Origin of the sequence: Falsiroseomonas sp., assembly GCF_051859025.1 — a bacterium.
GTDB lineage: Bacteria > Pseudomonadota > Alphaproteobacteria > Acetobacterales > Acetobacteraceae > Falsiroseomonas.
The window spans coordinates 57672-113788 of record NZ_JBHYGL010000009.1 but is presented as its reverse complement, the minus strand read 5'-3'; the positions used below and the strand labels follow the sequence as shown (position 1 = coordinate 113788).

Here is a 56117-nt window from a genome sequence, read left to right as displayed (position 1 = left end):
GCTGGAAACGGTGGCCGCCCGCGTCGGCGACGTGGATGCCGATGTCCTCCAGCACGCGATCACGCGGATCTACGAGGCGTGTTCCTTCCAGGACATCACGGGCCAGCGCATCGCCAAGGTGGTGGCGGCGCTGCAGACGCTGGAACGGCGGATCGCACGGGCGCGGCAGGGGATTCCCGACCGCACCCCCGCGGTTGCCGCGGCGGCAACGCTGCTGAACGGCCCGCAACTGCCGGGCAACGGCATCAGCCAATCCGCCATCGACGCGTTGTTCGACTGAGGGCACGGGCGCAGCGCCGCCCGCGGCCCTGTGCCCCTTCCTGCCCCGTCACCGGGGCTCGCCCAAGCCGAGGTTTCGCCCGATGTCCCGCACCCGTGTCGCCGCCTGGCTCTGCGCCGGCCTTCTCGCCCTGGGTGGACCCGTGGCCGGGCAGGACGTGCGGAGCGGATCCGCCCCTTCGGTCCGCGTCCGTACCGGCATCCACCCGACCTTCACGCGCATCGTCTTCGACTGGCCCGAGAACGTTCCCTACAGCGTCGTGCAGAACGGGGAGACGGCGGAGCTGCATTTCGGCCGCGCCGCGCGGCTGGACACGACCGCGCTCGGCCGCCCGTTGCGCAACCTGGCGGGGGCGGAGGCATCGGCGGAGGGCATGGTCTTCGCGCTGCGCCCCGGCGTGCGGGTGCGCCACCTCACGGTCGGGACATCCGTGGTGGTGGACCTGATGGATCCGGTCGCGCCCGTCGCGGCGGGGCCGCGGGGTCACCAGGGCCCCGCGCCGCAGGCACCAGTTCACTCGCCGCAGGCGCGCGCGCCGGATCGGACGCAGCCTTCGGCCAGCCAGGCCCCTGCGCCGCCCCCTGCGCCGGCCCCTGCGCCGGCCCCTGCGCCGCCCACAGGCAAGGCCATGCCGCCTGCCGCCGCGGCGCCCGTCCCGCCACCCGCACCCAGCGCGCCGGCGGCGGCCCCCATCGCCGCACCGCCGGCGCCCATCGCCGCGCCGCCGGCGCCCGCCGCCACGCCGGCCGCCAGCGCCCCCGTGTCGCCGCCGCCCATCGTCGCCGCATCGCCCGGGACAGAAGCCGGCCCCGCGCCCATCCGCCTGCCCTTCACCGGCGCCACCGCCGCCGTCATGCGCGGTGACAGCGTGCTGCTGGTGTTCGAGGACGCGACCGCCCCCGACATCGCCATGCTGCGCCGCATCAGCCCATTGCTGGCGGGGGCGGAGATCGTGGAGATGCCCGGCGGCACCGCGCTGCGCCTGCCCGCGGCATCCGGCATCAGCCGCGATGCGCAGGGCTGGCTGATCACGCCCGCCACCGGCCCGGCCCTGCGCGGCACGCCGATCGACCCCACGCGGCTTGGCAATGCGCTGTCGCTGCTGCCGGATGCGCGGCACCCGATGGCGGCGCATGCCAACATCCCCCGCCTGCTGCACCTGCGCGACGAATCCGATTCGACGCTGCTCGCACGGCGGCAGGAGCTGATGGCGCGCATCGCCGCCGCGCCCGCCGCCACAAGGGACTCGCTGCGGGGCGAATTGGCGGAGACGCTGCTCGCCCTCGGCCTGGCACCGGAAGCGCAGGCCGCGCTCAAGCTCGCCACCGGGGATGATCCGCGCCGGGTCCAGCAACCCCAGGCGCTGCTGCTCTCCGCCGCGGCCTCGCTGATCGCGGGCCGGCTGGAGGAAGCGCGGGAGGCCCTGGCCCATCCCGGCCTGCCTGCGGATGGGGAGGTTGCGCTGTGGCGCGGCATCGCCGGGATCCAGGAGGATGGGCGCGTCGCCGACCCCGCCTTCCGCGCGGCGCTGCCGCTGCTGACCGCCTATCCCGGCGCGCTGCGCAACCGGCTGCTGCCGCCCATCGCCGCCGCACTGGCCGAAGGCGGCGCCATGCGCGACGCGGCGGCGCTGGTGGAAGCGGGGGGGGAGGCATCGAACCATCCCCTCGCCCGCTTCGCCTGGGCCCGCGTGCTGGAGGCACGGAACGAGGTGGAGCCCGCGCTGCTCGGCTACTCCGTGCTGGCGGACAGCCGGGACCGCGATGCGCGCGCGCGCGCCATCGGGCGGCTGGCGGAGCTGCGCCTGGCGACCGGGCGGATCGATGCCGGCGCGGCGGCGGAAGCGCTGGAAGCCTCCATCCCCGCCTGGCGCGGCGACCGGCGCGAATTGCAGCGGCGGGAACGGGCGGCCGAACTCCGCAGCCGCGCCGGCCAGCACGCGCAGGCGCTGGCACTGATGCAGGATACCGCCGGGGCCTTCCCGGAAGCGGCGGAGAGCCTTCGCGTGGCCATGCGCGGCGCCACCGTCGCCGCGCTGGCGGATGCGAACATCCCGCCGATGGATGCGACGCGGCTGCTGGCGCAACAGCGCGCCAACCTGGTGCCCGACCCCGCGCTGGACGCCGCCGTGGCGCGCATCGCCGAACGGCTGATGGCCATGGAACTGCCCGCCCAGGCCGCGACGCTGCTGCGGGAAGCGGTGCCGGCCAGCACCGATCCCGGCGGCCTTTCCGTGCGGCTCGCGGAGGCACGGCTGGCGGAAGGCGATGCGACGGCGGCGCTGGAGGCGCTGCGCAACAGCGGCGGCGCCGCGCTGCCCGGGGAGATCGGCCTGCGCCGCGCGCTGGCGGAGGCCAAGGCCCGCCGCCAGACCGGCGACCGCGCGGGCGCGATCGGCGTGCTGCGCGCCCTCGGCCCCGATGGCGCCGCGCCCCTGTCGGAGCTGCTGGCGGAGACGCAGGACTGGACCGGCGCCGCCAGCGCCCTGGCCAGCCACATGGAGCGCTCCATGCCGGTGGACGGCCCGCTGGACGATGCCGCGCGCCGCGACCTGCTGCGCATGGCCGCCTTCCTGGCGCTGGCGGGGGACCAGACGGGCCTCGATGCGCTGCGCGACCGCTACGCGCCACGCCTGCCCGCCGGCGCCTTCACGGAAGCCTTCGCCGCGCTGGCAACACGCAGCACCGGCGCGCTGAACCTGCCGCGGCTGCGTGATGAGATTGCCGGCGCGCGCGCGCTGCAGAACCAGGCCCGCGCCCTGCGCTGACGGGCATGCGGCGCCTGACGGCGCTGACGCGCCGCCTGGTTAACAACGCTGAATCACCCCCGCGCGAAGGTCACGGCATGGACAGCAACCGCACATCGCCCATGGCGCTGGCAGAACGGCGCCTGCACTGGCTGGAACAGCGCCAGCGCGTGCTGGCGCAGAACATCGCCAATGCCGATACGCCGGGCTTCCGCCCGCGGGACCTGACGCCCTTCGCCCAGGCCATGAACACGGCGCAGCAGGCGATGGCGCAGACATCGCCGCGCCATCTGTCCGGGCCGAATGGCGATGGCCGCGCGCGCCCGGACCGGCACGCGGTGGAAACCAGCCCCGATGGCAACGGCGTCTCCCTCGACCGAGAGGCGCTGAAAGTCGCCGAGACCGACCAGGCCCATGCGATGGCCCTGGCGCTCCATCGCCGCTGGGCCGGCATGTACCGCACCGCGCTCGGCCGCGGCAGCTGAAGGAACAGGACCGCATGGATCTCGACCGCGCGCTTTCGATCTCCGCCGCCGGCATGGCCGCGCAATCGACGCGGCTGCGGGTGGTGGCGGAGAATCTGGCGAACCGGGACAGCACGGGGCAGACGCCCGGGGCCGATCCCTATCGCCGCCGCACCGTCACCTTCACCAACAACATGGACCGCGCACTCGGCGCGCCGACGCTGCGCGCGTCGCGCATCGGCACGGAGCCCGGGGCCTTCCCCGAACGCTACGAACCGCAGCACCCCGCGGCGGATGAGCGTGGCTATGTGAAGACGCCGAACGTCAACAGCCTCATGGAAGTGATGGACATGCGCGAAGCCCAGCGCAGCTACGGCGCCAATCTTTCTGTCATCGAAACTACGCGCGGCATGCTGATGCGCACGATCGAGGCCCTCCGCGGATGATGATCTCCCCGAACAACACCCCGGCGGTTGCCGCCTATCGCGCCACGGCCGGGCTTGGCGGCCCGGAGGCGCCCGGTGGCGCCGGCATCGGCGAAGGCTTCGAAGCGGTGCTCGGCCAGGTGATGCAGCAGGCCGTGGGGAAGGCCCGCGCGGCGGACCACGCCACGCAGGCGGGGCTGACCGGGCAGATGGGCACCACGGAAGTCGTGATGGCCGTCGGCCGCGCCGAACTCGCGCTGCAGACCGCGGTGGCCGTGCGCGATCGCATGGTCACGGCCTACCAGGATGTGATGCGCATGGCGGTCTGACGCCGCCCCGCGATCCGAACTGAACCGCAGGAGGCGGTTGCACCATGGGTGATGGCGATACCATCGCGCTCGCTGGCCAGCAGGCGCTGTGGACGGCGCTGCTGCTGGGCGGGCCGCTGCTGGTCCTGCTGCTGGTCATCGGCATGGCCATCGCGGTGGTGCAGGCGCTGACGCAGATCCAGGAAGCGGCGCTGGCCTTCGTGCCGAAGATGCTCGCACTGGGCATCGCGCTGCTGCTCGGCGGTTCCGCCGCCGCCGGCATCATGCGCGGCTTCACCACCACGCTGTTCGACCGCATCGTCGCGGTGGGTGGCGCGGGGTGACCATCCATTTCGTCCGCGCGGCATGACCGGTACGCCCGAACTGGCGGAGATCGCCTTCGCCGCCATGCTGCTCGTTGCACGCCTGGGCGCCTGCGGCCTGCTGCTGCCGGGGCTGGGGGAGATGGACATCCCCGCCCCCTTCCGCCTGGCGCTGGTGCTGGCCCTGGTGCCGCTGCTGCTGCCGGGCCTGATGCCAAACCTGCCGCGCGCGCCCGACGATATCGGCGCCTATGCGCTGCTGATGGGGGGCGAGGTCGCGATCGGCCTCTGGATCGGCATGCTGGCGCGGCTTGTGGCGCTCGCGCTGGTGATGGCGGGGCAGCTCGCCGGCAGCTTCATCGGCCTGTCCAGCATCTTCGCGCCCGACCCCACCATGGGCGCGGGCAGCACCGCGCTGTCCCGCTTCATGGGCCTGGCCGCGGCGGCGCTCGTGCTGTCCACCGGCCTCTATGCGCTGCCGCTGCGGGCGCTGGCGGAAAGCTATGCCGTGCTGCCGGCCGGCGCGGTGCTGGATGGCGGCTTCGCGGCCCATGCGATGGTCGAGACCAGCGCCGCCTGCCTGGTCCTCGCCATGCGGCTGGCGGCGCCGCTGCTGCTGCTGGCCGTCGTCGCGCAGGCCGCGACCGGCCTGCTGGCCCGCGTCGCGCCACAGGCGCAGGTCTTCGTCCTGGCCGCCCCCGCCCAGGTGCTGGCGGGCCTTGCCCTGTTCGCGCTGCTGCTGCCGGCGATCTTCGCGCAGTGGACGGATAGCGCCCGCGCCGCCTGGTCGCTCCTGCCGGGCCTCGGCTGAGCCATGTCCGGGGACGACAAGGACGCCGACGACAAGACCGAGGAAGCCACACCGCAGAAGCTGGAAAAGGCGCGGCGCGAAGGCGATGTCCCCCTATCGCGGGAGATGGTGCACGCCGCCTCCCTCGGCGGTGCGGCCCTCGGCCTCGCGATGCTGGGGCCGGAATCCGGGCGCGCGATGATGGAATCCGCCAGCGCCCTTTTCGCCAATGCGCACCAGTTGCAGGCGAGGGAGGCGGCGATCGAGCTGCTGGTCGCGGCGGCGCCCGCCATGCTGGGCGTTGGCGGCCTGGCCGCGATCGGCGCCGTCGCGGCGACGCTGCTGCAGACGCAGTTCCTCGTCTCCGGCAAGAGCATGATGCCCCAGTTCTCCCGCATCAACCCGATCGCCGGGGCGAAGCGCATGTTCGGGACGCATGCGCTGGAGGAATTCGCCCGCACGCTGGTCAAGCTCGGCGCCGTCGGCGTCGCGCTCTACTGGCAGGTCGAGGACATCGGATCGCTCGTCGCCGCGCTGGCGGAGGGGCCGGGCGCGCTGACGGGTGTCATCTCCACGCGCCTCGGCAGCCTGTTGTCCGCCACCCTCGTCTCCCTCTGCGGCATCGCCGCGGTGGATCTCCTCTGGGTCCGCATCCAGCACGGCCGCAAGAATCGCATGACGCGGGAGGAGATGAAGGACGAGTTCAAGGAAAGCGAGGGCGACCCGCATTTCCGCGCCCACCGCATGGCCAAGATGCGCAGCCGCGGCCGCCGGCGCCAGGTGGCGGAGGTGGCGAACGCGACGGTGCTGGTCACGAACCCCACGCACTACGCCGTCGCGCTGGCCTATGAGCGCGGCAAGGACGCCGCGCCGCGCATCATCGCCCGTGGCGTCGACGAACTCGCGGCCAAGATGCGCGCGGCGGCGGACAAGCACGGCGTGCCGATCATCCCGAACCCGCCACTGGCGCGCGCGCTCTACAAGCTGCCGGAGGATGCGCAGATCCCGGAGGAGCATTTCCGCGCGGTGGCGGAGATCATCGCCCTGGTGTGGCGCCTGAAGCAGCCGCGCCAATAGGCGGCTACAGCGCCCGCAGGCCGCGGCGCTGCGCCGCCTCGTCCAGCGCGTTCTGCTCCGCGCGCATCGCCTTGTCCCGCGCATCCTGGGCGCGGCGGTCCAGCAGCCATTCCACCGCGCGTTCGCGTGCGCGCTGCTGGGCCAGGGCGGAACGGGCAGCCTCCACGGCCTGGGTTGCCAGCGCGGCCTCGCCCACCGCCCGTTCGCGCGCGGCGCGGGCCATGGGCAGCCAGGCGGCCAGGCTGTCGGCGAATTCCCCGCCGCCGGCAGCCAGTTCCAGGTCCAGCGCGCTTCGTGCCACGGCCTCACGCTCCGCCGCCGCGGCGGCGCCGGCCTGGCGTGCCACAAGGTCACGTCGCGCCGTGGCCACTTCCAGCCCGCGCAGCTTCAGCAGCGCGGAAAGCGGATCGCGCTTCGCCATCAGCGCATCGTCTCCGCCAGGCGGATGAAGGCGTCATCGACGCCGGCACGTGCCTCATCCTTCCGCTGCGCCAGGAAACCCTCGATGCGCGGCGCGAGGCGCAGAGCCTCATCCACCGCGGGGTCGGTGCCGGCGCGATAGGCACCGAGCCGCACGAGGTCCGCCATCTCCGCCGCGATGGACAGGATGGCGCGCGCGCGCAGCACCACGGGGCGCTCCGCTTCCGTCAGGCAGCCCGGCACGGTACGGGACAGGCTGCGCAGCACATCGATCGCGGGCCAGCGGCCGCGTTCGCCGATCTTGCGGTCCAGCACCACATGGCCGTCCAGGATGCCGCGGACGGCATCGGCCACCGGCTCGTCATGGTCATCGCCCTCCACCAGCACGGTGAAGAGGCCGGTGATGTGCCCGCCCTGGTGTTCCAGGCAGGGGCCCGCGCGTTCCAGCAGCCGGGGCAGTTCCGCGAAGACACCGGGCGTATAGCCGCGCGTCGCGGGGACCTCCCCGGCCGCCAGCCCGATTTCACGGCAGGCGAGGGCGAAGCGCGTCACGCTGTCCATCATCAGCAGCACATGCTTGCCTTCGCGGGCCAGCGATTCCGCGATGGTCATCGCCGCGAAGGCGGCTTCCCGCCGCATCGGCGCGGGCGCGTCGGAGGTCGCGCAGACCACGACGCTGCGCGCCAGGCCTTCCGGGCCCAGGTCATCCTCGATGAATTCGCGCAGCTCGCGCCCGCGTTCGCCGACCAGGCAGATCACCGCCGCATCGCAATCCGCGCCGCGCGCCAGCATCGACATCAGCGTGGACTTGCCGACGCCCGATGCCGCGAACAGGCCAAGCCGCTGTCCGCGCCGCATGGTGCAAAAGCCGTCCAGCGCCCGTACGCCGAGGTCCAGCCGCGGGCCGAGCCGCGCGCGCAGCGCGGCCTCCGGCGCCTTCACCCGCACCGGCAGCGCGACGGGCCCCATCGGCAGCGGTCCCTTGCCATCCACCGGGCGCCCCAGAGGATCCACCACACGGCCGAGCCAGCCCGGCCCCGGCGACAGCGTCGCCGTGCCCGCCAGCGCGACCGGCGCGCCGAGCCTGATGCCATCCAGCGGCGCGAAGGCCACGGCGCGCGCGCCGCGCGCGGAAATGGCCACGACCTCCGCCGGCACCTCCCCTTCCGGGGAGGCGAGGGAGAGGCGCGATCCGACCGCGACGAAGCCGCTCAGCCCCGTCACCTCCACCGACAGCGCATCGATGGAAGCGACCGCGCCCGCGATCCGCTCCCCCGATCCCACGACGCGGAGCGCATCCGCGGCGCGGCGCGCGGAGAGCACGATGTTCATACGCGTAGCCACGCGATGCTCATGCGCGCTTCCACACCCCGCGCAGCCCGGGCACCGCCGCCAGCGGTGCCTGCAGGCCGAGCAGCGTTTCCGTGGCACCGAGGCAGATGACGCCATCCGGCGCCAGATGCGCGGCGCAGGCCGCGACCACGCGTTCCTTCGTCGGCGGATCGAAGTAGATGAGGACGTTGCGCAGCAGGATCACGTCGAAGGTGCCCAGCGTGCGCAGATCACCGAGCAGGTTCAGCGCCTCGAACCGGCAGCAGCGGCGCAGCTGTTCCGCCACGCGCCAGCCATCGGCCTCATGCCGGAACCAGCGCGTGCGCTGCGCGGCGGACAGGCCGCGCTCCATCTCGAAGGAGGTGTAGAGCCCGGCCCGCGCCCGTTCGACCATCGCGGCCGAGAGATCCGTGCCGAAGATGTCGAGGCGCCGGCGGAAGCCCGCTTCCTCCGCCGCGATGGCGACGGAATAGGCTTCCTGGCCGGAGGAACAGGCGGCGGACCAGATGCGGATCGGCACGCCGGCCGGCCGCGCCGCATCCAGTTCGGGCAGGACCGAATCCGCGATCTGGCGGATCGGCAGCACGTCGCGGAAGAAGCTCGTCTCGTTCGTCGTGGTCGCTTCCGCCATCTCCCGCAGCAGCGCGGGCCCGTCCGCCGTCGGCAGGCGGTTCGCGAGATCGGTCAGGGAGGACAGGCCACGCTGCTTCATCATCGGCGCGAGGCGCGCCTGCAGCAGGTAGCCCTTGTCGGCGGAGAGGGCGAGGCCGGAGACGGCGCGGATGGCCCGCGCGATCTCCGTGAATCCGGCATCAGTCATGCGGCACCTGCGATTTCGGCAACGCGCCGGGCGAGTTCCTGGATGGGCAATACTTCACGCGCGGCACCGCGTTCGACCACCGCGCCGGGCATGCCCCAGACCACGCTGCTCGCCTGGTCCTGCGCCAGTACGAGTCCGCCTGCGGCATTCACGGCGACGGCGCCGGCCCCGCCATCGCAGCCCATGCCCGTCAGCACCACGGCCGCGGCGCGGACGCCGAAGATGGCGGCAACGCTGCGCAGCATCGGGTCCACCGCCGGCCGGCAGAAATGCTCCGGCGGCGTCGTGGCCAGCGTCACTTCCGGCCCCGCCGCGACGACCAGGTGGGAACCACCCGGCGCCAGCACCGCCGTGCCGGGCACGAGGCCCGCATGGTCCTTCGCCACCGTCACCGGCACGGGGCCGAGGCGCGAAAGGTGTTCGGCCAGCATCGGGATGAAGGCATCGGGCATGTGCTGGGTCAGCAGGATCGGGATCCGTGGACGCACGCGGAAGGCGCGGAAGATCGTGGCCAGCGCTTCCGGCCCGCCGGTGGAGGCGCCGATGGCCAGCACCGCCGGCCCGCAGCCCGGCGCGATGGGCGCGCGCCGCACCGGCGCGGCCGGGGCGGGCGCGGGTTGCGGCGGCACGCCGCGGCGGCGCAGCGCGCCATTGCCCTTGATGCGGGCGATCAGTTCTTCCGCGAAGATGGCGTCCTGGCCCGGCGTCGGCTTGCCAAGGCAATCGACCGCGCCCAGCCGCATCGCCTTCATCGCGACGCCCGCGCCCTGCGCGCTGAGCGAGGAGACGACCAGCACGCGCAGCCCGGGATCGGCCTGCAGCAACAGCGGCAGGGCCGTCAGCCCGTCCATCACCGGCATCTCGAGGTCGAGGAGCGCGACATCGATGCCGCCGGCGCGTACCGCCTCCACCGCCTCCCGCCCGTTGCGGGCGCGGGAGACGACGCGGATGCCGGCCTCCCCGTCCAGGATGCGCACCACGGCGGCGCGCGCCACGGCGCTGTCGTCGCAGACCAGGACGCGCAGCGGCTCGATCGTCATCGACGCATGTCGCCGCCGCCGCGCGCCCCGAAGGCAAGGATGCGGTCGGCATCCAGTTCGATCAGCAACCCGTCATCCAGGCGATGGACGGCCACCGCATGTTCCCGCCAGGGACCACGCAGCGTATGCGGCACGTCGTCGCGCGATTCGGGGTTCACCGACAGCACTTCCCCGACGCCATCGGCCAGCAGGCTGTAGAGTTCGCCGCGCTCCTCCACCACCACATTCATGCGGGCGGCGTCGGGCGCGGCGGGCGGCAGGCCGAGGCGGTCGCGCAGATCCACCGCCGTGACGATGCGGCCGCGCAGATTCAGCAGCCCCGCCACGCCGGGCGGCGCCAGCGGCACGCGCGCGATCCTTTCGCAACGGATCACGTCGCGAATGCGGGAGACGGGGAGGCCGCAGAGCCTGCCGCCGACCTGCAGGGTCAGCAGCAATTCGGTCCCATGCGAAGCGGTGGCGGTCATGCCCGGTTCTCCTGGCCGATGGCCGCGGACAACGCGCTGAGCACGCGGTCCCGGTCGAATTTCGCGACGAAGTCATGGAAGCCGGCAGCACGGCCGCGGGCCACTTCGGTGGGACCGGCGCGACCGGTCAGCGCCACCATCGGCGTGCGCTTCCACGGGCCGTCGCGACGCACTTCCGCGAGTAGCTCGAACCCGTCCATGCCCGGCATCTCGATGTCGGTCAGCACGGCATCGAACATCGCGCCTTCCGCCCGCAGCTGCAGCGCCTGCACGGCATCCGCCTTGGCAGTCACGTCGTAGCCGGCGGAGGTCAGCGCGGGCACGACGATCTGCCGGAAGAAGCCGCTGTCTTCCACCAGCAGCAGGCGCGGCACCGTCGCATCCGGCTTGCCGAACCAGCTGGGGTCGCCCTGGCGCAGCCAATAGGCGCAGTCCAGCACATCGGTCACACGGCCGGAGACGATGGCGGAGCCGAGGAAGCCCGCCTGTTCGGCGGAGGGCCGCAGCGCCAGCGATTCCTCCACCACGTCCACGATCTCATCCACCACCAGGCCGAGCTGGCGCGAGCCGTCCTGGAAGACCAGCACGGGCTGCATCGCATCCGGTGCCGGCGGCATCCAGTGGCCGATCGGCACCAGCGGCATCAGCTGGCCGCGATACTGCGCGGCATGCTTGCCGCCCGCGACCTCGATGCTCTTGCCCGGCAGGGATTCAAGCCGCGCGATGACGCCGAGCGGCACGGCGATGGGCGTCGGCGATCCGCCGGCGCGGAACACCAGCACCTGCGTCAGATCCTCCGTCTCCACCAGGCTGTCATCCACCACGGCGCTGCCGGCGCCGACCCCGGCCATGCGGGCGATGCCGGCGGGATCGAGGATCATGATGACGCTGCCATCGCCCAGAATCGTGTTGCCGGAGAAGCCGGCCAGGTCGCGCAGGATCGGCGCGACGGGCTTCACCACGATCTCCTCCGTATCGAAGACGGTATCGACCAGCAGGCCGTAGCGGCCGGCATCGCCCTGCAGCACGGCCACGAAGCCGCCGACCGGCGCGCCGCCATCCCGCGCCGCCTCCAGCCCCAGCAGCGCGCCCAGCGCCACCAGCGGCAGCAACTGGCCGCGGAGGCGCAGCACCGGCGCGGCGTCCAGCCATTCCACCGATGCACCGCCGCCACCAAGGCCCACCAGTTCCACCACCGTGGCCTGCGGCACCGCGAAGCGTTCGCCCGCGGACTGCACCACAAGGGCGGAAACGATCGCCAGCGTCAGCGGGATGCGGATCGTCAGCGTCGTGCCGCGGCCCGAGAAGGTCTGCAGATCGACCGTGCCGCCGATGCGTTCGATGTTGCTGCGCACGACATCCATGCCGACGCCACGGCCGGACACGGCGGTGATCGCCTCCGCGGTCGAGAAGCCGGCATGGAAGACGAAGCGGGCGACATCCTCGTCCCGCATCGCCGCCAGCTCGGCCTCCGTCGCCAGGCCGCGCTGGAGCGCGCGGGCGCGGACGCGGACGAGGTCGAGGCCCCGGCCATCATCGGCGATCTCGATCACGATGCGGCCACCTTCCTGCCGCGCGGTCAGCGCGATGCGCCCCGTCTCCGGCTTGCCGGCGGCGCGGCGCAGTTCCGGCCCTTCCAGCCCGTGGTCGCAGCTGTTGCGCACGATATGGGTCAGCGGGTCGCGGATCAGTTCCAGGACCTGTCGATCCAGCTCCGTATCGCCGCCGGACATTACCAGGTCGATCCGCTTGCCGAGTTCGGTGCCGAGGTCGCGGACGATGCGCGGCAACGGGCCCCAGGCGGCGGAAACGGGCTGCATCCGCGTCTTCATCACCCCCTCCTGCATGTCGGAGGTGATGCGCGACAGGCGGGACAGCGGCGCGGCGAAGGGGGAGGCTTCCTCCCCGCGCGCGATCTGCAGCAGCTGGTTGCGGACCAGCACGAGTTCCGAGGCCAGCGTCATCAATTCGTCGAGCACGCCGAGGGAGACGCGGATGCTCTGATTCGGCAGGGCGGCGGCGGGCGCGGCCGCGGCTTCGGCCGGCGCGGCGGCCGGCGCTTCGGCCACCACGGGGGGCGGTGCGGGCAAAGCCGGCGCCTCCGTAACCACCGCGGCCTTCTCGCCTTCAGGCGTGACCCGCGCGGACGCGGCGGCGGACGGAATGGCGACAGGGGCAGGATCGCCGTTCGCCGCCGCATCCAGTGCCGCCACCAGCGCGGCATCGTCGCCCGCAGGCTCGGTGCCCGTCTCGGCCAGGCCGGAGAGGATGGTGCGGATGGCATCCACCGCGCCCAGCACGGCGGTGACGCCGGCGGGGCTGACGGAGGCCGCGCCATCGCGGTAGAGGCCCAGCAGGTTTTCCGCGGCATGGGCGACGGCGCCCAGGCGGTGCAGGCCGAGGAAGCCGGCGGCGCCCTTCACGCTATGGACGGTGCGGAAGATCTGGGCAAGCGTCTCCTTGTCCCCGCCCTGGCGTTCCAGCGCGACGAGGGCGGTATCGAGATCCGCGAGAGCTTCGCTTGTCTCTGCGAGAAACTCGGCGAGCAGGTCTTCCATCGCACATCCAGACATTTATGGCAGCGCATGGATCGCAGGCATTTGGTGCCGCGGTGTTAATCGGCCCCGGTTCCGACGGGATGCGGACCGACGTCAGGAACGGCGTGTTCCGTCAACACCTGGGCAATAGGTGTGCATCAGCTTCCCCTCACCGCCGCTCCATGAACGAGCGGACCGGATGGTGCCGGGGATGATCCCGAAGGCGACCGTCTTTCCCTTGGTGCCATGCCCCAGAGTGGGCCGCTGGCACCACGCCCCCGGAAGATCCCGGGGCGATGTCGCAAGAGGATGACAACCATGGCTGCCAACTCCGTCATGACGAACTACGGCGCGATGGTCGCGCTGCAGTCCCTCAACCGGACAGCCGACGAAATGTCCACGACGCAGAAGCGCGTCTCCACCGGCCTGCGCGTCGCCGACGCGAAGGACGATGGTGCCGCTTTCGCCGTGGCGCAGAAGGTGCGTGGCGACGTGGCGGGTGTGACCAGCGCGAACGAGCAGCTCGGCAATGCCAAGGGCCTGCTCGACACGACGCTGGCGGGCCTGACGCAGATCGGCTCCGCGCTGAAGGACGTGAAGAGCGTCATGATCAAGCTGGCTGACGACAACGTCACCGGCGACGATCGCCTGAACTACATGAAGCAGTACGACCAGCTCGCCAAGCAGATCGGCCAGTATGTCAACGACGCGACGTACAACGGCAAGACCCTGCTGGGCACCTCGGCGAATGCGGACGGCGCCACCGTCGGTGCCGGCACCGACTTCAACGTCGTGCGCAACGAGAAGGGCGACACCTACAGCTTCAGCGGGCAGGCTTCGGGCGCGTTCGACCTGACGCTGGCTGACGACGTGGATGCGGACCCGACGGATGCCGCGGCGGCTGCCGCGCTCTGGAAGACCGCGCTCGCCGGCAACGCCGCCGGTGACTTCGGTGGCATCGAGGCGCAGACGAACCTGGCGATGGCGACGTACGGCAACGACAGCCGCGCGATCGACAGCCAGATCGCCTACAACAAGGACAAGCTCGACGCGCTCAGCGGTGGCCTCGGCGCCCTGATCGATGCGGACCTGGCCAAGGAAAGCGCCCGCATGCAGTCCCTGCAGATCCGTCAGCAGCTGGGCACCCAGTCGCTCAGCACGGCGAACCAGGCTCCGCAGGCCCTGATGAAGCTCTTCCAGTAAGCCTCGACGGATATGGGCCGGGGAAAACCCCGGCCCATGACCACCTTTCCACCCCTCTCCCTTCCAGGCGCCCTGCGCGCCCTCGCCGAGGAAGACACCGGCCATGCTGTCCGAGGCCCAAGATGTGCCGCGTACCCACGCCGCCCTGGCCTTCCGTGCCTATGGAGTCGCCAAATCCGGCCGCTCCCAGCGTGAGCAGGAGGCGGAGGTCTTCGCGATCCTCGCCGCGCGCCTGCGCGCCGCGATCCGCGACGCGGCCCCCATGGCGGCGATCCGCGCCGCTGCCGATGCACACCGCGTCTTCGTCACGGTCGAATCCATCGTGCTCGACCCGGTTTCCACCCTGCCGCGCGATCTGCGCCTGAACATCGCCAGCGTTGCCCGCCGCGCCGTGAAGGAAGCGAATTCGGACAAGCCCGATCTCGATTTCCTGGCCGCGATTGCCGAGGATTTTGCCGCGGGCCTCGGTGCCCGCCAGAGGACCGATCGATGAGCGCCGCCATGAACACCCCGGGCCGAAACAGCCGCCTGGTGCTGGAATTCCGCGCCGGCGACAAGATGCTCGTCAACGGTGCCGCCCTGCAGTTCCAGACGCGCGCTTCCGTCGTGCTCTCGAATCGCGTCCGCTTCCTGTTCGGCAAGCAGATCCTGGCGCCGAATGATGCGAACACGCCGGCGCGCCGGCTCTACTTCGCCATCCAGGCCGCCTATATCTGCGACGATGCGGAACGTCCGCAGTTCCTGGACCTGGCCCGTGGCCTGGCGGCGGACTACGCCGAGGCCAGCACCTCCCCCACCGTCAAGCGCCTGATCGATCGGGCGACGGAGGAGCTGGAGGAAGGCAAGTGCTGGGAGGCCATGCGCCGCGTGCGGGAACTGTTCCCGCATGACGACGCGATGCTGTCCGCGCCGCCGCAGGAGTAGCGATGATGCTTTCGGGGTCGCAGCTTTCCACGCTGTTCGGGACCACTACCCAGACCGTCACGCTCTCCGCCCCCGAACGCTTCACCTTCTACAAGACCAGCCTCTCCTCCGCGGAGAAGGAGACGGCGCGGCTGAAGAAGGATCCCGCCATCATGCGGGACATGGCGCGGCTCGACCGTGTGTTGGCCAAGGCGAAGACGCCGGCCGACCTGTTCAAGGATACGGAAGCCACGCGCGTCATCCTGCAGGGCCTCGGCCTTGCCGACAATGCGCAGAATGTGGGCCTGGCGAGGCGCGTGCTGATGTCCGATCCCTCGGACAAGAAGTCGCTTGCCGCCACCATGCCGGACAAGCGCTGGAAGGCGGCGGCCGAGAAGCTCGGCTTCGCCAGCACCGGCCTTTCCACGCTGCGCCTGCCCTCCACCCGCCAATCCATCCTGGACGGGCTGGTGGACTACAAGCGCCTGACCGCGATCGAGGAGAAGAGCCAGGCGGTCTCCGACGCGCTCTACCTCAGGACCATGTCCACCACGACCAAGACCGGCGTCTATGACGTGCTGGGCAACAAGGTCCTGCGCCGCATCGCCAGCACCATCGCCGGCCTGCCCAAGGAACTCGCGCTGCAGGAGATAGAGGCCCAGGCGCGGACGCTTCAGCGGGGCTTCAAGCTGGATGACCTGACCGACCCCGCGAAGAAGGAGAAGCTGATCCAGCGCTACCTCACCATCGCGGAGGACAAATCCTCCGTCCAGGCGCCGAATTTCGGCTTCAATATCTGATCGCATCCCCATGGTGGTGACGCGAAGGGCCCGGTGCATCGCGCCGGGCCCTTCCTGCGTGGACCATGCGCTGGCCGACCCCATCCTTCCCGCCGGCCGCGCGCCCTACAGGGCGCGGGCCAGCGCGGTCGCGTCCATCGCCGCCATGGAATTGGGATAGCGCAGCAGCAGTGGCGCCTGCTTGCGGATCGCGTCCGGCACCCGTTCATCGCGCCGCAGGATGCCTGCCACAGGCAGGTTGCGGCGCAGGAAGGTGCGGCAGGCATGCTGCAACGCCGCGGCGGTGCGCCGGCCCGCGGCCTCGTCCCGCGCCTGGTTCACCACCAGCCGCGCATCGCCATCCGGCCGGTCACGGCCATGCAGCTTCAGCACGGCATAGGCATCCGTCAGGCTCGTCGGCTCATCCGTCGTCACCACCAGCAGCGTGTCCGCGACGGCGGCCAGGTGACGGTTCCCCGCCGCCAGCCCGGCGCCGAGATCCAGCACCACCACGTCCCACGCATTGGCGGCGCTGCGCATCAGCAGGCCGACATGCTCGATCGCCTCCGTCGGCAGGTTGGCCATGGCGGTGCCGCCGGAACGGCCGGGCAGCACATCGAACCCGCCCTCCGCATGGTGCAGCACGGCGCCGCGGAAGCTGGCGCGGCCGGACAGCACGTTCATCAGGTCGAGCGACGGTTGCAGGCCGAGCTGCACATCGACATTGGCGAGGCCGAAATCGCCATCGGCCAGCAGCACGCGCAGGCCGCGCTGCGCCAGCGCCTGCGCCAGCGTGATGGAGAGCCAGGTCTTGCCCACGCCCCCCTTGCCGGAAGCCACGGCGATGAGGCGGCCGTTTCCAGCACTCATGATCCCACTCCCTCCCACGCGGAGACTTCGATATGCGAACGCCGCCGCAGGCGCGCGGCCAGCCAGGCCGGCTCCATCATCGTGAGCCCATCCGCGGCCTGCGATCCCGTGCCGGCTTCCGCCAGCGCAAGCCCCGCCGTCGCCGCCGCCGCCAGCACCGCGCCGATGCGGCGGGAGGCATCGAGCCGCGTCGCCACCAGATGCGTGGCACCCAGCGCGCCGAAGGCCCGCGCCACATCCGCGGCTTCCGCGGCATCCATGCTGCCCGGCAGCACCAGCGCGACGGAAGCGCCCGTCACCGCGACCAGGGATGCAATCATGCGCGCCTGGGCGGGGTCGAAGGGATCGCAGCCGGCGGTGTCGATCAGTACGGGCTGGCCGGGGCTGCGCTGTTCCATGGCCAGCGCCACCGCGGCCGGCGTCAGCGCCACGGCCAGCGTCGCGCCCAGCAGCTGCGTGAAGGCTGCCAGCTGTTCGGCGGCGGCGGGGCGTTCGCCATCGGCGCTGATCACCAGCGGCGGCTCTTCGCCTTCCAGCACCCGCCGCGCCGCCAGCTTGGCGCAGGTCAGCGTCTTGCCGGCGCCGGGCGGGCCGGCCAGCAGCAGCGGCCGCGCCACGCCATCCGGCAGCCGCGCGAAACGCAGGCTGGCTTCCAGGGATGCTTCCAGCGGCGCGGCACAAAGCCGGCGCGCCAGCGCATCCGGCACGCGATGGAAATCGAGCGCGATCGCCGCGCTGTCATCCTGCCGCCGCTGATGGCAGGCGGCCGGCAGCGGCGCGCGGGGACGCGGGCCGATCAGCACCGGCAGTTCCTCATCCTCATCATCGAGGTCGAGGCCGCCCGTCACCTCGACGCCGCCATTCACCGGGCGGCTCGACAGCAGGGCCGCATCGGGACCCAGCTCATCGCGCAGCCGCGCCATCGCCTCCGGCATGGAGGCCGCCTTCAACACCCGGATGCGCATGGGATCAGACCTGTCCGAGGGTGCGGATGCGGGCGCGCGAGTGGATCTCGCCCTGCGCCATCACCGTGGTCATGGGGCGGAAGCGTTCCACCACGGCGCGGACATGCGCCCGGATGGCGCCGGAACAGACCACCACCGGCGTCTCCCCCTGCGCCGCCGCCTGGTCCAGCGTATCGCGCAGGCGGCGGACGAATTCCGTGAGGCGGGAGGGCGCCATGGCGAGCTGCCGATCCTCGGCCGGGCCGACCAGGGCCTCGCCGAAGGCGGCTTCCCATTCGGCGCTCAGCGAGACCAGCGGCACATGCCCGGCCGGGGCGCGCGCCGCATCGGTAAGCTGCCGCGCCAGGCGCAGCCGGACCGTGGCGACGATGGAGGGCACCGCGCGGGCGCCGGCGGAACAGGCTTCCTGCACGCCTTCCAGGATGGTCGGCAGGTCGCGGATCGACACGCGCTCCGCCAGCAGGGTCTGCAGCACGCGCTGCACCGTGCCCATGCTGGCCTGGGCGGGGATCATCTCCTGCACGATGCGGCGCTGTTCGTCCGGCAGGCCGTCCAGCAGCCTGCGCGTATCGGCGTGGGACAGCAGCTCCGCCATGTTCTCGCGCATGATTTCCGTCAGATGCGTGGCCAGCACGCCGGCGGCATCCACCACCGTGCAGCCGCGCGCCAGCGCTTCCTCCCGCTGCTGCTCCTCGATCCACACCGCGGGCAGGCCGAAGGCGGGTTCCTGGCAGCGTTCGCCGCGCAGCGTCGGCTCCCCGCCCGAAGGATCGATCGCGAGCAACTGGGAAGCGCGCAGCGAGCCGCGGCCGGCTTCCACTTCCTTGATGCGGATCAGGTACTGGTCAGGCTCCAGCGTCAGATTGTCCTGCACGCGGATGGAGGGGAGCATGAAGCCCATCTCCCCGGCCAAGGTGCGGCGCAGCGCGCGGATCTGGTCCGTCATCCGCGGTGCATCGCCGGCCGCCAGCGACAGCAAGCCGTAGCCGAGCTCCACGCGCACGCCATCCACGCGGAGCGCTTCCTGCGCCTGCGCTTCCTCCGCCGCCGGGCTGCCCGGCGCGGCGGCGGCCATGGCGGCTTCCACCGGCTTCTCCTTGCCATGCGCGCGGCCGATCCAGGCGGCACCACCGGCGGCGCCGGCCAGGGCCAGGAAGGGCAGCATCGGCATGCCGGGCATCAGCGCCATCAGCACCGCGCCACCGGCCGCGATGGCCAGCGGCTTGGGCGCGGAGCCGAGCTGCGTCGCCAGCAGCTGGTCGGCACGTCCTTCCGCACCAGCCTTCGTCACCACGATGCCGGCGGCGACGGAGACGAGCAGGGACGGGATCTGGCTGACCAGGCCGTCGCCGACCGTGAGCAGGGAGTAGGACTGCACCGCATCGCCCAGCGGCATGCCGTGGCGGCCAAGCCCGATGGCGAGCCCACCCAGCAGGTTCACGAAGGTCACGAGGATGCCGGCGATGGCATCGCCGCGGACGAATTTTGCGGCACCGTCCATGGCACCGTAGAAGCTGCTCTCCTGTTCCAGCTCCCGCCGCCGGCGGCGCGATTCGGTCTCGTCGATGATGCCGGCGGAGAGATCGGCATCGATCGCCATCTGCTTGCCCGGCATGGCGTCCAGGCTGAACCGCGCGGCGACTTCGGCGATGCGGCCCGAACCCTTGGTGACGACCATGAAGTTCACGAGGAGCAGGATGGCGAAGATCACCAGACCCACCAGCACGTCGCCGCCCATCAGGAAGGCGCCGAAGGCGGATACCACCTGCCCCGCCCCCGCCGGGCCTTCATGGCCATGCGTCAGGATGGCGCGCGTGGTCGCGACATTGAGACCGAGGCGCAGCAGCGTCGTCAGCAGCAGCACGGTCGGGAAGCTGGTGAATTCCAGCGGCCGCTGCAGGAACAGCGCCACCATCAGCACGAGGACAGAGGAGGTGATGGAAATGGCCAGGCCGAAATCCAGCAGCACCGTCGGCAGCGGCACCAGCATGACCGCGATCAGCGCGACCACGCCCAGCGCCAGGGCGATATCGCCGCCCGGCCGCGCATTGGACATCCACCCCGGCACGGAAAGCCGCGTCGTCGTCGTGCTCATCGATCAATCCACCGCATAGCCGGGCGCCGCAGGCACGGAGAGGCCGGATGCGCGATAGTCATGGATCTTGTTGCGCAGCGCGCGGATGGAGATGCCGAGGATCTCGGCCGCCCGCGTGCGGTTGCCGAGGCAATGCGACAGCGTGCCGATGATGAGGTCGCGCTCCACTTCTTCCACCTTGCGGCCCACCAGGCCCTCGACGCTGCCCTGGGCGGGGGTGGGGGCGGTGGCAGCCATCGGCGCGCAGGGGGCAAGCTCGATCGCCTCCGGCCCGATATCGGTGCCTTCCGCCAGCAGCACCGCGCGATGCACGGCGTTCTCCAGCTCCCGCACATTGCCCGGCCAGGGATGGCGCAGCAGCGCGGCGCGTGCGGCCATCGAGAACAGGCGGCGGCCGAGGCCATTCGCATCGGCGTAGCGGCGGGCGAAATGCTCTGCCAGCGGCAGGATGTCCGAAGGACGCTCCCGCAGCGGCGGCAGCTTGAGGCGCACGACATCGAGGCGGAAATACAGATCCTCACGGAACCGCCCGGCGCGGACTTCGGCGGCCAGGTCACGGTTGGTCGCGGCCAGAATGCGGACATCCACGCGCACGGGGCGCGTGCCGCCCAACCGATCCACTTCCCGTTCCTGGATCGCGCGCAGGAGCTTGGCCTGCAGGCGCGGGTCCATCTCCCCGATCTCGTCCAGCAGCAGCGTGCCGCCATCGGCCTGTTCGAACTTGCCGCGGCGGGCGGCGACGGCACCGCTGAAGGCGCCCTTCTCATGGCCGAACAGCTCGGATTCCAGCAGCGCCTCCGGCAGCGCGGCGCAGTTCAGCGCCACGAAGGGGCCACGGGCGCGGCGGCTGGCGGCGTGGATGTGGCGCGCCAGCACTTCCTTGCCAGTGCCGCTTTCGCCGGTGATCAGCACGCTGGCATCAGCCCGCGCCACCTGGTTGGCGCGCGCCAGCACCGCCAGCATGGCGGGGTCGCGCGCCACCGGCGCCTGCGTGCCTTCCCCGTGACCGGCGGCGGCTTCCAGCATGGCGGCGATCAGGTCCGCATCCGGCGGCAACGGAAGAAAATCCCGCGCGCCGGCACGGACGGCGGCGATCGCCTCCGCCGCCGATTCCTCCGGCCCACAGGCGATCACGGGACAGGCGATCCGTTCCGCCGCCAAGCCGCGCAGCAGGCCGGCGACATCGTGGCCGACATGGCACAGCACGAGGTCCGCACCGGGCCCGCGCAGATGCGCCAGCGCCGCGCCCAGATGGTCCGCCTGCGCGATCGCCGCACCGCGGGACTGCGCCATGCGCGCGGCGACGCCGAGCGGACCGGACAGCGCGCCGAGGATCAGCAGGCGGGACATCGGATCACCCCGCCCTGTCGGTCTTGACGATCTCGGTCATCGTGATGCCTAGGCGATTGTCGCCCACCATCACCACTTCCCCGCGGGCGACGAGGCGGTTGTTGACATAGATGTCCACCGCCTCCCCCAGCTTGCGGTCCAGCTCGATCATCGCGCCGCGGCCGAGCTTCAGCAGCTGGCTTACCTGCATCGTCGCGCGGCCGAGCACGGCGCTGACCTGCACGGGGATGTCGTAGATGGCGCCGAGGTCGCCGCTGCCTTGCGCGGCGCGGCGGATCGCCGGGTCCACTTCCTTCAGCTCGTCCAGCACCAGGGGATTGCGCGTCTCGCTCATGGGTCTCTCCCTACGCCAGGCCGAAGCCAGCGAATGCGTCCATCACCACGCGGCGCGCCGCTTCCGCGTGCCGCGCCGCTTCTCCGCCACGCCAGGATGCGCGGGCATCGCCGCGCGCCAGCGTCGCATCCGCATGCACTTCAAGCCGCGGCTGGTCGGCGAAGCGGGCGGCGACGGGGGCCACCAGGTCCGGCGCCACGCGCAGCGCCACGCTGGGCTCGCCCGCCAGGCAGGGCAGCAGCCCTTCGGCGAAGCGGATCACCTCCGCCTCCCCGCATCGCGCCGCCAGCGTCGGCAGCGCGGCCAGCACCGCGGCCAGGGCAGCACGAGCCACCGCATCCGCCGTCTCCTCCGCGACCTCCCGCGCTTCCGCCACGCCGAGCGACAGGGCGGAAGCCGCATCGCGCAGCGTCGCCGCGGTCGCGGCCTCGATGCTGCGCATCGCCTCCTCCCGCCCGGCGTCGCGGCCGGCGGCGAAGCCCTCGGCGCGCGCCGCTGCCAGCAGGGCGGGCAGCGGATCGGGCTCGGGCTCCGGCGCGGGCTCCGGCTCCGGCGCGCAGACGACCGGCTCCTGCTCGCTGAAATCATCCAGGGAGAAGGCGTAGGGCGTGCCGGCAAGGGCGGAGCTGCGGGAGAGCGGGCGGGGCAGCGCGGCGTACCAGCCGGCGCCCCCTTCGTCGGGCGTGCTCATTCCACCATCATCTCCTGTCCGCCGTCGGTCAGGCGCAGCGCGCCCTGCTGGGAGAGGTCCTTGGCCAGCGCGACGATGATCGCCTGCGCTTCCTCGACATCCTTGAGGCGCACGGGGCCGAGGGCCGCGATGTCGTCGCGCAGCATGCGGCCGGCGCGTTCGGACATGCCGCGCAGGAACAGCTCGCGCAGCTGCTCGGACGCGCCCTTCAGCGCGATCGCCAGCTTGTCCTTCTCCACCGCGCGCAGCAGCACCGGGATGCCGTTGGCGTCGAGGCGCTTCAGATCCTCGAAGGTGAACATCAGCTGGCGGATGCGGGACGCGCTGTCGTCGGACACGCCTTCCAGCGCCGCCATCATGCGGTTCTCGGTGGAACGGTCGAGGTTGTTGAAGATCTCGGCCATCAGCTCATGCGGGTCGCGGCGCGTGGCGCGCGCCAGGTTCGACATGAACTCCGCCTTCAGCGTGCGCTCGACGCCTTCCAGCGCCTCCGCCTGCGGGCTTTCCATGCGCAGCATGCGCATGACGACTTCCATGGAGAAGGCTTCGGGCAGCAGCGACAGCACGCGCGCCGCGTGATCCGGCCGGATGCGGGACAGCACCACGGCGACGGTCTGCGGGTATTCGTTCTTCAGGTAGTTCGCCAGCACGTTCTCATTCACGTTGCCGAGCTTGTCCCACATGGTCCGCCCGGCCGGGCCGCGCAGCTCATCCATGATCAGGGAGACGCGTTCCTTGGGCAGCGAGCGCAGCAGCAGCCGCTCGGTCGCCTCCCACCCGCCCATCAGCGACCCGGCATCGCCCAGCGCGTCGCTGAACTCGTTGCAGAGCTGTTCGACGGTGGGGGCGGAGACGGGGCCAAGGGACGCCATGGCGGCGGAGACGTCGCGCACCTCGTCGTCATGCATGCGGCCGAGCAGCATGGCCGCCCGTTCCTCGCCCAGCGCCAGCATCAGCACGGCGGCCTTGTGGGGGCCGGACAACGATGCGGTCGCGGCGTTGGAATAGGTCATGCTCATCGACGATCCTCCGGCGACAGCCAGCGGCGGATCAGGGCCAGCGCCTCATCCGGATGCTTGTCGACCAGGCCCGAGACGCGGCTGAGCGAGGAGGCGCGGAGCTGGCCCTGCACCATCGCGACATCGACATATTCCTCGGCGGCCGGTGCTTCATTGGCATTGGCGGGGCCGGGCAGCGCGCCAGCCGACGCTGGGGCGATGGCGCCGCCTTCCGCCGCCAGCATCGCGCCGCCGCCCGCCGCCAGCGCCGGCTGCGGCTGCATGGAGGCGGTGATGCGCGACACCACGGGGCGGCCCAGCAGCAGCAGCGCCATCAGGGCCACCAGCGCCAGCAGCGCGCTTTCCGTCAGGCGCGTCACCACCGCCGGCGTCAGCAGCGTGGCCAGCAGGGTCGGCGCATCCTCCGCCGCCGGGCCGCCCATCGGCTCCGCGAAGCGCAGGCTCGCGACCTCCAGCCGGTCGCCGCGGCGTTCGTCGAAGCCGATGGCGCCGCGCACCAGGGCGGCGATGCGGTCCAGCTCCTCCCGGTTCCGTTCGCGGAAGCGCGGCGCGGTGGCGCCATCGCCCGGGTCCATCACGCCATCGACCAGCACGGCGACGGACAGGCGCTTCAGCACGGGGGCCTGGCGCACCGTGGTGCGGCTGGTCTGGCCGATCTCGAAATTGGTCGTCTCCTCCTGCTTGTTCTCGGAGGATTGCGGGCCGGAGGATTGCGTCGTCGGCGCGCCCGGCAGCTGGTTGGCGACGGAGACGTTCTGCGGTTCGCCGCTCCGGTTCGATTCGGTGGAGGAGGAGGTGCTGCGCGGCACCTGGTTGTCCGGGTCGAAGCGCTGCTCGGTGATCTGCACGCGGTCGGTATCCAGCTCGACCGTCGCCTCCACCCGCACCCGGCCGGTGCCGAGGGTGCGTTCCAGCATCTCCTCCACCCCGCGGGCGATCCGCATCTCCTGCGCGCGCTTCATCTCCTCCGCGCTCAGCGCCATGCCCTGTTCGGAACCGGGCAGCGCCTGGCCGCCGCGCGCCAGCAATTCGGCGCGGCCATCGACGATGGAGACGTTCTGCGGCTTCAGGCCCGGCACGGCGGCGGAGACGAGGTGCAGCACCGCCTGCACGCCTTCCCGGTCCAGCCGCTGGCTGCCGCGCATCTGCAGCACCACGCTCGCCTGCGCCTCGCCACGCTCGCGGGAGAAGGGCTCCCGCCGCGGCATCACCAGGTGGACGCGGGCGGCGGAGACGCCGTGGAGCGTGCGGATCGACCGCGCGATCTCCCCTTCCAGGGCGCGCACGCGGTTGAGGTCCTGCTGGAAGGGCGTGGCGGTCAGGCCGCCCTGGCGGTCGAAGATCTCATAGCCGACGGAGCCGCCGGCGGGGATGCCATCGCGGGCGAGCTGCAGGCGGAGGCGGGCGACCTGTTCGGTCGGCACCATCACCTCCGCGCCATTCTGGCTGATGCGGTGGGGCACGCGGGCGCGTTCCAGCGCCTGGACCACCTGCGCGGCATCACGCTGGTCGAGATCGCCGTAGAGCAGCGCCATCGGCACATCGGCGCTGCGCAGCGCCAGGAAGCCGATGATACCGAGCGTCGCCAGAGCGACGAAGCCCAGCGCGATCAACCGCGCGGGGCCGAGGCCACGGAGAACCACCAGAAGGTTGCCGAGGCCACCCATTACCGCCCCGCCTTCATGCCCGTTGCCAGCTTGCGCACCATGCGATCTCCCGGGCGGCGTCCTGCCGCGCGGTGGGCATCTTCTGCCGGGTGCCTTTACCTCCTGTTAACCGCGGCTCGTTCCGGCAGCATCGCTTACTGAGTCATTTCAAGGCGAAACAACGCCCGGCAAGCCATTGATTCCGGGGGCGTGGCACCGGCAATCCCTGCCGGGTACCCCGCCCCCGGGGTCGCCATCACCGCACGCGGCGTAACGAATCGAAGCCGGTTGTCATGGCGCCGACGGCCAGTTGCACGCCGTCCCTGTCCTGGGAGATGCCGGTCACGGTGCCCGCCACCACGGCGGACAGGGCGCCGGTGGTGCCGCCGGTCGCGTCCACCCCCGTCACGCTCAGCCCGAAGCGGCCATCGGCCAGCCCGCGGCCCTGCGCGTTCTTGCCATCCCAGCTCCAGCCGGTGGCGGCAGAGCCGAGCGGCACGACGGCATCGCGGATCACCGCGCCGGTGCTGTCCGTCAGCGCCACCCGGGCGCGCGTGACGTTGCCGGAGGCCGGCGGCAGCCGCACTTCCTGCGCCGTGCCGTTGGAGAGTTGCAGATGGTCGGCGGAGACCTCCACCTCCCGCCCCATCATCGGCGTCGCCGCGACGAGGGCGGAGGTGCGTTGCAGGCCGAGCAGCGCTTCCATGTGCTGGTTGGTGGCGATCTGCTGCTCCACCCCCGCGAATTGCGCGAGCTGCTGCGTCAGCTGGTTGGGGTCCATGGGCTGGGTCGGGTCCTGGTGCCGCAGCTGCGTGGTCAGCAGCTTCAGGAAGGTCGTCATGTCGCCGCCGAGCGACCGCGCCGCATTGGCGGCGGCGGAACTCGTCGCCGCATTGGCGGTGGCGGTGCTGGTGGCCGTGGCGGCACCGGTGGTGCTGCGCGTCGCGGTGGCGGTGGCGGTGGTTGCGGTGGTCATCAGGATCCTCCCTTCAGAGAGCAACGTCGAGCAGCCCGCGCGCGACCAGGCGCTGGGGTGCGATGGCAACCATGTCGGCGCCGGCGGCGCCGCGCTGAACCCAGGGCTGGGCCGGGCCGCGCCCATCCTCGGCGCCCTGCCGGCCACCGCCCTGCCCCTGGCCGCCGCGCTGTCCCGGCTCCCCCAGGCTCATGCTGAGCGTGTCGGCTTTGGTATCGATCCCGGCGGCCTGCAGGGCCTGCTCGATCGCGCCGCGGTCGCGCGCCAGCAGCATCAGCGTCTCCGGCCGCTCCACCAGGATGCGCACCTGCGTGCGGCCGTCCCGGCTGGCTTCCACCGCCACCTCCACGCCGCCGAGTTCGGCCGGGCGCAGCTGGACGATGAGGCGGGAGGCGTCGCCGCCCTTGGCGACCTGCGCCAGGATCACCGGCGCCAGCTGCTGCGCGGGAACCGCAGCGGCATGGGCGTAGGGGCGCTGGGCGGCGGCAGGGGCTTCCGGCGGCGGGGCGGCCGCCAGCGCCTGGTGGGGGCTGGCGGCGGGCACGGGCGCGGCGTCCGGCTGGGGCCCCGGCTGGAGTGCCGCCAGGCCGGGCTCCGGCGGGGTGTCGGCCGTGGCGGCCTTGGTGGCGATGTCAGGCTGGGTGCGCGTCGCGTCGCCGGTCGCGGGGGCCGGGGGCTGCGCGGCCTCCGCGGCGCCGGGCTGGTCGGGCACGCCCGCGGACGGCTCGGTGCGGGCGGATGCCGCAGCGGCGCCACCGGGCTGGGAGGATGAGGGGATCGTGGATGCCAGCGTGGCCGCCATCGCCATGCCAACCGCCGCCTCGCCGGCCGCCACGGGTCGCGGGGGCGGGGCGCCCGGCATCGCGGCACCGGGGAGGGCGGCGTCGGCCAGGGCCGCTTCGGGCAAGGCGGCGCGCTCCGCGTTCTCACCCGCCTCGGCCGTTCCCTCCGCCCCAGGCTTGCCGGTGCCCTCGGCCTCAAGAGGCGCCTCTGCGGCCATGGCGGCCAGGCGGGGCGCGGGGTCTCCATCGGTGGCGGGCGGGGGGTGCACCGGCTCCGCCTGGGCCTGCGGGGATGCCTCGCCCGCCTGGTACCGGGCCGTCTTGTCCAGGGCCGCCGGTGCCTCCGCCGCGTCGAGCGCAGCCGCGAAGCCACCGCGGGATGGCGCCGCCGCGGCATCGGAGGAGCGGGAGGCAGCAGCGGGAGGGGAAGCCGGGGTCGGGACGGGGGACAGCATGATCGGTGGTGATCCGTGGCAAAGGTGCCGAAGCTGTGAACAGCAATGAACGGGCCACCCGCCCCTTCACGCCCTGCCAAGGATTCCGTCCCGCCACGGTCGCCCTGGGTGGCGATTCCGGCCCGGCCAAGGATGCCGGGCCGGCATCTATTGCCGGGCGGTCAACGCCGCCTGGCCCCGTAAACCTGGCCATAAAGCTTGTCTCGGGTTCTGGCACGGACCTTGCGCTGTCCCTGGCACCGCCACCCCTCGCCTTCCCGGGCGACAGGACCGGCGATCAACCCTCGGGCGAACCCACAGGAACCAAGGTCAGCCGCATGTCCCTCTTCAACTCCCTCGCCACCGCCGTCTCCGGCATGAATGCCCAGGGCCGGGCCATCGCGAACATCTCGGACAACGTCGCGAACAGCCAGACCACGGGGTACAAGCGCCTCGACACCAATTTCGAGGACATGGTCGTCAACGCCGGCACCAGCCGCTTCACCGGCGGCGTGGTCGCCAACACCGTCGCCACCAATGACGTGCAGGGCACGATCAGCCAGGTGGACAACCCCCTGGCGATGGCGATCAGCGGCCGCGGCTTCTTCAGCGTGGCGCGCCCGATCGCCAGCGCGGCGGGGGAGACCAGTTTCGACAGCCGCGCCATGTTCACCCGCGCCGGCGATTTCCGCATGAACAGCGAGGGCTACCTGCAGAATGGCAGCGGCGACGTGCTGCAGGGCTGGTCCGTGGACCCCGCCACCGGCCGGCCGGACGCCACGCGCCTGTCCCCCATCCGGATCGACCGCGCCGGCCTGCCGCCGGAGCCGACGGAGGCCGTGACGCTGTCCGCCAACCTGCCGGCCGGCGCCGCCACCGGCGCCAGGGGATCGACCCAGGCGCAGGTCTTCGACCAGCTTGGCAACCTCCATCCCCTCGATCTCGGCTGGACGCGCGGCGCCGATGACAACAGCTGGACGCTGGCGGTGACGCGCCCCGCGCCGGGCGGCGGCCAGGCGGCGGAACTCGGCACCTTCACGGTGAATTTCGGCACCAATGGTGCCCCAGCCGGCACGATCGGGGAGGTGCTGGACGGCGCCGGCAACACGGTCGGCCGCTTCGACCCCGTGAACCCCGCCAATGCCCTGCTGAACGTCACCGGCAATTTCGGCGGCACCGACCAGGCCATCGACATCGACCTCGGCCGCTTCGGTTCCACCCAGGGCGTCACGCAATATGGCGGCGCGGCCTATGAGCTGCGCAGCGTGTCCCGCGATGGCGGCCCGGCCGGCGCCTTCGCCTCCGTCAGCACCCAGGCCGATGGGAAGGTCGTGGTGAACTACGACAATGGCGAAAGCCGCACCGTCGCGCAGGTGCCGGTGGTGAGCTTCGCCGACCCGGACGCGCTGGAACGGCTGGACGGCCAGGCCTTCGCCGCGACGCAGGAGGCCGGCCGCCAGCAGGTCTCCGCCATCGGCGCCAACGGCACCGGTACCTTGCAGGCCGGCGCGGTGGAGGGCGCGAATGTCGACATCGCCGCCGAATTTTCCAAGCTGATCGTCGCCCAGCGCGCCTATTCCGCCAACACCAAGCTGGTGACGACGGCGGATGAGCTGCTGCAGGAAACGGTCAACCTGAAGCGCTGACGCGGCACCCGATGGCGGGGGGTGGCGAGGATTGCCGCCCCCCGCCCCGCGGCAGGATGCCGCGCTGGTTCGCTCCGCGGCAGGACGCCGCGCTGCTTCCCCCGCGGCAGGACGCCGCGCTGCTTCCCCCGCGGCAGGACGCCGCTGGGCTCACCCGGCCTCGCGGTCGCCAGGATGGCGTCCGCCGGCGGCCGGGATCATCGCCCGATCGCGTCCGCGCCATGCCAGGCCGATGGTTGACGCTGCGCGTCCATATGCGACAAATCATCCCGGATGTCGGGATTTCCACGTGCCTGCCGGCACCGCGAAGGCCCCGCCGCAAGAAAACCGGGGAAACTCCAGCATGACATCGCCCAAGCCGCGCCCGACATCGGTTCTTCTCGCCGCCGCGACGATGGCAGGGCTCGTCGCCCCCCTGGCGGCGCCGCCCGCGGCCGCGCGCGACATCACCATGGGCCGCGTGGCCGAACACGCCGCCATCGACCCGCATTTCAACAATGCGGGCAATGACGCATCGACGATGCGCAACATCTACGACAGCCTGCTGAACTTCGACGTCAACCAGGCGATCGGCCCCTCCCTCGCCGCCTCCTGGCGCGTGCTGGATCCGCTGACCTGGGAGATCAAGCTGCGCGACGGCGTGCGCTTCCATGACGGCTCCCCCTTCACGGCGGAGGATGTCGTCTTCTCCCTGACCCGCGCGAAGGACGTACCGAACAGCCCGTCGAGCTGGGCGCGCAATGTCGGCGACATCGCGACCATGACGGTCGTGGACCCGCTGACCATCCGCATCACCTCCGCCGTGCCGACGCCGCTGCTGCTGGAACAGATCGGGCAGGTCTACATCGCGTCCCGCCGCGCGGCGCAGGGCGCGACGACGGCGGATTTCAACAGCGGCCGGGCCGCGATCGGCACCGGGCCGATGCGCTTCGTCTCCTGGACGCCGGGCGACCAGATGCGGCTCACGCGCTTCGATGGCCATTGGCGCGGCCCCAGCGAGTTCGAGCGCGTGACCGTGCGCTTCATCACCAACCCCGCCGCGCGGCTCTCCTCCCTGCTCTCGGGCGGCGTCGACATCATCGATGGCGTGCCGCCCGGCGACGTGGCGCGGCTGGAACGCGAACGCGGCATCCGCGTGACCTCCATCGTCACGCCGCGCATGGCCTACATGGCACTCGACAGCGCGCGGGATGAAAGCCCCTTCGTGACTGATGCCGAGGGACGCCCGATGGCGCGCAACCCGCTGCGCGACCCGCGCGTGCGGCAGGCCATGTCGATGATGATCAACCGGGAAGCGCTGGTGAACACGCTGCTGTCCGGCGGCGGCGTGCCGGCCGGGCAGATCGTGCCGGTGGGCCAGGGCGGCTACGATCCCGCGCTCGCCCCCATGCCCTTCGACCTGCCCCGCGCCCGGGCATTGCTGGCGGAAGCGGGCTGGCCCAACGGCTTCGGCCTGACCATCCATTCCTCCAACAACCGCTTCCCGCAGGATGCGGCCATGGCGCAGGCCCTGGGGCAGATGCTGGCGCGCGGCGGCATCCGGGTGAACGGCGTCACCACCATGCCGTTCAACGTCTATATCGGCCAGGCGACGGACCAGCGCTTCTCCGCCTTCCTCTTTGCCTATAACAGCGCCTCCCCCCATTCCGCCGACGGGCTTCGCGGGCTGCTCGCCACGCGGGACCTCTCGCGCGGGCTCGGCGGCACCAATCGCGGCCGCTATTCCAACGCGGAGTTCGACGCCGCCCTCGCCCGCGCCCTGGCCGCCTTCGATGAGGAGGAACGCAACCGCCTGCTGGTGGAGGCGACGCGCATCGCCATGGCGGACCAGGGGATCATCCCGCTGCTGTGGCAGAAATCCTTCTGGGCCTCGCGCGGGGATATCGAGCACGCCGCCAACATGCTCGACGAAACCTCCGTCCGCTTCGCGCGAGTCGTGCGATGAGCACGCATCGGAGTATCATCAGGTGAGCACCACGCTGCGCGTGCCGATGCGGGACGGCGCGACGCTCGCCGCCACGCTGTATCGGCCAGAGGGCGCCGGGCCCTTCCCGGTGGTGCTGGAACGCACGCCCTATGGCCGCGATGCGCCCCGGCGCATCGAGGTCACGGCAGCCGACCCGGTGCCGGTGGATGGCCCGCGCCTGGCCGCGCATTTCACCCGCGCGGGCTACGCCGTGCTGCTGCAGGACAGCCGCGGCCGCGGCGATTCCGACGGCGTGTTCGAGAAATACCTGAACGAGGGCGCGGACGGCTTCGACAGCTGCGCCTGGATCCTCGGCCAGCCCTGGTGCGATGGTCGCATCGCCACCATCGGCATGTCCTATGGCGCCCATTCCGCCGCGGCGCTGGGCTGCCTGGACCCGCCGGGGCTGGTGGCGCAGGTGCTGGATTCCGGCGGCTTCGACAATGCCTGGCGCAACGCCGTCCGCCACAACGGCGCCTTCGAGCTGAAGCAGGCGAGCTGGGCCTTCAACGAGGCACGCCGTTCCCCCGAAGCGGCGCGCGACCCCGTGCTACGCGCGGCGCTGGAGGCGGAGGACCTGGCCGCCTGGTTCACCCGCCTGCCGTGGCGGGCCGGCCATTCGCCGCTTCGCCACCACCCCGACTACGAACGCGTGCTGCTGGACCAGTGGCGGGCCGGGGCCTTCGACGCCACCTGGCAGCGCAACGGGCTGTGGGCCGAGGGGTCCTACGGCCGCTACAGCCGCGCCGCCGTGCTGCACATGTCGTCCTGGTTCGATCCCTATCCCGGCACCGTCACCGCCAATTACGGCGGGCTGAAGCGTGCCGGGCGCGGGCCCCAGCGGTTGATCCTCGGCCCCTGGACGCATGGGGAGCGCAGCCAGCGCGTATTCGGCGATGTCGATTTCGGCGCCGAGGCACCGATCGATTCCTGGGCCGGGGACTGGAACCGCCAGCGCGTCCGCTTCCTCGACCACGCCGTGCGCGGCATCGCGGATGGGGAACCGCCGGTACGGGTCTTCGTCATGGGTGGCGGCAGCGGGCGGCGCACGCCGGCCGGGCATCTGGACCATGGCGGAAGCTGGATGACGGCGCCGGACTGGCCGCTGCCGGATGCCGCGCCGGCCACCTTCCACCTGCAGGGCGATGGCGCGCTGCGGCCGGAATCGCCCGCCGCCGGCGCCACGCCGGTGAGCTTCCGCTTCGATCCGGCCCATCCCGTGCCGACCATCGGTGGCGCCTTCTCCTCCCTCGAACCCCTCGCGCTGCCGGGCAGCCAGGACCAGATGGAGGGCCCTGCCTTCTACGGCTGCACGCCCCCCTTCCTGCCGCTGGCCTCCCGCCCCGATGTGCTGGTGTTCCAGACGGCGCCGTTGCGCGATGCCGTGCGGGTGGTGGGGCCGGTGGAGGTGGAGCTGTTCGTTGCCACCGACAGCCCGGATACCGACTTCACCGTCAAGCTGGTCGATGTCCACCCGGCCTCCGCGGATTATCCGCGCGGCTATGCCATGCTGCTGGGCGATACCATCCTGCGGCTGCGCTACGCCGATGATCCGTCCCGCCCGCGCCTGGCGGAGCCCGGGGAGGTGCGGCGCCTGCGCGTGGCGCTGCCCATCGCCAACCTGTTCCTGCCGGGCCACCGCATCCGGCTCGACATCTCCTCCTCCAACTTCCCGCGCTTCGATGTGAACCCGAATACCGGGGAGGCGGAGGGCATGGCGCGCGGCCTGCGCATCGCCACCAACACCGTCTTCGTCGATGGCGGAAGGCCGAGCCGCGTGGTGCTGCCCGTGCTGGATTGAGGCGCGCGCCCTCAATCCAGCCGGATATTCGCGCTCTCCGCGATCGCCTTCCACATCGGCACCTCAACGCGCATCCGTTCGCCGAGTGGCCCGGGGCCGGAGAGGACGAGCTGCGCGCCGGCAGCTTCCAGCCGCTGCGCCAGGGACGAACCCTGCGCCAGCGGCGCCATCTCCGCCGCCAGAGTGTCCACCACGGCCTGCGGCGTGCCCTTCGGCGCGAACATCGCGTACCAGATGGTCACGCCATAGCCGGGCGCGGCTTCCGCGAGTGAGGGCACATCGGGCAGCACGGGGCTCCGCTGCGGCGACGTCACGGCGATGGCGCGCAGCCTTCCCTCCCGCACATGCGACATCGTCTCCAGCAGCCCCACGATCAGCAGGTCCGTGTCCCCGGCATAGAGCGCGGTGACGCTCTGCCCCGCGCCGCGATAGGGGACATGCAGCAGGTCGATACCCGCGCGCGCCTTGAACAACTCCCCGCCCATATGCGTGGTGGCGCCATTGCCGGCGGTGGCGAAGGAGATGCTGCCAGGCCGCGCCTTGGCGCGCGCGACCAGGTCGGCCAGGTCCCGGATCGGGCTGTCGGGCCGCACCAGCACGCCCATCGGCGCGTCCAGCACGATGGAGACCGGCATGAAATCCGCGATGGGATCGTAGCCGGGGTCGCGCATCACCGCGGGGAGGATGGTGATGGCCGATGTCGTGAACAGGAAATTATGCGCATCCGGCGTCGCCATCACCGCGCGCGTGCCGAGCAGCCCGCCCGCGCCCGGCCGCGTCTCCACGATGAAGGGCTGGCCGAGGCGACGCTGGAGATGTTCCGCGATGAAGCGCGCGGGAATCTCCACCGGGCCGCCGGGCGCGAAGGGGATGATGAAGCGCACGGGCTTGGTGGGCCAAGTCGGTTGCGACACCACGGGCAAGGGCAGCAGCGTGGCGGCGGCACCCATCAGGGCACGGCGGGTGATGCGCATGGCGTTCCTCCTGGTTCTTGAGGATGAGCCTAACCCGCACCCCAGGGCCCGGCTACGCCCTCTGCGGGTCCCTGACCGTCAGCAGGATCGCGGCGCCGATGCCGAGAAACACCAGCACCGTCGCCATCCCCAGCCGCTGGCTGCCCGTCGCCATCGTCACCGTCGCCAGCGCCGCGGGGCCGAGGAAGCCCGTGATGCGGCCGGACAGCGCAAACAGGCCGAAATGCGCGGCCATCTCCTCCGGCGGCGCCAGCCTCGCCATGAAGGTGCGGCTGGCCGCCTGGGCCGGGCCGAAGAACAGGCCGAGCGAAAGCGCCAGCACCCAGAAGCCCGTCTCCGTCGTCGCCAGCAGCAGGCCGGTGCCGAAGACCAGCATCGCGGCCAGCGCCAGCAGCACCATCTGGCGGGACCCGATCCGGTCCTCGACCAGCGCGAAGCCCGCGGCACCCAGCCCCGCCGCGACGTTCATGGCGATGCCGAACAGCAGGATGCGGTCGATCCCCATGCCGAAGACGCCCGCCGCATAGATGGCGCCGAAGGCGAACAGCGTGTTCAGCCCATCCGTGTAGAACAGCCGTGCCAGGATGAAGCGCGCCAAGGCCGGGTTGCGGGGCAGGGTGCGGACCAGCGCCACCACCTCCCCCACCCCCCGCCGCGCGGCCTCCCCCCATCCCGGCTTCGGCCCCGGCGCATCCGGCACCGCCAGCAGCACCGGCCAGCCGAAGACCAGCAGCCACACCGCCACCAGCAGCGCCGCCGCCCGCACATGCTCCGCCTGGCCACGGTCGAGCCCGAGCGGCGAGGGGTTGGGCTGGATCAGCAGCACCAGGCAGACACCCAGGCACACCAGCCCGCCGGCATAGCCGAGACCCCAGCCGAGGCCGGAGACGCGGCCGATCTGCGCCGGACCAGCGACGCTCGGCAGCATCGAATTGTAGAATACCGTGGCGAGTTCGAAGGCGATGGTGGCGAGGCCGACGCAGACCAGCGCATAGACCATGTAGGCGGGGTCCGGCTTCGCGAACCAGATCATCGCCGTGCTGGCCGACAGCAGCAGGGTGAAGAAGCCCAGCATCAGCCGCCGCCGCCCCCCCGCATCCGCCACCGCGCCGAGCAGCGGCGACAGCAGCGCCACGCCGAAGCCCGCGGCCGATTGCATCCAGCCCCATTGCGCCTGGCCCGTCGCCGGATCGGGGGCGATGCCTTGCGCGAAATAGGCCGCGATGACGAAGGTGGAGACGACGGTCGGGAAGGCGCTGTTTGCCCAGTCATAGAAGGCCCAGGCCCAGATGCGCCTGGCCTCCACGCGATGACCAATCACGCGAAGCCCGTCCCGCGCGCGCAATCCCGCCAATGGTGGCGCAGTTTTTCCCAGTGGCCGTTGGCGGCCGAAGGGCTCGGCAGCACGAAAAGGGCGGGCTGCCCCGACACCACGGGCTGCGCCCCGAAGGCGATGTCCCGCTTCCGGCGCCCGAGCGCCAGCGCGCCCGCCTCCTGGCTCGTGAAGGCGATGGCGCGCGGCGCCCAGTGGCGCATGGAGGCCCAGAAACGATCGATGTCGAAATCCCCCGGCGACAAATCGCGATCCATACCGCGCCCGGTCTTGGACATATCCGTCAAGCCGATTCGGTATTGCCTCAGTTGCGCATACTCCGCCGGGCGCAGAAGCGCGGGCGTGAACCGGGCCTCCGCCAGCACCGGCCAGAAGGCGTTGCGCGGGCCGGCGTAATAGGCGCCGATCCGCGCGGATTCAGGGCCGGCAGCGGTGCCGCAGAAGACGAGGCGGAGGCCCCAGGCGAGGACATCGGGCAGCACATCCGCCACAGATCACTCCGATCGATGGGGAAGGCGCTGCCTTCCCCATACCCCATCCGCCCGCTCTTGAAGATTCGGGAGGCAGAGCCTCCTGGACCATCATCAATGGGATACAGCGGCAAGGGCGCGCGCCGCCACGCCGATCGCGACCAGATCGCCAACGCCGGCGGCCTCCCGCGCCAAACGCGCGGCCTCCGCCGCACCATCGCCGCCATGGCGGCCCGCCAGGCGGGCCCGGGCCAGGCGGGTCTGCACCCCGGCCAGATCCGCCAGCACCTCCGCCTTCGCCCGCGCAGCGAAGGGGCCGGTGGCGCGCGCCGCCTCCGCCGCCACGCGCAGCGCCTCCAGCGCGAAGCCATCGCCCACCGCACGCCAGGCGGCGGCGGCATCGGCCGGCGCGGCGCCCGTCTCCGCCGCCAGCCGCACAACCGCCGGCGCCGCCGTCAGCCGGGGCGCGGCACCAGCCAGCGCGGCGGCCTCAGCGGGGATCCCGGCATCACGCAGCAGCGCGGCCTCCGCCCCCGGCGCGGCGACCTCCGCCGCCACCAGCGCCACGACACCGGGGCGCAATGAGGCCAGCGCCGCCTCCAGCGGTGCGGCCGCGCCGGCCAGCAGGTCCCGCGCCGCGCCTTCCTGCAACCGCCGCAGCGCCAGCAGGGCGGTAAGCCGCGTCGCCGCCGGGGCTGGAGCCGCATCGATCGTCGCCACCGCGCCTTCCAGCCCGAACAGCGCCCCCGCCAGCCAGGCCGCGCGCGCCACCGCCGCGCCATCGCCCGCCGTCCCCGCCAGCCGCCCGAGCGCCGCGACGCCCAGCCGGTTGACGACCTGGTTGCACAGGGCGGTGGCCAGCAATTCCCGCCGCAGTCGGTGGCGGGGGATCAGCGGCCCGAAGCGCTCCCGCAGCGCAGTGGGGAAATACGCCACCAGCAGCGGCGCCAGCGCTGCCTCCTCCGCCAGGCCGCTCGCCTCGATCGCCTCCGCCAGCCAGAGCTTCGCCGCCGGCAGCAGCGCGGCGAGTTCCGGCCGGGCCAGCCCCTCCCCCGCCGCCGCGCGCGCACGGATCGCCGCCGCATCCGGCAGGACGGAGACGGCACGGTCGAGAAAACCCGCCGCTTCCAGCCGCGCCATCAGCGCGGCATGGGCGGACAGATCCTCCACCGCCGTCACCGCCTCCAGGCTCAGCGCGATGGATTGCGCGTGGTTGTCGGCGAGCACGAGGTGCCCGACCTCCTCCGTCATCCCCGCCAGCAATTCGTCGCGCTGGCGCCGCGTGAGCGAACCCTCGCGCTCCGCCTCCGTCAGCAGGATCTTGATGTTGACCTCGTGGTCGGAGGTACTGACCCCCGCGGAATTGTCGAGCGCATCGGTGTTGATGCGCACGCCTGCGCGCGAAGCCTCGATCCGCCCGGCCTGGGTCACGCCGAGATTGGCCCCTTCGCCCACGATCCTCGCGCGCAGGTCGCGCCCATCGACGCGGATCGCATCATTGGCGCGGTCGCCGGCCTCCGCCTGGGTCTCCGCGCTGGATTTCACATAGGTGCCGATGCCGCCGAAATAGAGAAGATCGACGGGCAGCGTCAGGACCGCGCGCAGGATGGCGGCGGGCTCCGCGCGCTCCGCCTCGATGCCCAGCAGCGCGCGCGCTTCCGGCGACAGCGGCAGGGTCTTGGCGTTGCGCGGCAGGATCGCGCCGCCCTTCGACAGCAGCCGCGCCTCGTAATCCGCCCAGGAGGATCGGGGCAGCGCGAAGATCCGCTGCCGTTCGGCGAAGGAGACGGCCGGATCGGGATCGGGATCGATGAAGATGTGTCGGTGGTCGAAGGCGGCGACCAGCTTCGATTGCGCGGAGACCAGCAACCCGTTGCCGAAGACGTCGCCACTCATGTCGCCGACGCCCGCGACGGTGAAGGGTGCGTCCTGCACCCCCGCGCCGCGCGACTCGAGAAAATGCCGGTCGATCATCACCCAGGCGCCACGCGCGGTGATGCCCATGCCCTTGTGGTCGTAGCCCGCGCTGCCGCCGCTGGCGAAGGCATCGCCCAGCCAGAAGCCGTAATCCGCGGAAAGCCCGTTGGCGATGTCGCTGAAGGTGGCGGTGCCCTTGTCCGCCGCCGCGACGATGTAGGGATCCGCGCCATCCCGCGGCACCACGAGCGGCGGCGTCACCACCGATCCATCGGCGGCGAAATTGTCGGTCAGGTCGAGCATCCCCCGCACCAGCGTGCGGTAGCAGGCGATGCCTTCCGCCATGAAGGCGTCGCGGTCGCTCGCCACCGGCGGGTGCTTCAGGATGAAGCCGCCCTTGGCGCCCGTCGGCACGATGACGACGTTCTTGAGGCGCTGCGCCTTCATCAGCCCCAGCACTTCCGTGCGGAAATCCTCCCGCCGGTCGGACCAGCGGATGCCGCCGCGCGCGACGGGGCCGGCGCGCAGATGACAACCTTCCATGCGCGGCGAATGCACGAAGATCTCCCGCCACGGCCTCGGCGCCGGCATGTCGCCCGCGCGCGCGCTGTCGATCTTGAAGGCCAGGTAGTCTTTCGCCTGGAAGAAGTTGGTCCGCAGCATCGAATCCAGCACGGTGCGCAGGCGCGACAGGATGCGGTCCTCATCCGGGTTCGCCACGCCGTCCAGCAGCGTGCGCCAGGCCGAATCCAGCTTCTCCTCCTCCCGCACCGCGACATCCGGCGCGAAGCGCGCGTGAAACAGATCAACCAGGATGCGCGCGGCATCGGGATGCGCGGCCAGCGCGGCCTCCACGCTGTCCTGCGCGAAGGGGAAGCCCACCTGCTTCAGCCAGCGATACATCGCCCGCAGCAGCCAGCAATCCTTCCAGGACAGGCCCGCGCGCAGCACCAGGCGGTTGAAGCCATCGGCCTCCACATCGCCGCGCAGCAGGGCGTGCAGTGCGCCCGCCACGTCATGCAGCCTTTCCTCCTCCACATCCGCGCGCGCTTCCAGCCGATAGGCATGCAGCACCACGACAGGCCCGCCTGTGGGGTCCAGGCGATAGGGCACTTCCTCGATCGCGCGCAGGTCCAGGCTTTCGAACAGCGGCAGCGCATCGGCCAGCGCGAGCGGCCCGCCGGGGCTCGCCAGCCGCAGCATCACGCTGCGCGGGCCGGCGCCGGGGGGGCGGGAGAGTTCGCCGCGGGGCCGGCCGCCATGGGTCAACTCATTCGCCAGGAACAGGTCGCCGATGGCGGTGGCCACCGTCTCCGCCTGGCGATAGGCGGGGGGGAAGGCATCGCGCCAGCGCGCCAGCAGGCCGGCGCCGTGCTCCGCGCCCGCTTCCCGCAGCAGCGCTTCCTCCAGCCGGTCGCGGAAGCCGCGCGTGGCCTGGGCGATGGCGGCTTCCAGCGCCGCTTCCTCCACCGCCGGCACGGCGCCGGGCGTGGTGCCGATCACGTAGTGCACGCGCGCCAGCGGTGCGTCGCCCAGCAGCGTGTAGAAGGCGGAAAGCCGGCCCGCGAAGCTGTCCGCCAGCAGCCTTCCCACCCTTTCCCGCATCTGCGTGTCAAAGGTATCCCGCGGCAGCCAGGCGATGACGCTGACGAATCGCTCGAACGGATCGCGCCGCACCACCAGCGCCGCACGCGGCCTGATCTGCAGGTCGAGCGCCCTTCGGCATCCCGCCAGGATCGCGTCCTCCGGCGCCTGGAACAGTTCATCCCGCGGCCAGGTGTCGAGGATGTTGCGCAGCGCGCGCCCGTCATGGCTTTCGGGATCGAGGCCCGCCGCCGCCAGGATGCGCAGCACCTTGGCGCGCAGCAGCGGGATGGATCGCGGGTTGCGGTTGTAGGCGCCCGCCGCGAAAAGCCCGAGGAACAGCCGCACCCCGACCGCGCGCCCGGCTTCGTCCTGGATGCGCGTCATCACCACATCCGCGTGCTGCGGGCGATGGACGGTGGCGCGCATATTGGCCTTGGCGACCGTCACCGCCTCCAGCCGCTCCAGGTTCGCGCGGACGGCGCCGGGCAGCGCCGCCAGGTCCCGCAGCGCGTCGAAGACCGGGACGGTGGCGTCGCGCAGCAGGCCGAGGTCTTCCTCCGCCGCCACCGAAAGTCCGGCCTCGGTCAGCGCCAGCCGGCGGTGGCCGAGCAGGACGAAATTATCCTCCCCCATCCAGCGCAGGAATTCCCGCGCCTCCTCCTCGACGGGCGGCAATTCGCCTGCCGCATCGCCCAGCCGGGCGAGCATCGCGGGGAAGTCATCGACGGCGAGCCGCACATCCGACATGGCCCGCGCCAGCGCGGCCTCGACGCCCGCCCAATCACCGGCCACCCCCGCCAGGGCCAGGGTGGCGCCGGGGGCGAGGGCGATGCGCATCATGCTTTCCGCCGTGCCGCCTTCCAGCGCCAGCAGCGCGCCCTTGGCATCCCGCGTCACGCGCAGCACGGGATGGAGAAGTTGCCGGACCACGCGCCCCTGCACGGCCAGCGCCGCCAGCACGCTGTCCACCAGGAAGGGCATGTCGTCGGTGACGATCTCCGCCACCGCCATGGCGCGGCCGGGGCCCGGCGGCAGCAGCCGCACCTTGGTCTGGCGCGGGCGGCGTTCCTGCGCGAAGGCAAAGAGGCTGGCAGCGGCCTCGGCCAGGGCCTCCGGCGGCGTCGCGGCCAGTTCCGCCGTCGGCACCGCGGCCTGCAGGCGCGCGAGGAGCCCAGCCGCCATCGGCGGCAGCCCCGGCGCCAGGCGCCCCAGCGCGGCCACGGCCTCCGCCAGCACCTGCGGCCGCACGCCGTCTGCTGCGCCCCTCCCTGCCGCGCCAGATCCCGCCGCGTCGTTCATCGCGCCTTCCTCCTGCCGCCGCTGTCACCGGGGCGGGTGCAGGGCGGTTCCTGGAAGGTGGCGTCGCCCCACCACCCGCCGCAAGGGCCGGCTTCAGGCAGCCCCAAGGACCGATGACGGATCACGACCATGTGCGGTAGTCTGTGGCCATGATCGAAGATCTCGCCGCGCTCCTCGCCCCCGTCACCCCCGCGACCTTCTTCGCGGAGCATTACGACAAGGCGCCCCTGCATGTGCGTGGCGATGCGGCGAAATTCGCCCAGGTGCTGTCCTGGCGGCAGATCAACCGGCTGCTGGACATGTCCCATATCTGGACCTCCACGAGCCTGAAGCTGGTGCTGGACAGCCAGGCGATCCCGGCCGAGCAGTTCTGCACCCGCGCCACCAGCCGCGACAACGCCGCTGTCCTGCAGCCCGATGCGAAGCTGGTGCAGGCCTGGATCGCCAAGGGCGCCAGCGCCGTGATGAACGACGTGGACAGCCTGACGCCGGGCCTGGCCGGCATCTCCGCCGCGCTGGAGGGCGCCGGCCTCGGCAAGGCGCAGGCGAATGTCTACATCAGCTGGCAGAGCCACAAGGCCTTCCATACCCACTACGACACGCATGATGTCTGGGCGGTGCAGGTGGAGGGCGAGAAATCCTGGAACATCTGGGAAGGCCGCGCGGAGTACCCCATCCCGCACCCCGTCTTCCGCGGCCAGCCGCAATCCCACCATGACCAGGCGCGCGGCAGGCTGCGCGGCGTGGTCCACATGAAGGCCGGGGACCTGCTGTACCTGCCCCGCGGCTGGTACCACGACGCGCTGGCGGAGGCGCCTTCCTCCGTCCATGTCGCCTATGGCGTGCACGCGCCGCTGGGCATGGACCTGATGAACATGCTGGCGGAGCGGGTGCTCTATGACGCGGAATTCAGGAAGCCCCTGCCGCGGCAGGACGGCACCGCATCGGCAACATTCGCGTTGACGCAGCGCGCCGGGCTGCTGGGCCAGCGCCTCCAGGAATTGTGCAGGGATCCGAAGGTGCTTCAGGTGCTGGCGCAATTCGTGGCGAATTACCGCTTCAGCCGGGGGGGATACGACATCCTGGCCGCGCGCGGCCTGGGCAGCTCCGCTGCCGGGGGACTGGGCAGCACCACCGCCACGGATGGCGACGCGCCCGGCTGGCGCATCCTGGCCCCCGGCGCGAAGCCCGTGCGGCGCGGCGCCGATTGGGTGATGAAGACGGCGCAGGGCGGCGTCACCGTCAGCCCGCTGGAAGCCGAGGCCACCATTTGGCTGTTCGGCAAGCCCGAGGTCACGGAAGCCGAGCTCATCGCCCGGGCCCCCGGCATCGATGCGCCCGCCCTGCTGGCGCGGCTGGAGGCCGCGGGCCTGCTGGCGCGCGCCGCCTGATGCGGTTGCTTCCCATGCTGCTCCTGCTGCTCGCGGGCCCCGCCGCCGCGCAGCCCCGCAGCTTCTCCTGCGTCGGCGCGGAAGCGCTGGAGGATGACGTCTTCGCCGTGCCCTTCACCCGCGGCAGCACCACGCTGCGCGATGCCGGGCGCAGCGCCATCGCCGCCGCGGCGCAGCTGGCGGAAGGCGACCGCGACCGCAACATCTGTGTCCTGGGCCATGCGGACCGCAGCGCCGGCGCCGGCACCAGCACGCAGATCGCCGCCCAGCGCGCCCGCGCCGTGGCGCAGGCCCTGTCGCAGCAGGGGATCGAGCGGGACCGCATCCGCGCCGAAGCCCGCGTCGGCGCCTTCAGCGGCCGGCAGAGCGAACCGGAAGCCCGCGCCGTGACGATCGTGGTGCTGCCCAACCTGCCTTGAAGGCACCCTGCCCTGCCCGGGGGCGGCGAAACACGCCGCAATCTTGAAATTTAAGCCATCTGTTACGCTCGGTCTGTAACCTTCGCAGGATATGCGCAAGGATATGTTTTGTGACGCTTCCGGCCTCAACCCAGGGTCGAACCCGTCGCAGCGACCCGATCCCGCGCTTCGCGGATCACCCAAGCCAAAGGCCGATCAAGGCCCGCTAGCCAGGACCGAGGAAAGCGCCGGATGACCGACCAACCCGAGGAAAAGCCCCCGCTGCGCCGCCGCCTTTTCGTGCTGCGCCTGGCCGCGCTCGGCGGCGCGGCCCCGGCGCTGGCGGCCTGCGTGCCGCAGCAGCCCATCTATGTGCAGCAACCCGTCTACCAGCAGCCGGTGGTGCGCCGCGGCACGGGCATCAGCGACAGCGATCCGACCGACGCCCCCGGCAATGGCCGCGGCGGCCACCGCGGCAGCGGCGTGACGGACAGCGACCCGAATGACAGCCCCGGCTTCGGCCGCGGCGGCTATGCCCGCCGCACCGGCGTCAGCGACAGCGACCCGAACGACCCGCCCGGCGGCGGCCGCGGCGGCGTGCGCCGCACGACGGGCATCACGGATAGCGACCCCTCCGACGGCCCCGGCAATGGCCGCGGCGGCTATCGCGGCGCACCTGTCCGGCGCACCGGCATCACGGACAGCGACCCGTCCGACGGCCCGGGCAACGGCCGCGGCGGAAATCGCGGCGGCGGCTACCGCACCGGCCTGACCGACCGCGACCCCTCCGACGGCCCGGGCCGCGGGCGCCGCGGGTACTGAGGCAAAGCGACCAGGCCAGGCCCGCCACGTTCCTGGCGGGCCGATGCGCCGGACAGGAACCGCCGTCAGGCGGCGGCGAACAGATACACCGGCATGGGCTGGGTGTTGTCCACCACGCCCTTCACGCCCGGCACATTCTCCGCCAGCACGCGCAATCCGCGCTGCACCGCGGCGCTGCGGCTGAAGCCGTGGAACTCCACCACCGCATCCCGCACATCGACCAGCGCATAGAAGGTGTCCGCCCAGGGCTCCTTCTTCATCGCCGCCATCACCGCGCGACGGATGCGGTCATCGGACAGCTCCGCTTCCACCGGCGCCGGCGCCACCAGCGCGCGCAACAGATCGGCGCGGGAGACCAGGCCCTTCAGCCGACCGCCTTCCGTCACCAGCACGCGGCGGATGCCTTTCTCCTCCATCAGATGCGCGATCACGGATGCGAGCGTGTCGGGATCCACCGAGACCGCGCCTTCCGTCATCACATCCGCCGCCGTCACCCCATGCGTCCGCGCATAGCGTTCCGCATCCCGCGCCGGATTGGCGAACATCGCGGCAAGCCACCCCACGGGCTTGTCATCCTCCCCCGCCAGGCGGCGGATCAGGTCGGCCTCCGTCACGATGCCGGCCACGCGGCCCTCCGCATCCACCACCGGCACGGCGGAAATGCCGCGATCCGCCAGCAGCCGCGCGATGGCGATCACCGGCGTGGAAGGCGGCACGGTGACGACATCCGCCGTCATCAGGTCACGCGCACGAAGACTGGTCATGGCTCAATCCCTCCGAGGGTTGGTTCCCATGACCAGGACGCTACGCCCCGCCCGCCCCCACTTCATTGACGCAGGTCAATCCCGCGCCGCCCCATCCGGGCTCCCCATCCGGGCTCCCCATCCGGGCTTCCACCCCATGCGACACACCTGTATTCCTGGCACACAAACAAACGGGAGGGTCCGGATGATGACCAGCAACATTGGCCGCCGCAGCCTGGCGGCACTCGGCGCGGCCGTGATCGCGGCACCGACCATCGTGCGCGCCCAGGGCACGCAGATGGCCATCGCCACGGGCACCACGGGCGGCGTCTACTACCCGCTCGGCGGCGCGCTCGCGAACTACCTCTCCCGCGGGATCCCCGGCATGTCCGCGACCGTCGAGGTCACGGGCGGTTCCGTCGCCAACTTCCAGCTGCTGGGCGCCGGGCGCGTCGGCATGCTGTTCGGCCAGGTGGACGCCGCGGTCGATGGCCTTCGCGGCGCCGGGCCCTTCCGCGGCCGCGCCGTGCCCGCCCGCGCCATCGCCGTGCTCTACACCAACCGCATGCAGGTCGTGACCACGGCCGCCACCGGCATCCGCTCCATCACCGACCTCCGCGGCAAGCGCGTCTCCACCGGTGCGCCCGGCTCCGCCACCGAACTCTTCGCCTTCCGCGTCATCGCCGCCGCCGGCCTCGACCGCGAACGCGATTTCCGCGCCCGCGAACGGCTGAGCCCAGCGGAATCCACCAACGCCATCCGCGACGGCAAGCTCGACGCCTACTTCTTCGTCTCGGGCGTGCCGACCTCCGCCATCACCGACCTCGGCGCCACGCCCGGCACGCAGATCCACCTGGTGGACCACGCCGACCTGCACGCCCGCATCGTGCAGGAGAACGGGCCGGTCTACTTCCCGGAAGTCATCCCCGCCGGCACCTACCCCGGCCAGCGCACGGACAACCAGCAACTCTCGGTGGCCAACATCCTCGCCGTGCGCGACGACATGTCGGCCGAGATGGTCACCAACATCCTGCGCGTGACCTGGGAAAACCGGGAAGACTGGGCCCGCGTCCACGCGGAAGCGCGCAACTTCACCCTCGCCGCCCAGAAGACCGCCGCCGCCGGCATCCCCTGGCACCCCGCGGCGGAAGCCTTCTGGCGCTCGGCCGGCGCGACGCTGGCGTGATGGGGCGGCTTGCAGGGGGACGCTGTCCCCCTGCACCCCCTGCCAAAGGGCAGCGGCCCTTTGGAAACCCCGTTGATGGGTGGCGTGGAGGAGGGGCACCGCGCGCGCGCCTCACCCACGGTCCCGCCATGCCCCTCCTCCACGCCGCCCATGAATCCATGGGTTCAAAGGGGCCGCTGCCCCTTTGCGGGGTGCGCGAGGGGCAGCGCCCCTCGCTTGCTCGCCTCCTCACACTCAGCAGGTCCCGCCGATGAGCTCCAGCGTCCTACCGCCCGAGGTGCCGAAGGGCGCGTTGGATGAGGCTACTGCCGCCCGTGTGGAGGCGTTGATCGAGCAGGAGGAGGGTGCGCAGAACCGGCTGCCTGGCCTGCTGGGTCATGCTGCCGTCGCGGTCGCGCTGGGGATGTCGCTGTTCCATCTCTGGGCGGCCTGGGACATCGTGCCGACGACGACGCTGCGCTACGTGCATGTCGGCTTCGCCATGGTGCTGGGCTTCGCGCTGTTCCCGGTGGACCGGCGCTTCCGGCATCGCATCATGCCCTGGGACTGGGCGCTGATCGCGGCGGGCATCTACTGCATCTGGTATCTCATCGCCGGCGGCGACGACCTCCAGGACCGGTATGTGTTCCCGGAGCCGATGGACATCGTCGTCGGCTGGATGCTCATCGCCCTGGTGCTGGAGGTGACGCGCCGCGCCACGGGCTGGATCATGCCGGCGGTGGCGATCGCCTTCCTGCTCTACGGCTTCTTCGGCAACTACCTGTCACCGCCCTGGCGCCACCAGGGCTACGACATGGAACGCCTGATCCCCCATGTGACCATCACGCTGGAGGGGATCTTCGGCACCGCGATCGATGTCTCCGCCACGCTGATCGTGCTGTTCACCATCTATGGCGCCATCCTGCAGGCCACGGGCGCGGGCAAGTTCTTCGTCGATTTCTCGTTCAGCCTGACGGGCGGCAAGCCGTCCTCCGCCGGGCGCACGGTGGTGCTGTCTTCGTTCCTGCTGGGTGGGCCTTCGGGGTCGGGGGTCGCGACGACCGTCACGCTCGGCACCGTCGCCTGGCCGATGATGCGCCAGGTCGGCTACCGCGCGGATGACGCGGGCGGGTTGCTGGCGGCGGGCGGGCTGGGGGCCATCCTGTCGCCGCCCGTCATGGGCGCGGCGGCGTTCCTGATCTCCGAATATCTCAAGATCGGCTATCTCGACGTCATCGTCATGGCGATCGTGCCGACCTGCCTCTACTACGCATCGCTGCTGTTCATGGTGGAACTCGACCAGCGGCGCATCGCGGCGCGGCGGGCGGCCGATCCCAATGCGGTGCCCCCGGTGCCGATGAAGGTCGATCCAGTCGGCAAGCTGTTGCGGGAATACGGCTTCCACTTCTCCACCCTCATCGCCATCGTCGCCTTCATGGCGGTCGGCTATTCCGCGACGCTCAGCGTGCTCTACGCCACCGTCGTCGCCGTGGTGCTGTCCTGGATCAAGCGGGAGACGGCGATCACCCCGCGCAAGCTGGTCCACGCCCTGGCCAGCGGCGCGGTGCAGTCGGTCGGCATCGCGGCCACCTGCGCCTGCGCGGGCATCATCGTCGGCGTCATCACGCTGACGGGCCTCGGCCTGAAATTCTCCGACATCGCCATCCAGGCGGCGGGCGGGTCGCTGGTGATCACCGCGATCTACACCGCGCTGATCGTCTGGGTCGTCGGCCTCGCGGTGCCGGTCACCGCCAGCTACATCATCTGCGCGGTCGTCGCCGCGCCGGCGCTGATGAAGCTTGGCGTGCCGGACTACGCCGCGCATATGTTCGTCTTCTACTATGCCGTGCTGTCGGAGGTCTCGCCCCCCACCGCGCTCAGCCCCTTCGCGGCGAGTGCGATCACCGGCGCCGGCCCCTACCGCACCACCCTCCAGGCCTGGAAATACACGCTGCCCGCCTTCGTCCTGCCCTTCGTCTTCGTGACCGACCCGGAAGGCGTGGGGCTGTTGCTGCGCTTCACCGCGACGATGACGTGGGTGGACGTGGCCTGGCAGATCATCCTGGCAACGGCCGGGCTCGCGGCGCTGGCCGCCGCCTGCCAGGGTTTTCTCGTGCGCGCCATGCCGGGCTGGGAACGGACGGCGCTGGCCGTGGCGGGGGTGCTGATGATCTTCCCCGCCTCGCTCGATGCGCTGGCACCGGGGGTGGTGCCCTTCCCTCACTGGATCGGCCTTGGCCTGGCGGCGGGGCTGACGCTGTTGCAGATGCGCGCACCCCGGGCCCACCCCGCCTGATGGGCAGGCGCCTTGCCTCGGCCCGGGCCCCGATCCTGGTGCCCGTCCTGGCGCCCATCCTGGCGCTGCTGCTCTCCGCCTGCGGCGACACGCCGGTGGCGGAGGCGCTGCGCGGCGTGCTGCCCTCCGCGGAGGCACCCGCCCCGCCTTCCCCGGGCGGCCCCGGCCTTCGCCTGGCCGGGCCGCGGCAGTCCATCGTCTTCACCCTGGCGCAGCAGACCGGCAACCGGCGCCTCTGGCGGGCCGATGGCGGCATCGCCGTCGCGACGGAGGGCCCGCGCATCACCGCGACCGCGGGCCTCGGCCAGATGCTGACGGCGACGCGGCAGGAGGGGCCGGACCCGCTGGACGATGTCCTCGCCCTGCTGGGCAATCCCGGGGGCAATCCCGGCAGCACCCGCCGCACCGTGGACCTGGCGGGCGCGAGCCGGGAGCCTTCGACCATGCGCTTCGGCCTGGTGATCGAATGCCGCCTCACGGCCTCCCGCCGCCTGGGGGAGATCCTGGTGCGGGAGGAATGCACCAGCCCGGCCGGCCCCTTCGTCAACCGCTTCTGGGCCGATCCCGAAACCGGCGCCGTGCTGCGCAGCGAACAATGGGTGGGGAACGAGGCGCCGGCCGTGACGATGGAAATGCGCTGAGGGGAAATGCGCCGAGGCTCAACGCCAGCCGAGCCCGGCCACCCGCATCCGCCGCACCACGAAGCCCAGCCAGGCCAGCTGCCCCGCCAGCGCCGGCACCACCACCAGCGGCTTGAAGCCTGGCGGCAATTGGAGAAAGGCCAGCGCCAGGCCCGCGTGGAACAGCGCGAAGCCCCAATGCACCCCGGCCACCACCCGCACCGGAACGCCCGATCGCTGCGCCAGCTGGTACAGGTGCGTCCGGTGCCCCTCCGCCAGGCGTTCGCGCATGATCGCCCGCCGGCCGAGCGTGAAGGCCGCGTCGAAGAGCAGGGAGAAGATCAGCAGCGGCACGATGAGGAAGGAGACCTGCAGCCCATCGAAGCGGGATGCCGCGACCGCCAGCACCGCCAGCATGAACCCCGCGAACTGGCTGCCCACATCCCCCATGAAGATCCGGGCGGGATGCAGGTTGAACGGCAGGAAACCCGCGAAGCCGGCGGCCAGGAACAGCGCGGCGGCATAGACGAACCACCCCCCCTGCAGCGCCGCCACCAGCGCCAGCGCGGCACTCGCCAGCAGCAGCGTGCCGCCCACCAGCCCGTCAAGCCCATCCATGAAGTTCACGGCATTGGTGCAGCCGACGATCCAGACAAGCGTCAGCGCCACGCCGACCCAGCCGAGTTCCACAACGCCGATCCAGGGCAGCGCCAGCTTCTGGACCACGAGCCCGCTGGCCACCGCCACCAGCGCCGCCAGGCATTGCGCCGCCAGGCGCAGCCGCGCGGAGAGGTCCCGCACATCATCCACCAGCGCCACGCCGGCGATCGCCCCGGCCGCCAGGATGACGCCGATGAACTGCCCATCCGCCACCCGGGCGAAGGTGGCGACCTGGAAGAGCACCAGCATCCCCGCCATGAAGGCCAGCACCACGCCGACTCCACCGCCGCGTGGCGTCGGCCGCGCATGGGCGCTGCGGGCATTCGGGTGGTCGAGGATCGGGAAGGCGATCATCAGCCGCGCGGCCAGGGCGGAGAACACGGCCAGCGCGCCCGCGAAGGCCAGGTGTTCCAGGAGGGCGGGGATCGTCATGCCGGGCCGGTCAAGCACGCGGGCGGCGGATGCGGCAAGCCGTTCACGCGCGTACCGGCCGTCACGCCCAGGCCATGAAATCCCCGCCCATGATCGACTTCAGGGGCCGCCGGCCGCCATCGAAGCGGCCCGAATTCACCAGCGCGTCATCCAGCCAGGCTGTGGGGTCGAGCAGGTCGCTGCGCCGCTGGTAGGGCGGGTTGGAACGGTCCGTCAGCGCCCCCTTGGCCGTGCCCGCATACATCTCGAAGTGCAGCATCGAGAGCTTCAGCCCCTTCAGCGCGCCGACCTGGCCGATCTGCGCGCCGGGCAGCACCTGCGCCCCCTTGGCGATGCCGGGGCCGACATCCTTCTTCACCTCGCCGTAGCGCACAATGAAGTCGCCATGATCCACCTCCACCGCCCAGCTGGAGAGGTAGAATTCATAGACCGCCAGCACCTCTCCCGCCGCGACGGCGAAGACCGGCGTACCGATCGGCGCATAGAGATCGCAACCCGCATGCAGCCGCGTGCCCTTGGCGCGGGACGCACCGAAGCGGCGCGGCGATTCGTGATAGCTTTCGAGGGGGACGAACTTCAGGGGGAACAGCATCCTGCATGTCTCCGATGCCGTCCACGTTCCGAAGCGGCACCGGAACAGTCGCACCCCGACACGCATCGGTCGAGGGCTGCGCGGCCCTACCCGCTCAGCCGCCCCGACTCCAGGCTGGCATAGACATCGCCCGAATTCGCCTCATGCGGCAGGGTCGCGATCCACGCCGCCATGGCCGCGGCCCCGATCGGGCCGGCATGGGAGAAGCGCATGCCTTCCCCCAGGCAGGCATTGAACTGGCGGAACCCTAGCGCCGAGAGCCTTTCCAGGCATTCGGCCGCGACGCTGCGCTGGATGGTGGTGAATTCGAAGGACAGGCTGCGCGGCGCGCGCGTCAGGCCCGCCAGCGCCACCGCCTCATACCCTTCCACGTCGATCTTCACGAAGTCGGGCATGCCATGCGCCGCCGCCAGCGCGTCCAGCGTGGTCACGGGCAGGTGGAGTTCGCGGTCCCAGACCTGGCCTTCCCACCCCGCCGCGCCATCGGCGGCCGCGACGAAATCGGCGCTGGCCGTGGCGACGGTCGGGTTGGCGGAATTCACCCGCAGCACCGCCTCGCCCACCGCCTCGCCCACCAGGGACTCCACCAGCACGAAGCCGGCATCCCCGCGGAAGGCGCGGCGCAGGAAGCGCGCCAGCAGGGGCTGCGGCTCCACCGCCACCGCCCTTGCGCCGATCCGGCGGAAACTCGCCGCCCGGTCGCCCACATGGGAGCCCACGTCGAAGCCGAGATCCCCCGGCCCCAGGAACCGCGCCTGGAATTCATCCAGCGCCGCCGCCCGCCCGGGCGCCCGCAGATAGGTCCGGATGGAGGCGCGGACCGCCGCGACCGAGGTCACTGGAACACCACCGCCGCGCCGCCGGCGGCCTCCGGCGGCACCATCAGCCCGTCCGGCGCCTCCCGCAGCGGCAGGCCCGCCAGCACGTCGCGCGCGGCGCGGCCCTGGTCGCTGGTCCGGATGACCATCCCGGCCATGAAGGGCAGCGAAGGTGGAACAACCCCCGGCAGCACCCGCCCCAGAGCATCCGGCGGCAGGACCCGCACGACGGTTTCCATGGCTGGGGAGAAGGGGCCCGCGGCGCCCACTGCGCCCGGCAGCCTCAGACGAAAGCCCGCCACCGGATCGGGCTCCGCCGGCCGGCCCGTGAGGCGCGACAGGCGCGCGGTCGTCTCCGCCGGGTCGGCGGCGGCCAGGATCGCCACCACCAGCGCCTCCGCCCCATTGGTGTGGCCCATCCAGCGGGGGTCCCAGACCAGTTCCGGCGTCATGTGCTGCACCAGCTGTACCCGGCCCTCCGGCGCATCCGGGAAGGGCAGCCGGGCGAAACGGGCGATCGGCCCGCCTGCTTCCACGGGGCGCTGCAACCAGGCGATGCCGGGGATCGCCATCCCCCCCGCCCGCAGCCGCGCCAGGTTGCCCTCCGCATCGTCCATCCCGAAGGCGCAGATATGGGTGCCCGCGTAGCGCGCCAGGAATCCGTCGAGCCCGTTGGAGAACAGGGCGGGGTCATGGATGCCCAGCAGTTCCACATAGCCGTGCTTCAGGAAGGCGCAGCGGTTGGCGGAACCGAAGGGCTCCACCGGGCCTTCCGGGGTCCGGCGCCCCGATTGCTGCGCGAAGGGGGAGAGCACGAAGCCCATCCGCTCCCACGCCGCCCAGAGTGGCCCGGGGTCCCGCGCGCAGAGGCCGAGATGGTCGAGGACCGTGGCGCTGCTCATCACAGGGCCGGGTTCTCATACTTCTCCAGCAGCCAATCCGCGGGCTCGGCCGCGGCCTCCCGGTACCAGCGATCGACCAACGGATGCGCCCGGACGGCCGCGACATAGGCGCGGGAGGTATCGCCCAGCGCCGGCTGCCAGGTCAGGAAGCGCGCCACCACCGGCGCATACATCGCATCGACCAGGGTGAAGTCGGCACCCGCCAGGAAGGGCCCGCCATAGGCGCCGATGGCCTCCGCCCAGATCGCCTCGATCCGCGCGATGTCGGCCAGGCTGTCGGGGTTGCGGCCATGGCCCGGGAATTCCCGGCCGAGGTTCATCGGCATCGCCATGCGCAGGGCCCGGAAGCCCGCATGCATCTCCGCTGCGATGCTGCGCGCATGGGCGCGCGCCGACCGCTTGCGGGGCCAGAGGTCCGCCTTGAATTCCGCGCAATACTCGGCGATCGCGATGCTCTCCCACATCCGCGCGCCGCGATGTTCCAGGTAGGGCACCATGCCGTTGGGGGAGATCGCCTTGATGGCCGTGGTCCCGCCGCCACCGGCCAGCGGCACCACCACCTCCTCCACATCCAGCCCCGCCAGCTGCACCATCAGCCAGCCGCGCATGCTCCAGGAGGAGTAGCGCTTGGTCCCGATCACCAGCCTGCCTTCGGCCATGGCCGCGTTCCCCTGATCCGTTTCGCGATTCATGGCACGGTCGGGGGCGGCTGTCCCGAGGGGGGGTATCGCCCTTCGCCGATGGGGAAGGCGCTGCCTTCCCCATACCCCATCCGCCCCCTCTTGAAGATTCGGGAGGCAGAGCCTCCTGGACCATCGTCAATTACCCCCGGTCCAGGGTCCGGCTGGACCCTGGACCGGGGGTGCAGGGGGGCAGAGCCCTCCTGCGGGGAATCATTGGTGCAGGGGGGCAGCGCCCCCCCTGCCACTAGCGAGCACGCACGCGCAGGAGTAGCAACCGGGCATGGCTGCTTCGGCTCGGGACCGCATCCTCCTCAACCTCGCCCTGGATTCGCTGGTGGCCGCCCTCGCGCTGCCCGCCGCGGTCTGGCTCTCCGCGCCCGGCGCCTCGCCACCCGCCATCTGGTGGGCGGGTGCCATCCCCGGCGCCATCGCGGCCCTGATGCTGGTCGGCGTGCCGCTGCGCCTGCCGCAGCAATACTGGCGCTTCGCCTCCCTGCCGGAGGCGCTGTCCACCACCGCCGCCGCGGCCGGCGCGGCGCTGATCACCGCCATCGGCCTGCACTGGTCGGGGGCATGGGCGCCCCCCAACCCGGGCTTCCCCGCCATCCATGCTTTGGTCCTGGCCGCGCTGCTGGCGGCGCCGCGCATCGCGGCGCGCCTGCGCCATGCCGGCCGCGGCGGCCCGCTTTCCGACACGCCAGCCGCCCCCGTCCTGCTGGTCGGCGCCGGGGATGGCGCGGACCTCTTCATCCGCGCCATCGGGCAGGAACGCAGCCCCGCCTACCGCGTCACCGGCATCCTCTCCCTCCGCTCCCGCCAGCTCGGCCGCCGCATCCATGGCCTGCCCATCCTCGGCACGGCGGAGGACGCGGCCGCCATCCTGGACCAGCTGCGGGAGGAAGGGCGCCTGCCCGCCCAGATCATCCTTGCCACCCCCCAGCTCCAGGGCCTGGAACTGCAACGCCTGCTGGATGCCGCGGACCGCCACGGCCTGCCGGTGAAGCGTGCCCCCACCCCCACGGCGCTGGGCCCCGCCAGCCGTCGCCCCGGCGAACGCGCGGAAGCCGAGCCCCGCGTCACGCTAAGGCGCGTTGAGATCGAGGACCTGCTCGACCGCCCGCAGGTGCCGCTGGACCGCGAAGGCATGGCCCGCCTGGTGCAGGGCAAGCGCGTGCTGGTGACAGGCGCGGGCGGCACCATCGGCGGCGAACTCGCCCGCCAGGTCGCCGCACTGGGCCCCGCCAGCCTGACGCTGCTGGATCACGGCGAATACGTCCTCTACGAGATCGACCTGGAACTGCGCGAACGCCACCCCGGCGTGCCCCGCCGCGCGGTGCTGGCCGATGTGCGCGACAGCGCCCGCATGGGCCGGCTGATGGCGGAGATCAGGCCCGAGCTCGTCTTCCACGCCGCCGCCCTGAAGCACGTGCCGATGGTGGAGAACGACCCGCTGGAGGGTCTGCTCACCAACGCGCTCGGCACCCGCATCGTGGCGGACGCGGCGCGCGCGGCGGGCTGTTCACTGATGGTCTTCATCTCCACCGACAAGGCGGTGAACCCGACCAGCGTCATGGGTGCCTCGAAGCGCCTGGCGGAGATGTACTGCCAGGCGCTGGACCGCGGCGCGCGCACCAGCGGCACCGGCATGCGGCTGGTGACGGTGCGCTTCGGCAATGTGCTGGGCTCCACCGGCAGCGTGGTGCCGCTGTTCCGCCGGCAGCTGGAACGGGGCGGCCCGCTGACCGTGACCCACCCCGACATGCGCCGCTATTTCATGACGGTGCGCGAAGCGGTGGGCCTCGTCCTGCAGGCGAGCGTCGTCGGTGCCACGGATCGGCAGGACCAGCCGCCGGAACTGCGGGAGGGCGGCATCTTCGTCCTCGACATGGGCGACCCCGTGAAGATCGTGGACCTCGCCCGCCGCATGATCCGCCTGGCGGGGCTGAGGCCGGAGGAAGACGTGGAAATCCGCTTCACCGGCCTTCGCCCCGGGGAGAAGCTGTTCGAGGAGTTGTTCCACGGCCAGGAACCCCCGAGCCCCACCAATTTCCCGGGCCTCCTCGTCGCCGTGCCGCGCACGACGGATGCCGGGGAGATGGGCCGCGCCATCGATGGCGTCGCCGCGCTGGCGGCGGCCGGGGACCGCAAGGGCGCACTGGCCCGGCTGAACGCCCTGGTGCCCGAATTCGAGCATGAGCTGAACGGCCAGGCGCCGTAGGGAAGGCCGGGGCCGCGGGGCGGCCCCGGGCAGTTCACGCCGCGCGGATCGCCACCAGGAACCCGTCCACCTTTCCGCGCAGCCCTTCCGCCTGCTGCGCCAGTTCGGCGGAGGCGCTGCGCACATCCGCCGCCGCGCTGCCCGTGCGCTGCGCATCGGCGCTGACGCCGGCGGCGTGGTCAGAGGCCTGGCGCGTGCCGGATGCCGCCTGCGCCACCGCCACGCCGATCTCCTGCGTCGCCTGTGCCTGCTGCGCGGCGGTTTCCGCCACCTGCGCGGTGGCGGCGTTCAGCGTCTCGATCGTCCGCGCGATGGCCTGCACCACCTCCACCGTCCGCCCCGTCTCCGTCTGCATCGCCGCGATCTGGGCGCCGATCTCCTCCGTGGCCTTCGCGGTCTGCGCGGCCAGGGTCTTCACCTCGGACGCCACCACCGCGAAGCCCTTGCCGGCCTCCCCGGCCCGGGCCGCCTCGATCGTCGCATTCAGCGCCAGCAGGTTGGTCTGGCCGGCGATGTCGCCGATCAGCCGCACCACGTCGCCGATCCGCGATGCGGCCTCCGACAGGCCGCGCACCGTCGCATCCGTGCGCTCCGCCGCCGCCGTCGCCTCCCGCGCCGCGCCCGCGCTCTGCTCGATCTGGCGCACGACCTCGGCGATGGAGGCCGAGAGTTCCTCCGTCGCCGCCGCCACGCTGCCGACATTGGCGCTGGCCATGGCGGTGCTGTCCGCCACCGCCGCGGCACGGGCGGAACCGTCCTTCGCCGTCGCCGCCATGCCGGTCGCCGTCGCGTCGAGTTCCGTCGCGGCGGAGGCAACGGCGCGCAGCACGCCGGCCGTCTCCTCCCCGAACTCCGCCAGCAGCGCATCGACGCGCTTCGCCCGCGCGGCCTGCGCCTCCCGCTCCGCGGCCTGCGCGGCTTCCAGCGCGTTCCGCTCGGCGGAGGCCGCGCGCAGCTGGTCCACCGCCTGCGCCACATCGCCCAACTCGTCGCGCCGCGCGCTGCCGGGCACCTCCAGCGTCAGCTCCCCGCCGCCGATCCGCCGCACCACGCGCGCCAGGTCGCCGAGCGGGGAGACCAGGCGCCGCAGCAGCAGCACCAGCGCGGCGCCCATCACCAGCAGCGTGGCGAGTGCCATGGCGCCGATGATCGCCAGATCCTGCCAGCCCTGCGCGACCATGGCCTCGCCCTGCGCGATCGCTTCCTCCAGCGCCGCGTCGCGCACGCCGACAAGCTGCGTCAGCGCGCCGGTGGAAAAGCGGCGATGCGCCGTGGGGTCGTTCGGCCAGGCTTCCGTGCCGCCGGCCTGCCGCAGGCCGCCGATACGGACCAGGTTGCGGAAGCCGGGCTCCCCGGTCACCAGGTAGCCCTGGCGGATGGAGCTTTCATGCGCCCGCGCCAGGGTGGCGGAACCGCTCGCCTCCACCAGCCGCTCCAGCGTCGCCAGGATCTCCTCCACCCGGCCGGTCAGCTGCTGCGCGGTGGCCAGCGCCTCCGGCGTGATGGTGCCGCCGCCGACCCAGCCATTCAGCAGCAGGCCGCGCCGGCCCGCGATGTCCCGCAGCTGTCCGCCCTGCATCGCGGTTTCCAGCAGCGGCGCCAGCGCCGGTGCCAGGCGGGACAATTCGCGCGCCCCTTGCCGCGCCATGCCGCTCAGCCGGTTGCCATGGTCGTTGCGCACCTGGGCCAGGTCCCGCACCACGCCGGCATCCCGGGCCGCCGGCGGCTGCGATGCCGCGGCCAGCGTGCGTTCGGTCAGCGCCGTCATCGCCCGCAGCGCGTCGCGTGCCGGCGCGGGGTCCAGCCCCACCGCGCGCGCATTTGCCTCCGCCGCGGACAGCAGCCGCTGCATCTCCTCCTGTCCCGCGCGCAGATCGGCCAGGTCCGGCTGCGCCACCACCATGGCCGTGCTGATGCGCGCGGATTGCAGCGCGAAGGCGGTCTGGCCCCGCAGGACGTCGCTGATCAGGCGCGTGGAGATCACCACCCGTTCGGTCTGCCGCACCTCCCGCCAGGCTTCGCGGGCCTGCCAGGCCAGGGCGACCAGCCCGGGCAGGGCGACCAGGGTGAAGCACAGCAGCAGCAATTGTCGAACGCGCATCCTGATCGTTCCTCGTCCAGGCCCGCCGGGGGCCGCATGCATTCCAGGAAGTCGGGCCAGGAAGTCGGGCCAGGAAGTCGGGCGGGCTATGCCGCGCGGATGGCGCCCAGGAACTGGTCCACGCGCCCGCGCAGCCCTTCCGCCTGGCGCGCCAGGTCGGCCGATGCGGCGCGCACTTCCGCCGCCGATTGCCCGGTCTGTTCCGCG

50 protein-coding genes (2 of these 50 cut by a window edge) are annotated in these 56117 nt (G+C 72.1%); 22 read left to right on the top strand and 28 right to left on the bottom strand.

Annotated elements, in window-relative coordinates; genetic code table 11:
* The 8 genes from ACTIE5_RS10980 to ACTIE5_RS10945 all read left to right on the top strand — a co-directional run.
* Positions 1–280, top strand: the 3' portion of a protein-coding gene (locus ACTIE5_RS10980; RefSeq protein ID WP_439549739.1) for a protein phosphatase CheZ. 236 nt of this gene lie to the left of the window's left edge; 280 of the gene's 516 nt are visible here — the last part of the coding sequence; its start codon lies off the left edge, out of view; it ends in the stop codon at positions 278–280.
* 82 nt (positions 281–362) lie between these two features.
* Entirely contained in the window at positions 363–3047 is a 2685-nt protein-coding gene (locus ACTIE5_RS10975; RefSeq protein WP_439549738.1) for a hypothetical protein, read from the top strand.
* A 77-nt stretch (positions 3048–3124) separates the two neighbouring features.
* Positions 3125–3511, top strand: coding sequence for a flagellar basal body rod protein FlgB (gene flgB, locus ACTIE5_RS10970; RefSeq protein ID WP_439549737.1), 387 nt, complete (start codon positions 3125–3127; stop codon positions 3509–3511).
* A 14-nt stretch (positions 3512–3525) separates the two neighbouring features.
* Positions 3526–3936: a flagellar basal body rod protein FlgC gene (flgC, locus tag ACTIE5_RS10965; RefSeq protein WP_092953885.1), complete on the top strand. Its 411-nt coding sequence runs from the start codon at positions 3526–3528 to the stop codon at positions 3934–3936.
* Positions 3933–4244 (top strand): flagellar hook-basal body complex protein FliE, encoded by a 312-nt coding sequence (locus ACTIE5_RS10960; protein WP_439549736.1) that lies wholly within the window; start codon positions 3933–3935, stop codon positions 4242–4244. The genes flgC and ACTIE5_RS10960 overlap by 4 nt, the downstream gene beginning before the upstream one ends.
* A 44-nt stretch (positions 4245–4288) precedes the next feature.
* A complete protein-coding gene (locus ACTIE5_RS10955) occupies positions 4289–4567 on the top strand; it encodes a flagellar biosynthetic protein FliQ (protein ID WP_092953879.1) in 279 nt (92 codons plus the stop codon).
* 22 nt (positions 4568–4589) lie between these two features.
* Positions 4590–5357, top strand: a complete 768-nt coding sequence (locus ACTIE5_RS10950) for a flagellar biosynthetic protein FliR (protein ID WP_439549735.1) — start codon at positions 4590–4592, stop codon at positions 5355–5357.
* Positions 5358–5360: 3 nt separating this feature from the next.
* Positions 5361–6413: an EscU/YscU/HrcU family type III secretion system export apparatus switch protein gene (locus ACTIE5_RS10945; protein WP_439549734.1), complete on the top strand. Its 1053-nt coding sequence runs from the start codon at positions 5361–5363 to the stop codon at positions 6411–6413.
* Between the two features lie 4 nt (positions 6414–6417).
* Here ACTIE5_RS10945 and ACTIE5_RS10940 read toward each other — a convergent pair whose 3' ends face one another.
* Genes ACTIE5_RS10940 through ACTIE5_RS10915 form a run of 6 tightly spaced genes read right to left on the bottom strand, consistent with a single transcriptional unit; the run spans position 6418 to position 13050 of the window.
* The gene (locus tag ACTIE5_RS10940; protein ID WP_439549733.1) at positions 6418–6834 is read right to left on the bottom strand and encodes a flagellar FliJ family protein; all 417 of its coding nucleotides are present in this window, start codon (positions 6832–6834) and stop codon (positions 6418–6420) included.
* Entirely contained in the window at positions 6834–8177 is a 1344-nt protein-coding gene (locus ACTIE5_RS10935; RefSeq protein WP_439549732.1) for a FliI/YscN family ATPase, read from the bottom strand. The genes ACTIE5_RS10940 and ACTIE5_RS10935 overlap by 1 nt, the downstream gene beginning before the upstream one ends.
* 7 nt (positions 8178–8184) lie before the next feature.
* Complete coding sequence (locus ACTIE5_RS10930; protein WP_439549731.1) at positions 8185–8985, bottom strand: CheR family methyltransferase; 801 nt, start codon at positions 8983–8985, stop codon at positions 8185–8187.
* Positions 8982–10025 (bottom strand): chemotaxis-specific protein-glutamate methyltransferase CheB, encoded by a 1044-nt coding sequence (gene cheB, locus ACTIE5_RS10925; RefSeq protein ID WP_439549730.1) that lies wholly within the window; start codon positions 10023–10025, stop codon positions 8982–8984. Before cheB ends, ACTIE5_RS10930 begins: the two co-directional genes overlap by 4 nt.
* Complete coding sequence (locus ACTIE5_RS10920) at positions 10022–10492, bottom strand: chemotaxis protein CheW (RefSeq protein ID WP_439549729.1); 471 nt, start codon at positions 10490–10492, stop codon at positions 10022–10024. Before ACTIE5_RS10920 ends, cheB begins: the two co-directional genes overlap by 4 nt.
* Positions 10489–13050, bottom strand: a complete 2562-nt coding sequence (locus ACTIE5_RS10915; RefSeq protein WP_439549728.1) for a hybrid sensor histidine kinase/response regulator — start codon at positions 13048–13050, stop codon at positions 10489–10491. Before ACTIE5_RS10915 ends, ACTIE5_RS10920 begins: the two co-directional genes overlap by 4 nt.
* A gap of 297 nt (positions 13051–13347) precedes the next feature.
* Here ACTIE5_RS10915 and ACTIE5_RS10910 point away from each other — a divergent pair, with 297 nt between their 5' ends.
* From ACTIE5_RS10910 to ACTIE5_RS10895, 4 genes are all read left to right on the top strand, one after another.
* Positions 13348–14232, top strand: coding sequence for a flagellin (locus tag ACTIE5_RS10910; RefSeq protein ID WP_439549727.1), 885 nt, complete (start codon positions 13348–13350; stop codon positions 14230–14232).
* A 103-nt stretch (positions 14233–14335) separates the two neighbouring features.
* Positions 14336–14725 (top strand): flagellar biosynthesis regulator FlaF, encoded by a 390-nt coding sequence (locus tag ACTIE5_RS10905; RefSeq protein ID WP_439549726.1) that lies wholly within the window; start codon positions 14336–14338, stop codon positions 14723–14725.
* A complete protein-coding gene (locus ACTIE5_RS10900) occupies positions 14722–15156 on the top strand; it encodes a flagellar biosynthesis repressor FlbT (RefSeq protein ID WP_439549725.1) in 435 nt (144 codons plus the stop codon). The genes ACTIE5_RS10905 and ACTIE5_RS10900 overlap by 4 nt, the downstream gene beginning before the upstream one ends.
* A 2-nt stretch (positions 15157–15158) precedes the next feature.
* Entirely contained in the window at positions 15159–15935 is a 777-nt protein-coding gene (locus ACTIE5_RS10895) for a DUF1217 domain-containing protein (RefSeq protein WP_439549724.1), read from the top strand.
* A gap of 105 nt (positions 15936–16040) precedes the next feature.
* Here the strand turns inward: ACTIE5_RS10895 and ACTIE5_RS10890 are convergent, their stop codons facing one another.
* The 10 genes from ACTIE5_RS10890 to ACTIE5_RS10845 all read right to left on the bottom strand — a co-directional run bounded on the left by ACTIE5_RS10890 (position 16041) and on the right by ACTIE5_RS10845 (position 27097).
* A complete protein-coding gene (locus ACTIE5_RS10890) occupies positions 16041–16784 on the bottom strand; it encodes a nucleotide-binding protein (protein ID WP_092953847.1) in 744 nt (247 codons plus the stop codon).
* On the bottom strand, positions 16781–17749 hold the full coding sequence (locus tag ACTIE5_RS10885) for a GTP-binding protein (protein WP_439549723.1): 969 nt from the start codon (positions 17747–17749) through the stop codon (positions 16781–16783). Before ACTIE5_RS10885 ends, ACTIE5_RS10890 begins: the two co-directional genes overlap by 4 nt.
* Positions 17750–17753: 4 nt before the next feature.
* Positions 17754–19844 (bottom strand): flagellar biosynthesis protein FlhA, encoded by a 2091-nt coding sequence (flhA, locus tag ACTIE5_RS10880; protein WP_439549722.1) that lies wholly within the window; start codon positions 19842–19844, stop codon positions 17754–17756.
* 3 nt (positions 19845–19847) lie between these two features.
* Positions 19848–21194, bottom strand: a complete 1347-nt coding sequence (locus tag ACTIE5_RS10875) for a sigma-54 interaction domain-containing protein (RefSeq protein WP_439549721.1) — start codon at positions 21192–21194, stop codon at positions 19848–19850.
* Between the two features lie 4 nt (positions 21195–21198).
* The gene (fliN, locus tag ACTIE5_RS10870; RefSeq protein ID WP_439549720.1) at positions 21199–21528 is read right to left on the bottom strand and encodes a flagellar motor switch protein FliN; all 330 of its coding nucleotides are present in this window, start codon (positions 21526–21528) and stop codon (positions 21199–21201) included.
* Positions 21529–21538: 10 nt separating this feature from the next.
* Positions 21539–22219, bottom strand: coding sequence for a hypothetical protein (locus ACTIE5_RS10865; RefSeq protein ID WP_439549719.1), 681 nt, complete (start codon positions 22217–22219; stop codon positions 21539–21541).
* Positions 22216–23238 carry a flagellar motor switch protein FliG gene (fliG, locus tag ACTIE5_RS10860; RefSeq protein ID WP_439549718.1) on the bottom strand — a complete coding sequence of 341 codons (1023 nt, stop codon included), beginning with the start codon at positions 23236–23238 and terminating at the stop codon, positions 22216–22218. Before fliG ends, ACTIE5_RS10865 begins: the two co-directional genes overlap by 4 nt.
* Entirely contained in the window at positions 23235–24905 is a 1671-nt protein-coding gene (gene fliF, locus ACTIE5_RS10855) for a flagellar basal-body MS-ring/collar protein FliF (RefSeq protein WP_439549717.1), read from the bottom strand. The genes fliG and fliF overlap by 4 nt, the downstream gene beginning before the upstream one ends.
* A gap of 235 nt (positions 24906–25140) precedes the next feature.
* Positions 25141–25860 (bottom strand): flagellar hook assembly protein FlgD, encoded by a 720-nt coding sequence (locus ACTIE5_RS10850; RefSeq protein WP_439549716.1) that lies wholly within the window; start codon positions 25858–25860, stop codon positions 25141–25143.
* A gap of 13 nt (positions 25861–25873) precedes the next feature.
* The gene (locus ACTIE5_RS10845; protein ID WP_439549715.1) at positions 25874–27097 is read right to left on the bottom strand and encodes a flagellar hook-length control protein FliK; all 1224 of its coding nucleotides are present in this window, start codon (positions 27095–27097) and stop codon (positions 25874–25876) included.
* A gap of 317 nt (positions 27098–27414) precedes the next feature.
* On the opposite strand from ACTIE5_RS10845, the gene flgE reads away from it, so the two are divergent.
* The 3 genes from flgE (at position 27415) to ACTIE5_RS10830 (ending at position 32489) form a co-directional block, all read left to right on the top strand.
* Positions 27415–28722: a flagellar hook protein FlgE gene (gene flgE / locus ACTIE5_RS10840; protein ID WP_439549714.1), complete on the top strand. Its 1308-nt coding sequence runs from the start codon at positions 27415–27417 to the stop codon at positions 28720–28722.
* Between the two features lie 343 nt (positions 28723–29065).
* The gene (locus tag ACTIE5_RS10835) at positions 29066–30667 is read left to right on the top strand and encodes an ABC transporter substrate-binding protein (RefSeq protein ID WP_439549713.1); all 1602 of its coding nucleotides are present in this window, start codon (positions 29066–29068) and stop codon (positions 30665–30667) included.
* Between the two features lie 22 nt (positions 30668–30689).
* Positions 30690–32489, top strand: coding sequence for a CocE/NonD family hydrolase (locus ACTIE5_RS10830; RefSeq protein WP_439549712.1), 1800 nt, complete (start codon positions 30690–30692; stop codon positions 32487–32489).
* An 11-nt stretch (positions 32490–32500) separates the two neighbouring features.
* Here ACTIE5_RS10830 and ACTIE5_RS10825 read toward each other — a convergent pair whose 3' ends face one another.
* From ACTIE5_RS10825 to ACTIE5_RS10810, 4 genes are all read right to left on the bottom strand, one after another.
* Positions 32501–33463, bottom strand: a complete 963-nt coding sequence (locus ACTIE5_RS10825) for a Bug family tripartite tricarboxylate transporter substrate binding protein (RefSeq protein ID WP_439549711.1) — start codon at positions 33461–33463, stop codon at positions 32501–32503.
* Between the two features lie 52 nt (positions 33464–33515).
* Entirely contained in the window at positions 33516–34784 is a 1269-nt protein-coding gene (locus ACTIE5_RS10820; RefSeq protein WP_439549710.1) for an MFS transporter, read from the bottom strand.
* A complete protein-coding gene (locus ACTIE5_RS10815; RefSeq protein ID WP_439549709.1) occupies positions 34781–35287 on the bottom strand; it encodes a mismatch-specific DNA-glycosylase in 507 nt (168 codons plus the stop codon). Before ACTIE5_RS10815 ends, ACTIE5_RS10820 begins: the two co-directional genes overlap by 4 nt.
* A gap of 93 nt (positions 35288–35380) precedes the next feature.
* Positions 35381–40069, bottom strand: a complete 4689-nt coding sequence (locus ACTIE5_RS10810; protein ID WP_439549708.1) for an NAD-glutamate dehydrogenase domain-containing protein — start codon at positions 40067–40069, stop codon at positions 35381–35383.
* A gap of 149 nt (positions 40070–40218) precedes the next feature.
* On the opposite strand from ACTIE5_RS10810, the gene ACTIE5_RS10805 reads away from it, so the two are divergent.
* The 3 genes from ACTIE5_RS10805 (at position 40219) to ACTIE5_RS10795 (ending at position 42680) form a co-directional block, all read left to right on the top strand.
* Entirely contained in the window at positions 40219–41460 is a 1242-nt protein-coding gene (locus ACTIE5_RS10805) for a cupin domain-containing protein (RefSeq protein ID WP_439549707.1), read from the top strand.
* A gap of 14 nt (positions 41461–41474) precedes the next feature.
* Positions 41475–41879 carry an OmpA family protein gene (locus ACTIE5_RS10800; protein WP_439549706.1) on the top strand — a complete coding sequence of 135 codons (405 nt, stop codon included), beginning with the start codon at positions 41475–41477 and terminating at the stop codon, positions 41877–41879.
* A 231-nt stretch (positions 41880–42110) separates the two neighbouring features.
* Positions 42111–42680, top strand: coding sequence for a hypothetical protein (locus ACTIE5_RS10795; protein WP_439549705.1), 570 nt, complete (start codon positions 42111–42113; stop codon positions 42678–42680).
* A gap of 65 nt (positions 42681–42745) precedes the next feature.
* Here ACTIE5_RS10795 and ACTIE5_RS10790 read toward each other — a convergent pair whose 3' ends face one another.
* Complete coding sequence (locus ACTIE5_RS10790; protein ID WP_439549704.1) at positions 42746–43444, bottom strand: CBS domain-containing protein; 699 nt, start codon at positions 43442–43444, stop codon at positions 42746–42748.
* 184 nt (positions 43445–43628) lie between these two features.
* Here ACTIE5_RS10790 and ACTIE5_RS10785 point away from each other — a divergent pair, with 184 nt between their 5' ends.
* The 3 genes from ACTIE5_RS10785 to ACTIE5_RS10775 all read left to right on the top strand — a co-directional run bounded on the left by ACTIE5_RS10785 (position 43629) and on the right by ACTIE5_RS10775 (position 47525).
* Positions 43629–44609, top strand: a complete 981-nt coding sequence (locus ACTIE5_RS10785; RefSeq protein ID WP_439549703.1) for a TAXI family TRAP transporter solute-binding subunit — start codon at positions 43629–43631, stop codon at positions 44607–44609.
* A 250-nt stretch (positions 44610–44859) separates the two neighbouring features.
* The gene (locus tag ACTIE5_RS10780; RefSeq protein ID WP_439549702.1) at positions 44860–46884 is read left to right on the top strand and encodes a TRAP transporter permease; all 2025 of its coding nucleotides are present in this window, start codon (positions 44860–44862) and stop codon (positions 46882–46884) included.
* 38 nt (positions 46885–46922) lie between these two features.
* Entirely contained in the window at positions 46923–47525 is a 603-nt protein-coding gene (locus ACTIE5_RS10775) for a YjbF family lipoprotein (RefSeq protein ID WP_439549701.1), read from the top strand.
* Between the two features lie 18 nt (positions 47526–47543).
* On the opposite strand, the gene ACTIE5_RS10770 is transcribed toward ACTIE5_RS10775, so the two are convergent.
* The 5 genes from ACTIE5_RS10770 to ACTIE5_RS10750 form a co-directional block, all read right to left on the bottom strand.
* The gene (locus ACTIE5_RS10770) at positions 47544–48596 is read right to left on the bottom strand and encodes a glycosyltransferase family 4 protein (RefSeq protein ID WP_439549700.1); all 1053 of its coding nucleotides are present in this window, start codon (positions 48594–48596) and stop codon (positions 47544–47546) included.
* 61 nt (positions 48597–48657) lie between these two features.
* On the bottom strand, positions 48658–49188 hold the full coding sequence (locus ACTIE5_RS10765) for a M23 family metallopeptidase (RefSeq protein ID WP_175533642.1): 531 nt from the start codon (positions 49186–49188) through the stop codon (positions 48658–48660).
* Positions 49189–49274: 86 nt separating this feature from the next.
* Complete coding sequence (locus ACTIE5_RS10760; RefSeq protein WP_439549699.1) at positions 49275–50027, bottom strand: FkbM family methyltransferase; 753 nt, start codon at positions 50025–50027, stop codon at positions 49275–49277.
* Positions 50024–50908 carry a VOC family protein gene (locus ACTIE5_RS10755; RefSeq protein WP_439549698.1) on the bottom strand — a complete coding sequence of 295 codons (885 nt, stop codon included), beginning with the start codon at positions 50906–50908 and terminating at the stop codon, positions 50024–50026. The genes ACTIE5_RS10760 and ACTIE5_RS10755 overlap by 4 nt, the downstream gene beginning before the upstream one ends.
* Positions 50908–51567, bottom strand: coding sequence for a glutathione S-transferase family protein (locus ACTIE5_RS10750; protein ID WP_439549697.1), 660 nt, complete (start codon positions 51565–51567; stop codon positions 50908–50910). Before ACTIE5_RS10750 ends, ACTIE5_RS10755 begins: the two co-directional genes overlap by 1 nt.
* A gap of 304 nt (positions 51568–51871) precedes the next feature.
* On the opposite strand from ACTIE5_RS10750, the gene ACTIE5_RS10745 reads away from it, so the two are divergent.
* The gene (locus ACTIE5_RS10745; protein ID WP_439549696.1) at positions 51872–53809 is read left to right on the top strand and encodes a polysaccharide biosynthesis protein; all 1938 of its coding nucleotides are present in this window, start codon (positions 51872–51874) and stop codon (positions 53807–53809) included.
* Between the two features lie 34 nt (positions 53810–53843).
* Here ACTIE5_RS10745 and ACTIE5_RS10740 read toward each other — a convergent pair whose 3' ends face one another.
* The gene (locus ACTIE5_RS10740) at positions 53844–55910 is read right to left on the bottom strand and encodes a methyl-accepting chemotaxis protein (RefSeq protein ID WP_439549695.1); all 2067 of its coding nucleotides are present in this window, start codon (positions 55908–55910) and stop codon (positions 53844–53846) included.
* Between the two features lie 86 nt (positions 55911–55996).
* Positions 55997–56117, bottom strand: the 3' portion of a protein-coding gene (locus ACTIE5_RS10735; RefSeq protein ID WP_439549694.1) for a methyl-accepting chemotaxis protein. 1949 nt of this gene lie beyond the right edge of the window; only the last 121 of its 2070 coding nucleotides appear in the window; the start codon falls outside the window, past its right edge; it ends in the stop codon at positions 55997–55999.

Coding starts and splice junctions, on each gene's coding strand:
- ACTIE5_RS10790 (WP_439549704.1), bottom strand. CDS start 43,444: ATGACCAGTCTTCGTGCGCGTGACCTGATGACGGCGGATGTCGTCACC.
- ACTIE5_RS10780 (WP_439549702.1), top strand. CDS start 44,860: ATGAGCTCCAGCGTCCTACCGCCCGAGGTGCCGAAGGGCGCGTTGGAT.
- ACTIE5_RS10890 (WP_092953847.1), bottom strand. CDS start 16,784: ATGAGTGCTGGAAACGGCCGCCTCATCGCCGTGGCTTCCGGCAAGGGG.
- ACTIE5_RS10805 (WP_439549707.1), top strand. CDS start 40,219: ATGATCGAAGATCTCGCCGCGCTCCTCGCCCCCGTCACCCCCGCGACC.
- ACTIE5_RS10745 (WP_439549696.1), top strand. CDS start 51,872: ATGGCTGCTTCGGCTCGGGACCGCATCCTCCTCAACCTCGCCCTGGAT.
- ACTIE5_RS10740 (WP_439549695.1), bottom strand. CDS start 55,910: ATGCGCGTTCGACAATTGCTGCTGCTGTGCTTCACCCTGGTCGCCCTG.
- fliG (WP_439549718.1), bottom strand. CDS start 23,238: ATGAGCATGACCTATTCCAACGCCGCGACCGCATCGTTGTCCGGCCCC.
- ACTIE5_RS10915 (WP_439549728.1), bottom strand. CDS start 13,050: ATGGAAGACCTGCTCGCCGAGTTTCTCGCAGAGACAAGCGAAGCTCTC.
- ACTIE5_RS10750 (WP_439549697.1), bottom strand. CDS start 51,567: ATGGCCGAAGGCAGGCTGGTGATCGGGACCAAGCGCTACTCCTCCTGG.
- ACTIE5_RS10795 (WP_439549705.1), top strand. CDS start 42,111: ATGACCGACCAACCCGAGGAAAAGCCCCCGCTGCGCCGCCGCCTTTTC.
- ACTIE5_RS10920 (WP_439549729.1), bottom strand. CDS start 10,492: ATGACCGCCACCGCTTCGCATGGGACCGAATTGCTGCTGACCCTGCAG.
- ACTIE5_RS10865 (WP_439549719.1), bottom strand. CDS start 22,219: ATGAGCACGCCCGACGAAGGGGGCGCCGGCTGGTACGCCGCGCTGCCC.
- ACTIE5_RS10835 (WP_439549713.1), top strand. CDS start 29,066: ATGACATCGCCCAAGCCGCGCCCGACATCGGTTCTTCTCGCCGCCGCG.
- ACTIE5_RS10785 (WP_439549703.1), top strand. CDS start 43,629: ATGATGACCAGCAACATTGGCCGCCGCAGCCTGGCGGCACTCGGCGCG.
- ACTIE5_RS10765 (WP_175533642.1), bottom strand. CDS start 49,188: ATGCTGTTCCCCCTGAAGTTCGTCCCCCTCGAAAGCTATCACGAATCG.
- ACTIE5_RS10910 (WP_439549727.1), top strand. CDS start 13,348: ATGGCTGCCAACTCCGTCATGACGAACTACGGCGCGATGGTCGCGCTG.
- ACTIE5_RS10845 (WP_439549715.1), bottom strand. CDS start 27,097: ATGCTGTCCCCCGTCCCGACCCCGGCTTCCCCTCCCGCTGCTGCCTCC.
- flgC (WP_092953885.1), top strand. CDS start 3,526: ATGGATCTCGACCGCGCGCTTTCGATCTCCGCCGCCGGCATGGCCGCG.
- ACTIE5_RS10895 (WP_439549724.1), top strand. CDS start 15,159: ATGATGCTTTCGGGGTCGCAGCTTTCCACGCTGTTCGGGACCACTACC.
- ACTIE5_RS10945 (WP_439549734.1), top strand. CDS start 5,361: ATGTCCGGGGACGACAAGGACGCCGACGACAAGACCGAGGAAGCCACA.
- ACTIE5_RS10950 (WP_439549735.1), top strand. CDS start 4,590: ATGACCGGTACGCCCGAACTGGCGGAGATCGCCTTCGCCGCCATGCTG.
- flhA (WP_439549722.1), bottom strand. CDS start 19,844: ATGAGCACGACGACGACGCGGCTTTCCGTGCCGGGGTGGATGTCCAAT.
- flgB (WP_439549737.1), top strand. CDS start 3,125: ATGGACAGCAACCGCACATCGCCCATGGCGCTGGCAGAACGGCGCCTG.
- flgE (WP_439549714.1), top strand. CDS start 27,415: ATGTCCCTCTTCAACTCCCTCGCCACCGCCGTCTCCGGCATGAATGCC.
- ACTIE5_RS10875 (WP_439549721.1), bottom strand. CDS start 21,194: ATGTCCCGCCTGCTGATCCTCGGCGCGCTGTCCGGTCCGCTCGGCGTC.
- ACTIE5_RS10755 (WP_439549698.1), bottom strand. CDS start 50,908: ATGAGCAGCGCCACGGTCCTCGACCATCTCGGCCTCTGCGCGCGGGAC.
- ACTIE5_RS10810 (WP_439549708.1), bottom strand. CDS start 40,069: ATGAACGACGCGGCGGGATCTGGCGCGGCAGGGAGGGGCGCAGCAGAC.
- ACTIE5_RS10955 (WP_092953879.1), top strand. CDS start 4,289: ATGGGTGATGGCGATACCATCGCGCTCGCTGGCCAGCAGGCGCTGTGG.
- fliN (WP_439549720.1), bottom strand. CDS start 21,528: ATGAGCGAGACGCGCAATCCCCTGGTGCTGGACGAGCTGAAGGAAGTG.
- ACTIE5_RS10975 (WP_439549738.1), top strand. CDS start 363: ATGTCCCGCACCCGTGTCGCCGCCTGGCTCTGCGCCGGCCTTCTCGCC.
- ACTIE5_RS10800 (WP_439549706.1), top strand. CDS start 41,475: ATGCTGCTCCTGCTGCTCGCGGGCCCCGCCGCCGCGCAGCCCCGCAGC.
- cheB (WP_439549730.1), bottom strand. CDS start 10,025: ATGACGATCGAGCCGCTGCGCGTCCTGGTCTGCGACGACAGCGCCGTG.
- ACTIE5_RS10770 (WP_439549700.1), bottom strand. CDS start 48,596: ATGACGATCCCCGCCCTCCTGGAACACCTGGCCTTCGCGGGCGCGCTG.
- ACTIE5_RS10885 (WP_439549723.1), bottom strand. CDS start 17,749: ATGCGCATCCGGGTGTTGAAGGCGGCCTCCATGCCGGAGGCGATGGCG.
- fliF (WP_439549717.1), bottom strand. CDS start 24,905: ATGGGTGGCCTCGGCAACCTTCTGGTGGTTCTCCGTGGCCTCGGCCCC.
- ACTIE5_RS10825 (WP_439549711.1), bottom strand. CDS start 33,463: ATGCGCATCACCCGCCGTGCCCTGATGGGTGCCGCCGCCACGCTGCTG.
- ACTIE5_RS10960 (WP_439549736.1), top strand. CDS start 3,933: ATGATGATCTCCCCGAACAACACCCCGGCGGTTGCCGCCTATCGCGCC.
- ACTIE5_RS10850 (WP_439549716.1), bottom strand. CDS start 25,860: ATGACCACCGCAACCACCGCCACCGCCACCGCGACGCGCAGCACCACC.
- ACTIE5_RS10905 (WP_439549726.1), top strand. CDS start 14,336: ATGCTGTCCGAGGCCCAAGATGTGCCGCGTACCCACGCCGCCCTGGCC.
- ACTIE5_RS10900 (WP_439549725.1), top strand. CDS start 14,722: ATGAGCGCCGCCATGAACACCCCGGGCCGAAACAGCCGCCTGGTGCTG.
- ACTIE5_RS10940 (WP_439549733.1), bottom strand. CDS start 6,834: ATGGCGAAGCGCGATCCGCTTTCCGCGCTGCTGAAGCTGCGCGGGCTG.
- ACTIE5_RS10930 (WP_439549731.1), bottom strand. CDS start 8,985: ATGACTGATGCCGGATTCACGGAGATCGCGCGGGCCATCCGCGCCGTC.